Source organism: Paraburkholderia sp. BGA-UO-ETr-F21 (assembly GCF_059567925.1).
Window position 1 is genome coordinate 1 of record NZ_JCAQOY010000019.1, and the last position, 57,671, is coordinate 57,671.

Below are 57,671 nucleotides of genomic sequence, written 5' to 3' on the forward strand. Positions count from 1 at the left end.
CCTCGCGCTACCCATGCATTTCATTCGCCATTCGAGGTCTTCGAACGTATGCTTGCAACCGCGTCGATAACCTCAGCTTCCATTCATTAGCCCCCTGTTGCGCTTCACTCTTGAAACCGCCAACGCAAAACCAACGTCACTTCCTATTTAACAGTCGCGCCGCTTCAAGGTTTGACAAAAATCGGACACACGTCTAATAAAGGCGATTGGGAACCGAGTCCATTCGATCCGGCGATCTGATTCGCCAAACCAGCACGAAACAGGATCGGAGATTATTTGCAAGGCATGCACGCCCTTTGCGTCCAGCGCGACGTGAATAATGCCTTTATCCGTGAACGGTCATGCAAGACATTACGGTACGCGGGTTTTATGCTAAATCCACGCAATTAAACGCGCACGTAAAAAACCCGACGGCACACAAAGCGCCCGCCGGGTTAATTGCGCATCGCGCTTACTACTTTGATATCGATCTGTCTTAGCCGCTGTCAAAGCCGTTCGAGCGCCTGTTTCATTCTCTGCACGCCGGTTTCGATATCGGCTGCGCCGGGCGCGGCAAACGACAAGCGCAGCGCGGCGGTATCGATATTGTCTTTATAGAAAGCCACGCCCGGCACAAACATCACATTGCGCTCGATACAAGCGCGCAGATAATCGGACGCATTCTGACCGGCTTTCAGTCGCGCCCACACGAACATGCCGCCAGCCGGACGATGAAACGCAATGTGCTCCGGCAGTTGCGCTTCCAGCGCGTCGCACAGCGTGCGGCATTTCACGGCATAGGCGTCGACGATGCGCGGCAAATGCCGCTCAAGCGCACCGCTCGCGAGGTACTCCGCGGCAATCGCCTGGGTCCACGGCGAGCTGCACAGGTCGACCGTCTGCTTGGCGACCACGCAACGGCGCAGAATCTCCGCATGCGCGAGCATCCAGCCAACGCGCAGGCCGGGCGCGACGATCTTCGACAGACTGGAGAAATGCACGACCCAATCGCGTGAACCCGGCACCTGTTCGCTCAACGCGAGCAGCGAAGGCAGTGCTGCGCCGCTGAAGCGCAGATCACCATAGGGATCGTCTTCAACGATCAGAAAGCGGTAGCGCGCCGCCAGTTTTAGCAATGCCACGCGCCGTTCGAGCGACAAGGTCGCACCGGTCGGATTGGCGAAGGTGGGCACGGTGTACAGCAGCTTCGGCGGCCGGCGCAGCGTGCCCGACTCGAGCTTCGCGGCGAGCGCGTCGACGTCGAGGCCATTCTGGTCGACGGGAATCGTGACCACATCGGCCTCTTGCAGCTTGAGCGCCTGCAAGGTCGCGGGATAGGCGGGCTGTTCGACCAGCACCACGTCGCCGGGCGCGACCATCACGCGCAGCAGCAGGTCGAAGCCCTGCTGCGAGCCGGTCGTCACGAGCAAGTCCTGCGGCGTGCAAGGGGTGCCTCGGCGCGTCATTAAATGCGCGAGTTGTTCCTTGAGGACGACGAGGCCGTCGGTGGGGCCGTATTGCAGGCAAAGCGTGGAGTGCTGTGTCGCCCGTGCCGCGGCGGCGTCGAGTCCTTCACGATCGAATAGATCGCTCGCCGGATAGCCGCCGGCGAACGAGATCATGCCGGGTTGCGCCAGATACTTGAAAAGCTCGCGAATCGGCGAACCGGTCGGTGCTTCGAATGCGGGATTGAACGTGAACATGGTGACGGGCCGCTTATCTCTAGAGGGAGGATCGGCGTCGATTGTGGCCAGTGTCAGGGTGAGCGGCAAACGATATCTACGCACTACGTATTGCGTTTTTCGCATCACCCCGGCGCGCGCGGCTACACCACGTTTTTCTCCACGATAGGCCGGTTTTCGAGCACTCGCGTGAAACTCAACGAGCCCAGATCGAGCGTCGTATAGCGGCCATGCAGAATCAGTTCGCTGATGCCGCGGCCCGTTGCGGGTCCTTGCTGCAAACCGTGTCCGCTAAAGCCGTTGGCGAAAATACAGTTATCGACATCCGGGTGGTAGCCGATGATCGCGTTCTGATCGAGCACGTTGTATTCGTAGTAGCCAGACCAGCAATTCTGCACACGCAGCGCTTCGAATTGCGGCACGCGATGCGCGAGCGTCGGCCAGATCACATCGTCGAATAGCGCGTGATCGACTTCGTCGAGCGGCAGATCGTCGGGGTCGTTATCCGCCGAGGGTGACGTCCCGCAGATAAACGATTTGCCTTCGGGGCGGAAATACACGCCGGTCGGATCGATCAGCAACGGACACCGTTCGAGCTGCCCCGGCGAGGTGACATTGAAAATACTGCGGCGCCGCGCATAAACCGGAATGTCGATACCGGCCATCTGCGCGACTTTGCGTGACCACGCGCCGGCGGCATTGACCACCACGTCGCACGCATAGGTCTCGCCGTTCGCGGTCTGCACGTGAGTCACACGTTTGCCGTCGCGCTGGAGCGCGGTGACGTCGGCCGCGATGTAGCGCGCGCCGAGCGATTGCGCCTTCTTGCGCAGCGCCTGCACGAGCCCGTAGCCGTCGAACCAGCCTTCGCCGCTCTCACCGTACGCACCGGCCACGAGGTCTTCTGTATTGAGCCAGGGAAAGCGCGCTTGCAATGCAGCTTTGTCCAGCAGACTGATATCGGCGCCGAGACTTTTTTGCAGCGAGTGATTCTCGCGCAGCGTCGTCTCGCCGGCCGGCGTCGCGAGGAACAGGTAGCCGCCTTCGTGCAGATCGATCGACGGTTTGGCGCCGTCGACTTCGAGCCGTTCACCGATCGAGCGCAGAAACTCGATGCCGTACAGCGACATCTGAATGGAAAGTGGCGTGGAGAATTGCTGCCGGATCGAAGCCGCCGATAAGGCCGACGACGAGCGCGCATAAGTCGGATCGCGCTCGATCACCGTGACGCTGACTGTCGGATCGGACAGCCGCAAGAAATACGCGATCGAGCTGCCGATCACCCCACCGCCGACGATCACGACTTTGGAACTCACGTCTTACCCCACGAGTAGCGTGGCCGCTCTTAACGCCGGCGGCGCAAACGGATTGCTGAAGAAGGTTGGGCAAAGCCGCAGCGGCGCGTGAATGCGCCGCTGCCTGTTACGGATAAACGAACGGATTGCGCGAGCGGTATCAGCCGATATTGAAGTCGATACCTTGCGCGAGCGGCAATGCCGACGAGTAATTGACCGTGTTGGTCGCGCGGCGCATATAGGCTTTCCACGCGTCCGAACCCGACTCGCGGCCGCCGCCGGTTTCTTTCTCGCCGCCGAACGCGCCGCCGATTTCCGCGCCGCTCGGCCCGATGTTGACGTTCGCAATGCCGCAGTCGCTGCCCGAGTCGGACAGGAAGCGTTCAGCTTCGCGCAGATCGGTTGTGAATACACACGACGACAGACCGTGCACCGCCGCGTTGTTCGCTTCGACCGCATCGGCGAAATCGGTGTAGCGCAGCACGTACAGAATCGGTGCGAACGTTTCCTTCAGCACCACCGCCGTTTGCGACGGCATTTCGACAATCGCCGGACGCACGTAGTAGCCGCCTTCATAGCCCTTCACGTCGACGCGCTCGCCGCCGAAGACCTTGCCGCCTTCAGCCGTGGCCTGTTGCAGCGCTTCCTGCATGCGGCCATACGATTGCTTGTCGATCAGCGGACCCATCAGCGTGCCCTTTTCGAGCGGGTTGCCGATCGGCACCTTGCTGTACAACTGCTTCAGACGTTCGATGGTTTTGTCGTACACGCTTTCGTGCACGAACAAACGGCGCAGCGACGTGCAACGCTGCCCAGCCGTACCGACCGCCGAGAACAGAATGCCGCGCATGGCGAGTTCGTGATCCGCCGTTTGCGTGACGATGCCCGCATTGTTGCCACCGAGTTCGAGCAGCGAGCGGCCGAAGCGCTTCGCCACTTCCACGCCGACGGTGCGGCCCATTTCCGTGCTACCCGTGGCGCTGACAATCGACGCGCGCGGATCGGCCACCAGCTTCGCGCCCACATCGCGGCCGCCGTTGATCAGCGCGGTGAGACCGGCCGGTGCATCGCCGAACTCTTGCAGTGCCTCGTTGAGAATCTGATTGACGGCGAGCGCGGTGAGCGGCGTCTTTTCCGACGGCTTCCAGATCACCGCGTTGCCGCAGACCAGCGCGAGCGCCGCATTCCACGACCACACCGCAGCCGGGAAATTGAATGCCGAGATCACGAGGCAAGTGCCCATGGGATGCCACGTTTCAGCCATACGATGCCCGGGACGCTCCGAGGCGATCGTCAGACCGTACAACTGGCGCGACAGACCTACCGCGAAATCGCAGATGTCGATCATTTCCTGCACTTCGCCCATACCTTCCTGGAGAATCTTGCCGGTCTCGAGCGTGATGATGCTGCCGAGCGCCTGCTTCTTCTCACGCAGACGGTTGCCGAGCAAACGCACCAGTTCGCCGCGGCGCGGCGCCGGGACGTTGCGCCAAGCGGTGTACGCCTCTTTCGCCTGAGCGAGAGCCGTGTCGACTTCCGCCACGGTGTTGCTGGCCACGCGGCCAATGAGTTCGCCAGTGATGGGCGAATGAACCGCGATGTCGCCGGCTTGCGCCGCGTGGGCGATGCCGAGGTCGGCGAGAATGGTGGAAGCGTCCATGAAGATCCCTTTTATTTCCGATGCGAAACAAGAGTAAGTTCGGAAACTATACACGCGGGTTTTTTTGGCGGCAAGGGTATTTGCCCGGTAACGGCGGGCAAAAGACTGTTGAAGGCTTACTGAGCTTGAGTAACGCGCGGAGCGAATGCATCGCTGCCAGCTTTCGCGTGCGTCGGCGCCGGAGCGGTAGCCGCGCTCTGGCCGCGTCGCACTCGTTTCTTATTGGAAATACGGGCTGCCGTTGGTGGTATCGTGGAATCGCCGTGCATGATGAATGCAGAGGCTGACGCGCCTTCAGCGCTCACAGGACAAAGGCCAAATAAACCGGCGCGAATCAAGTGTCAGGCACAGCCCTTGCTTTTACTTGCGGCTCGACAGGACCTCAACGCGTGGCAATTCAGCCCGCCCCCCCCTGTCACGACTGGCGCCACGAACATCCGGGGCCCAGTCCAACCGACATTTCAGGCATAAGCATTATGAGTCGCGTATTACTGGTCGACGACCAACCCGAGGCATTGTCCGCGCTGCGCGCCGTGCTGGTCGGTCGCGGTTACACGGTCGCCACGGCGGCGGACGGCGCCGAAGCTTTTGAACGACTGCAACGCACGCGCGTCAGCGCCGTGGTGTGTGACTGGCGCATGCCCAATATGGACGGCGCCGAGCTGATCGAATCGATGCAGGCGCGCAGTGAACTGGCGTCCGTACCCGTCATTCTGACAAGCGGCAGCGGCGAGGCGCCCGCGTTGCCCGTCAAAGGCTTTCTCAGGAAACCGTTCGCGCTGGACAAGCTGCTCTCATTGTTGGCCGAATGCGAAAGCGACGCGGCGCTGCCCGCTTCGTGCTGAACGCGGTGTTGCGATCGCGGGAGAGCATCGTCGATGCGCCCGCCAGCCGGACTCGCGCACAAAAGCGGGGCACGCGATGAACTCGTGAGCGCGGCCATGCGGCTTCGCGGTGCGGTGACCTCCGAGCGCAATCGCGGCTGAACGATCGAATCGCTTGAATCTCACGCAAGCGCCGCGGTGGCGCGCATAGTCAGATAGCCTTCGTGGTCTTTGGCCCACAGGTCGATGATCTTGCCGTCGGCGGATGGCTTGCCGCACACCGTGAACGCCTGACCCGCGAATGTCGGGCGCACCGCCTTGAAGGCGAAACTCTGCAGCGTGGCGTCCGGTTGTTCGCGGCGCACCAGGTCGACCAGCAGCGTCGCAATCAATGGACCATGCACGATGAGCCCCGGATAGCCCTCGACCTCCGTCACGTACGGGTAGTCGTAGTGAATCCGATGGCTATTGAAGGTCAGCGCCGAGTAGCGGAACAGCATGACGGGGCCGGCATCGATCGTGCGACGCCACGTTTCCCCTTCCGGCGCGAGTTGCGCCTGCGGTGGCCGCGCGCCCTCCTGCGGTTCGTCGCGATAGACGATGTCGTGCTCCTCTTCGAGCTTCAGTTCGCCGCCCGCTTCAATGGTGTGCTGCACCGTGACGAACACGAGACGGCCGGACCGGCCGGTCTTGTCTTCGATATTGGCGATGGTCGAGGTCCGCGTGGCGCGCTCGCCCACTTTCAGCGGCGCGTGAAACGTCAGCCGGCCGCCGGCCCACATGCGGCGCGGCAGCGGCACGGGGGGCAAAAAACCGCCGCGCTTTGGATGGCCGTCGGGGCCGACCTCGGACATCGGCGCAGTCGGCAGAAAGTACAGCCAGTGCCAGAGCGGCGGCACGCTATCGCCGTGTTCTTCGCGATCGAGCGTGGCGGCCATTGCCATCAGCGGAAAGGCCGTGATGTCGTCTTCGGCCACCATCTCCTTGTCGAGCCAGTCGTCGAGTTTCTGCGGGGAAGCAGACATAGGCAAAGTCTCCGGATGTGCGTTGGGCCTAACAGGGTTTTACTATGAACAGGGCAGCACGTCCCGCGAAGTCGGCATTTCCAAAGCGGGAGTCGGGTTTGTCTAAAGTCCGCCGCACTGCCGGACTGCCGCGTGCGGAAGCGCACGCCCCCTGCCGGGGCTGGATCGTTCTGAACATCATGCACCCGTTGCCCGAGCAACGACTGCGAAACGCGCAGAATTGAAGAGCAAGAGTCGGAGGGCGTGACAGAAGGCCTGTACTTACACTCAATCATCGTTCTGGTAATAGCGTGATGGAGAGAGTTCATGGATACGATTGCGAAGGGTCAACAGTCGCACTCGCTGGAGTTGGAGTTCGGAGCCGGTGCGATCCAGAAGCCGGATCTCAAAGACGGTGAGGCGCAGACGGCCGGCTCGCTTGCGCAGCGCATCGGGTCGGTCGACTGGTCCGAAATAGAAGAAGGTTTGAACGCGTATGGCTGCGCGATGCTGCGTAATCTGCTCAGTGCCGGGGAATGCGCTGCGCTGACTGCGCTCTACCCGCGCGAAGCCCTGTTCCGCAGCCGCGTCGTGATGGCGCGGCATGGTTTCGGCCGCGGCGAATACAAGTACTTCGCTTATCCGCTGCCGCCGTTGATCGCGGATTTGCGTACCGCGCTTTATCCGTGCCTCGCGCCCGTGGCGAACCGTTGGAACGAGGTGATGGGTATCGACGTCCGCTATCCGGCTACGCATGCGGAATTCATCGAACGCTGCCACGCCGCCGGTCAGACGCGCCCCACGCCGCTCATGCTTCAATACGCGATCGACGACTACAACTGCCTGCATCAGGATCTCTACGGCGAACACGTCTTCCCACTCCAGGTCGCAATTCTGCTGTCCGAGCCCGGCGCGGACTTCACAGGCGGCGAATTCGTCATGACGGAGCAGCGTCCGCGCATGCAATCGCGCACGGAAGTCGTGCCACTCGGCAAAGGCGACGCGGTCGTGTTCGCGGTCCACCACCGTCCGGTGCAAGGGACACGCGGCGCGTACCGGGTGAATTTGCGGCATGGCGTAAGCCGCCTGCGCTCGGGCCAACGGCATACGCTCGGGGTGATTTTCCACGACGCGACTTGAGCCGGCCTCCGTTTGGCGGGCTTGCCGCAGACAGTTACGCGTGCTGCTGCGCCGCCGCAAAAATTCGACAATCGTGATTTTGACCAGGTATGATTCGGGAAAACCCGAACCCGCCGGATGCGCTGCGCTACCCTTTGCAGCGTATGTCGGCGTGTCTGTTCGAGTGTCATCGCCCGTTGTCGGGTGGGCTGTTAGCCGGTGATCCCGGCATGGCGGCCCAATCCGGCGATACAAAGCTGGCGGGCCCGCGCGCCCGCCTCGTCGCAGTCGGTCAAAAGCCGAAGGCGGCCAATTAGCCTGGACATCATCGATCATGATTGCTGCCGCGTTTTCGCGCGTCGCCGACCGCCTGCTTGCCGCGGATCCCGGACTCGTACGCCTCCATACCGCGCTGCGCGTTGCGCTTGCCTGCCTGCTCACCGGCGTGGCCAGCGTCGCGTGGACTGTCTCCGTCCACCAACCCATCACGCTCGCCGCACCCGGCATCCTCTTCGCAATGGTCGCGCCGCTGTTCGTGCGCGATGCGCGGCGGCCCGCATGGTTCGGCACGCTCTTCACCCTCTATCTGTGCGCCTGTGTGTGCTTCGCTACGGCGAGCGTGCTGAGCCGCTATCCGCTGGCCGGCGACGCCGGCTTCCTCGTCGTGATGTTCGTCGGCATGTTGTGCCAGGCATGCGGTCCGCGTGCGTTGGGATGCGCGATGCTGGGCGTGGTGTGTTTTTACCTCGGTCTGTATCTGCATCCATCGACGACGCATCTCGTGCAGTCGCTCCTGCTCTCCGCGTTCGGCCCGTTGATGGTCACGCTGGTGGGTCGCGTGATCGTACCGATGCGGCCCGCGACGAGCTTGCGCCTGGCTGTTCATACGGTCACGCTGCGCGCGTCGCGTGTGCTTCACGCTCCGGCGGCGGCGCATCTCTCGGCGTTGAACGAAGCTGCGCTTTCGCTCGAAGAACAGTTGGTGCTGTTGGATCCGTCGGATGCTGAAACGATTCGCGAACGGATCGTCGAAGTGGAAGTGGCTGCCGGGCAGTATGCGTTTGCATCGGGGCATGCGGATGGCGGCGGCGAGGCAAGTGCCGACGTGTTGCGTCACGCGATTGCGCGGCTCAGGGAAATTGCAAATCGAGGCCACATCGCACGATGCGCTTCATCTGTACATGCGAGCGGTGCGGTTGCGCTGACTGCCGCGCGGCGCCTCGCCGACTTGCGCAGCAAGCTCTGCTGGCTGCCCGCCACGCGCGCCACGACGGCTGCACTACTCGCGATGCTGATCGGTCACTCGCTTTCGCCGGAGCGCTGGTTCTGGGCGGTCATTACGACGTTCGTCGTGTTTCTTGGCACGCGCTCGCGCGCCGATACGGTGTACCGCGGCGCGCAGCGCCTCGTGGGGACGCTGGGCGGTGCACTCGTCAGCGTTTCGCTGGTCGCGCCGCTGCAGGACTCACCGGTTTTGCTGGTCGCCGCGATGGTGCTATGCGTGTTCGGCTGGGCTTACTTCATCCTGAACGCGTATGCGCCTGGTGTGTTCTTCATCACCGTGCTCGTGGGGTTGGTCTACGGCGAGTTGGGGTTCGCAATGGGCCCGCTGGTCGAAATACGAATTGAAGAAGTGCTGGTGGGCTGTGTCGTCTCGTTCGCCGTCGCGATACTGATGATGCCGCTCGCCGCGACGCGGCATGTCGAGACGAAGCTGAGTTCGGTGTTGGGCGCGTTGCGTGAAGTGGTGCGGCTCGCCGGGTCGGGCGCGCTAGCGGCTGATGCGGCTCCGGCCATGCGTAAGCTCGATCGCAGTTGGCACGATCTGCGGATCGCGCTGCGACCGCTGCAGACGCAGCGCGTGGTGGTGTGGAATCCCGATGTCGAACTGGCGACCGGCTCGCTGCTGTGTTGTCTGCATTGGGCGCGAGTGTTGAGCGATTCCGCACGGCGCGGCGGGTTGCGCGAAGAGGTGGCGCTCAATGCGGCGGAGGTGGGCGCGGCGCATGTCGATTCGATCGTGGCGCGGCTCGATTCGTTGATTGCGCGGTACAACGGCGCCGTGGTGCGCGATGCGTGGGGTGGGCGGGATGAGCTTGCATCGGTGACGACTGCCGCTCATGTTGATGCACGTAAGGCGCCGGCACTCGCGCAACTGGATGGCGCGGTCGCGCAGTTGTTCGATCGATTGACACGGCCGGTGTCGGATGCGCGGCGGGTGTTTAATTGGGCGTTGCGGGGGCGGGGGGTTTAGGAGTGCCGGGGGGTGGTGTAAAGCTCATTGGCGATAAGGTTACGAGGAGCGGAGCCAGCGAGTTTGGATCAAGTGTGTAAGCGACCAACTATTGCAGGTTCTCGTCGTAGTTCAGAACCACGGCATACGGCGGATGTTTAGCCATCGATAACCTCTGCATTCTTGATATCTTGCAAACGCTGTTGGCATGCACGGCGCTTGTAAGCGACGGCTCGTCAGGCCAGCGAGCGCAGTGCACACGGTCCCGATCGTCATAATCCCAGTTTGGGCGCGTGCGCCGTCTGAATGCTGGCGTTGGAGTCGGTCGAGAAGAAGCGTTCCACACCGTTGCGTCCACCGCGCACATTGCCAATCCGCTATCCGTACGCGACCCGAGCTGCCTGCGGAAGTGATGATTACGTTCGACCCACGACGTTGAACAAAGCCGCAGCGCCAGAACCGGCACGCTGCTCTGCCTCTTTTCGCGGATCGACAAGAGTCCGAATTGGCTGCCCAGCGGACGACGCCCAGGCGGCGCCACCCGCTGGAACATGCCTTTGTGATGACTGAGCGTCGGTCGACCAAGTCACCGAACCCCGGAAAGATTACTCTTCAGACGGTCTGTCGATCGGTGCCTCTGTAAAAGTAATGTATTGCTTGAGATCAGGTTGACCCAGCGCGATGAGACTGAGCACTCCAGCGCCAAACCGACGCGCAAATTCGTCGTCAAGTCTGAACTCGAATTCATCCAGTAAAACAGGCATTTCAATTGCCCCTTTCAACGCCGTGGCCATCCTTCCTCGCTCGACTGACTGCAAGATCAACTGTTGACGGTCTTGGTCGTAAGTTACAACCACGGAACATGGTGGAAATCTGATCATCAGTGCCCCCTGCACTCCTGATAGTCGTCAAATGCATTCTTCTTGCAAAGCGCGAGGCCCGCCAAACCACCCATATATTTGGCAAGCAAGTTACACCTGAACATATCGGACTCATACTTCGCGTGACAGTCCGCCTCACGCCACTCATTATCCCCGCTGCTCCCACACGTGACCATCCCACCGTCGCCGCTTCCAGCTCCGAAGAGAGTACTGTAAAGCGTCGCCCTTTTCGCCGAACTGGTCAGATCCGGCACAAGCACAGGATAAGGGACTTGCGCCTGATCGCTCAGCATCACTTCCGTTGCCTCGCCCATGCTGGAAGTGCGGCGCTCAGTTCACTTTCAAAAAGTTTCTCCGTTAGCGAAGCTTTCCACCGCATGTAGCACTCGACACAGATGCCTGGTACGAATGCCCGTATATCTGACTGCAATCCCGTGAGGCTGGGCGGCACCTGAAATTCCGGTCAGTACCCGCGACAGGAAACCGCAAAGGGGTTATCACACCGCGGAGACGCAACAACGGCGTACCGCGGCGCAAGCCGTCGACACAAATTCCAACACCGCCGATCATCCTTTGTGACCGGTCAACGCACCCGACAACATGGTGGGCCTGAACGCACATGCAGATTGTTCAGAGTCCTAATGCAGACAATTCTTCGGATAGCGATGCAGTTTTTGTTCGATCATAGGTCAGGATAAGTAATCTCCTAAGCAGTGAAAATCTGCAACGCTGATGGCATCACCAGCTCCAATTCATGGAAAGTTTCAGAATCTGAAATGAATATCAATTTTAATTTTCGCCATATTGCGATTCTGCTTGTCACTACGGTTGCGGCATTTTCTCTGGGGTGCCTTGTCACGACACAACATCATGTGAAGACGGAGGTGAACGAATACAAGAACGATCGCGTCAGAGCGGGGGAAACTGTGCGCGAAAGATCCTCCATCTCAGAAAATCCGTATTCATTGTCGTCACCCATGCGCCGTGAATATGACGAATTTCGCAAATGGGTTTTTGAGAATAAAAAAATAGTTTATCTTAGTCGCTCAGGAAATCGACAAGATCTATTAGACATTTCAGGCGCGCTGGAAGCCAAGGGGGTGTCTAAGATATCAACAGAACTGCTGGAACAACGCCTATCTTCTGTAAATAAGATAATAGCGTCTCTGGATGCTCATACTTGCAGTACACTCATAAGAGGAGGGTTCAACCTCTCCGAGTTCATGATCCAAGCCTTCCCGGTAATAAACTCGTTCGACGAAGGCGAAGCAAAAGCATGGATCCAGGTTAACAAGGCTGCCATCGAAGCGCAACTTGCGGGATCACCAAATATCGTGTTATCAACCGAGGACGCAGCGCGAGCCCTTATAAAAATAGCGAGATTATCGAATGCATCCCAGTCGAAAACGTATTTCAGTGGGCTCGCTAGTTTAAAGACAGCAAGCAACGAGGAAGCATGCACGACGGCCCGCACACTTTATTCACTAGGAAATGAATTGCCGGAGCCTTATCGCGGATACATGGCGAGGCTGCTCCTTACCGGGCGCGACGGGAATGAAATTATTAATAACTAGAACAATTCAAATAAATTACATATAAATTTTAATTACTTGCCACAGATTGACCCGCCAAATAGGACTATCGACGATGCCCACCGTTTTGATAAACGATTACCTCAACCCAATAATTAATACCACCACATCGATGGCCGGCGCTATGCAGGCAGCGGCGGGAGGCGATTTGATTGAGGCGGCCGTTACTGTTGCGACTACTGCCGCCGGTGCTCACTCAACCCTAACTAATAGTGAGGTGGCGGGAAAGTTCGGCACGATTGGTGGCTTGGGTAGCGCGGTAGCATCGGCAGTTGATAAGTTAGAAAGCCAAATCAGTGTCTACCATATCCCCGCCCGAATCAGGCGCAGGTGGCGGCGCCCTAGGCAAATACGACGGCCCTCCATTGGACTCAACCAGCCCATTAGTTCTTGACCTGACCGGCTCAGGAATAAACCTGCCCCCTGAACACCAGCGCGACTTACTTCGACCTGAACAACAACGGCTTTGCCCGACAAACTGGATTCGCGCGGGCATAGGATTGCTCTGCTTTGCCCCCGACGACCGGGCCGCAAAGCTGGCACGTCTGACTGCTGGAACTTTATCCACAGTTTCTGTGCTCAAGCCTGTGGATAACCACCCCACAACAGCCCCAACTCCTTGACGCACAAACCTTCTTGCCCCCTGCGCGCGAACAGCGACGAGCCAGGCAGAGAACGCCGGGCACAACCACCGTGGCGGTTGCGCCCATCGCCTCCACCAACCATCAAGCCGACTACACCGCCGGCCGACGGCCCAACCGCATAAACGCACCGCGCTCAACGAGCGCGCCGAACATCAGTCCAATCGTCGTCCACATAATCGCCTGCATACCCAGCGCCGCCACACGGAACTTCCACAGCAGCGTCGCCGGAAAACCCTCCGGCACTTCATTGAAAGACGGCATCGACAGTTGCACCGCCGCAATAATGACGACAAACACCAACCCCGCCACGATCGAGCCATTCCACGCGCCGAGTTTCGCGGCCACACGGCGCCGCACCTTGAGCGAAAACACCATCGCGGCCAGCGAGATCGCAATCATCAGAAAGAACAGGCCCGTGCGCGTCCCGATCGTCTCCGGGTCGCCGACCGCAGGCGGGTTCGCCGGATACTTCAGATTTGGAACGACAGCCAGCGCAATGAACGCACCGAGCGCCAGCCACGCGGACAACGCGCGTGCGCTCAATGCCCCCGCGCGCCCATACGCGTAAGCGAACACCAACGAGAACAACCCGCCAAACGCCGCGCCGTACACCACCACCCCGGTCAACAGGCCGAGTCCTTGTTGCGTCTCGCGGCTCACCATCGCAGGTTCGGGCGCCTCGTCTTTCGCGGCATCCGCCCTTTCTTCGAATGAGATCGCCTGATTGACTTGCGGCTCGCCCGCGACCCGGGCGAAGCCGAACGTGAGCAGTCCCGCGGCGATGCCAGCTAGCATCCCGCGCACCAACAATTTACCGACCATGTCCGACTCCGTTAGTGACAGGGAAAGCCGAGCAGATGGCGACCGTCGTGCACGAACTCATGCACGTACATGCCGGGCACGAGTGATGTGGCGCCCTGTTCAGCACCTACGAAGTAGAGCGCCAGCAACAGCAGCAGCCCCCCAAACACGACCCACGGCAGCAACTCGCGTAGCGGAATCGGCGTGGGTTCAAAAACGGGCTGAGAAGCGGCCTGAGAAGCGGGATCGAAAACAGCTGTCATGATGGACATCTCCTGGGGTTACGCGCCCCGATAGTCGTTGCAGAGGAATGATGCGAAGCTCAGGTCTGGCTTTCGGCATGTGCTGCCGATTACAGTGGCGCGACCGCGCGGGCTTTCACCGGCTTCCGTGCTTCGCAGTCCGGCTATTCTACGCGCTAAACTCCGGCACCCGGCAACGCAAAGCGGACGCACCCTTTCCGCCAATGCCAGGCTTCGGCGCAGCCTTACAGGAAATGAACAGAGTGGACATACGGCTATTACTGATCAGCCACGCATCGACCGCAGCTCAGCGTGCAGGCCGTTTTCCGGCTGATGACCCGCTCGACGCCCGCGCTATCGCAGAAGCCCGCACCCACGCCACGAACACACGTCTGGCGATCGCGGAAAGCGCGTCAGCCTATGTGAGCCCGGCCGTCTGCGCACGAGATACGGCGGCGGCCCTCGGCCTCGCCGCGTCAGTCGATGTCGCGCTGGCGGACATGAACTATGGCCATTGGCGAGGGCGGCGGCTTGCCGATCTCGAAGCCGAAGCGCCGCAAGACCTCGCCGCATGGATACGCGATCCCGACGCCGCGCCGCACGGAGGCGAGTCGTTCAGTCAGCTCGTGAAGCGGGTAGGAGAATGGCTCGTTGCGCTGGGCGGCACGCCCGACCTTGCATCGGCCGATATGTGCAACGTGGTCGCCGTCACGCATGCTCCGCTTCTCAGAGCAGCGATCGTGTATGCGCTTGGCGCATCGACCGCGGTGTTTTCGCGCATTGAAATCGCACCGCTTTCGATGATCGAGTTGCGGCGCTCATCACGCGGCTGGACGTGGTGGCCGGCTACGCACTAGCCGCTTTCACGCCGCAGCCCGATTCACTTGCCCGACACCACCAGGCGCAACTTGTTCGAACCCGTCGGCGTTACGGTAATGTCGGTCCGCTTGCCCTTTGCGCCGAGATAAAAGTGCTGCCGTCCCGGCGAATTCTGGTCGTGTGTCGCGTCGGGCAAACACGACGCGACGTCCGCCGCGACCGCTTGCAGCGCGTCCGCATTTGAATCGGCGTCGTGATGCGGCGTCCACGTGCATTGGTAGCTGCCGTGGCTCGCCGAACATTGCGCGTCGTCGCCGTAGGGTTGCGCGACGCCTTTGCCATCGTCCGGCGTCAACGAAGCGAGGCCGCCAGGCGCCGCCGCTACGATGCGTTTCAGTGATGCACAGGGGCTAGGCGCGTCGTCGGCATTGGCGCTGCACGGCAGCAACGCGCCAAATGATGCAACGGCAAGCGCGGAGGCAAGCAATCGGGTTCTGTTCATGTCGGCGCGGTCCTCGAAGTGGCTCACAGGTAGCATGAAGCAAGTAGCACGCTTCGTGCCCATGCGCGCCGAGCGCCACACGCACGCTCTCGCACAACGCGCATCACAGACCAGCACCAAACAACGCAGCCAGTCCTTGAGGCGATGAGAAAATCCCTTTGGCATCGTGCCCGACATCATCGATCACGAACGTCCGATGCGTCGCCAATCCTTCCGCATGCCGCGCCGCCATATAACGCGCATAAGCGAGTCCTCGCCCGAGACGGTGGCTTCCTTGCGTTTGCGCGGCGCATGAACGATCGAGTGCCGGATGCTGCGGATCGCAATCCGCGCCGCCGAGCAGCACGGTGACGTCGCGTTGCGCGTAGCGCGCTTCGAGCGCCCCCGCGGAGCCAGCGTCGCCCGACTCGCGCGCGTAAGCCGGCAAATCCTCGAGCCCATACTTCCAGCGATTGAACGACGGGCAGATCGCCCTATCGAACTTCGCGAACTCGCCAGAGGCTGTAGGCCGCAGCGCATCGAAATACACATACGACGAAGGATTCGCCACCACGTATCGCAGCACAATGCCGCGTGCGGTGAGCGATGCCTCGCTGCGCGCGACCACCGCATAGCGCTGCACGACCTGCCCGCCGCCCGAGTGCCCGGCGACCACCACCTCGGCGAGCGACGCGAACTGCTCGCGTGATGCGAGCGTGTGCACAATCGCGTCGAGTACATCGAATGAACTGATCGGCGCGGGACCTTCGGCGTTTTCGCCGCCCATCCAGCTCGTCCAGTCCCAATGCAAGGTGGACGGCGGCAACGCATGCGCTTCGACATCCGCGGTCGCGAGAAACTGCGGCACGATCAGCAGCGTATCGGCCGCGCTGCCGCCGGCGAGTGCGCACGACCGCTCGGCGAGATCAAAGTAAGTGTCGCCGTTGCGCAGGCGGCCGTGAATCAGAATCACGGCGCGTCGAACGTCGCGCGTCGGCGCCAGCCAGTCGCCATTCGCGAACACGGGCACAGTGCCGCTGCCGGCTCGCGTCGTGACGTTCAGATGCCGGCTCGCGACCACCGCCACCGGACGTTCATTCGGTGCGCGCTCGTCGTCTGTCATCAAGTACTGGGTCATGCAATACGCTCGTGGTTGATCAATGAGTGGCGGGCCTCGGCGCCGCGTCACCCGCCATACGTCCGGCACGCGTGAAGTACACCATCGCGAGCGACACAAAACCGGCAAAAATCAGGTAAAACGCGGGCGTAAGACTACTGCCTGTCACGCGCGTCAAGCCGGTAATGGTGAGCGGCGCCATGCCGCCGAACAGCGTCACCGCAATGTTGTACGACAGCGCCACGCCCGCTGACCGGCTGCGCACCGGAAACAAGGTGGCGAGCATGCCGGGATGCGCACCGGACATCGCGGCGAGAAACACCGTCGCGACCATCTGCGCGATGAAGAGATGCCCCGGCGTCGGATTCGTCACGACGAAGTGATAAAGCGGGTACACGCAAACCATCCACGCAATCACGATCGGATAGAACAGCTTGTACGCGCCATAACGATCGGCGAGCTTGCCCGAGAGCGGAAACAGAAACAGATTGAGCACACCCGACACGAACGCGCCGAGCAACGCGGTAGAGAGCGGCAGATGCAATTGCCGCTCCACATACACCGACAGATACGAATGCCACACATAATTGGTCGCCGCGCCGACGATGATCACGCCCATCGCGCAGATCGCCGCATCGCCGTTGTCACGGAAGAACTGGCGGATCGTGACGCGCGGCGGCTTGTCCTTGTGGTCGAGCAGGCGCTCGAACTCCGGCGACTCGGCCACGCGATGGCGAATGTAGAACCCGAACGGCCCGGCCAACGCACCAAACAGAAACGGCAGACGCCAGCCCCACGCCACGAGCTGCTCATGCGTGAGTTGCGTGGTCAGCAGATAACCGACCCCGGACGACAACAGCAGCGCAAACGCCTGCGCCGACATGTTGAAGCTGCCATAGAACATCTTCTTGTGCGGCGGCGCATACTCGACCAACATCGCCGATGCGGTCGCGAACTGTCCGCCCACGGAGAGCCCTTGCAGCAGGCGGGCGAGCACGACCAGCAGCGGCGCCGCGACGCCGATGCGCGCATAACCCGGCGTGAGGCCCATCAGCAACGTGCTGGCCGCCATCGAAATGATCAGTAGCGACAGCGCTTTACGGCGCCCTGCCCGGTCCGCATAAATGCCCAGCAGAATGCCTCCGATCGGCCGCACGATGAAACCGACCGCGAACGTGGCAAGCGTCAGCATGATCGAGACGAAACCGCTACCGCCTGGAAAGAACACTTGCGCGATGATCTTCGCGAAGTAGCCGTAAATCAGAAAGTCGAACCACTCGAGCCCGTTGCCGAGTACGGAGGCGAAGATCGCGCGCCGCACCATCGCGGGACTCAATGCGTTCGAGGCCCCGGCGCCGGACGGCCCACCTTCACGCTGATTGAAGGTCGCTTCGCTCATTGTTCGCATCCCTGAGTGTCGAACATCGCCGCCAGCGCGCACACCGAGGTCAGCATGCGCGAACCGTCGTGCCCCACGCCGGGCACGATGTGAAAGCTCTGCTTCAAACCGTCCGGGTGGCGCGACTGGATATAGCGGTAGTACGCCTGCGCACGCGCAACGCGTTGTGGCCCTTGCGCTTCGGCCGCGCAGGTCTTGTCGAGCGCGCTCTGCTGCGGATCATCGTCCGCGCCGCCGACGAGGTAGTCGATCCGCCGCGCCGCATAGGCCGCTTCGAGTTGCGCGGGTGTACGGTTGTCGAGATACGGCGGCCGGTTGTCCATGCCGTATTTCCACTGATTGAAGTCGGGGCATTGCGCGGCATCGAACGGCGCAGCGACCCCTTGCGCGTTGGGCCGTTGCGCGTCGAAATACGCATAGGTTGACGGACTTGCCACCACGTATCGCACATCGATACCCTCGCCAGTCAGCGCAGCGATGTTGTGCCCCGCGACAGCGTAGCGCTGCACGACTTGTCCACCGCCCGAATGCCCGGCGAACACCACGTGCCGCAAATTGGGAAACAGCTTGCGATCGGCAAGCCGCGCGACGATCGCGTCCAGCACCTCGTAGGAACTGATGGGCAGCGGCGCGCGAGCCGCTTCGCCGCCCATCCAGGCGTCGCCGGTCCAGCGCAGCAGATCGGCAGGTTCGTCGTGAACGCGCGTATCGAGCGTGGCGAGGAATTGCGGCGCGATCAACAACGTGGTGTCGGGGTCTGCATGCGCGGCATCGCGGGCGTTCTGCGCGGTGCGAAAGTACACGTCCGCATTGCGCAGTTTGCCGTGAATCACGATCACCGCTCGCGTCACCTGCGGTTGCGCGACACGCCAGTCCTTCGACAGATACAGCGGAAATTCCGCGTGCCCTTGCGGCGTGTCGAGCGTGAAGCGCGTATCCGAGATTGTCGCCACCGGCTTCATATGAGGCTCGTAAGGATGGACCGCGAGCGCGGGTTGCGCGAGCGTCGTCAGCAGTGCAGCGCCTGTCAACGCGCAGCGCATACCGAAACGTCGTGAGAGATTGACCGTCATGTAGCTTGCTCCTGATTACCGTGCACTGTCTTGAACGCGGTGCATCGTCAAATCTGTCGTTGAAAAACTCGACTACGATCGTAGGGTCGGCTGAGGTAAATGTAAAATACCTGTTTTACGCACAACCCATATTTTATGAATATGGCAGTGGGCAGGCATTCGAATGCAGCCGGGAGACGAAACACCATGGAATTGCGGCATCTGCGTTACTTCCTGGCAGTCGCTGAAGAAGGCCAGTTCACGCGTGCGGCTGAACGGCTTGCCATGCAGCAGCCACCGCTCTCGCAGCAGATCCGAACGCTCGAGGAAGAAATCGGCTTCGAACTCTTCGTGCGCATGCCGCGCGGCGTCACCCTGACACCGGCCGGGCAGGCCTTTGCCGAAGACGCGCAACGCTTGCTGCAGAACCTGCAGCAGTCCGTGGACAAGGCGAGCCGGATTGCGCGCGGCGAACTCGGCACGATGTCGATCGGGCTGACGAGTTCCGCCGCGTTTCATCCATTCACAACCGAGGCGATCCGCGCGTTTCGCAAGGTGTGTCCCGAAGTCGCCGTGGAGCTTGCCGAACTCAATGCGGCGGAGATCATCGAGCGCCTGGCTGCAGGGCAGATTCAGGCGGCGTTTCTACGCAAGCCCGTCGAAGCGCGCGAAGGCGTAGCCTTCGAGTTGCTCCTCGACGAGCCGATGGTCGTGGTGTTGCCGGTCGGCCATCCCTTGCTCAAAGGCAAGAAGCGGCCGCGCGTGTCGCTGAAAGCGCTGGCACACGAAGACTTCATTCTGGTCCGCCGCCCGGGCGCGCCCGGCATGTATGCCGACATCCTTGCGGCATGCCGGCAAGCGGGGTTCGTCCCGAGAATCGCGCGTGAAGTGCCACGTATGCTGTCGGGCATCAACCTCGTTGCCGCGGGTCTCGGCGTGACATTGGTGCCCGCTTCCATGCAACGTTACGACCAGGTAGGCACCGTGTATTGCACGCTCGCGAATCCGTCGAAACTGAGCGCGCCGTTGCACCTCGCCTATCCGGCTGTATTGCATAACAGCGCGGCGACGCGCTTCATTCAACTGGTGATGGCACGCGCCGGCGCGTGAGGCTGGCGTCGACGGGCACGCAAATTGCATTCTCGACGTACCGACTGGGAAATGATCAGCCACTCACTCACGCGAAACGCCACGCCATGTCAAACAGACACGACGCCGACACACCGGCCCGCCTGTCATCCGGAATCGATGGAATCGACGACATCCTCGGAGGCGGTCTGACTGCGCACCGCATGTATCTCGTGGAGGGTGCGCCCGGGACAGGTAAAACTACCCTGGCCTTGCAGTTCTTACTCAAGGGTGTCGAAGAAGGCCAGGGAGGCTTATACATCACCCTGTCCGAAACACGCTCCGAATTGATCGCGGTGGCCGACAGCCACGGCTGGGACATCAGCCGGTTCACGGTGCTGGAACTGCTTTCCGACGAAGGCCTCGACCCTCAGTTCGAGCAGACCGTATTGCACCCGGCCGAAGTGGAACTCGGCGAAACCGTGCGCAACGTGATCCAGCAGGTCGACGAACTCAAACCTGCGCGCATCGTGCTCGACAGCCTCTCCGAGTTGCGTCTGCTATCGCAGAACCCGCTGCGTTACCGGCGGCAGATTCTCGCGCTCAAGCGCTATTTCGCCACCCGCGAATGCACCGTGTTGCTGCTCGACGATAATACGTCCGACCCGGGCGACGTGCAGTTGCACAGCATCGCGCACGGCGTGATCAGCCTCGACAATCTGGTACACGACTATGGCGGCAATCGCCGCCGCGCGCGTGTCGCCAAGATGCGCGGTATCAAGTTTCGCGAGGGTTACCACGACTTCACGCTCGACACTGGCGGCATTCATGTCTACCCGCGCCTCGTCGCCGCCGAGCACCACACGGAATTCAACCCCCAGGTGGTGAGCACCGGCACTCAAGGCCTCGATGCGCTGCTTGGCGGCGGACTGATCCCAGGCACCAACGCGCTGATGATCGGCCCCTCGGGCGTCGGCAAGACCACCACGGTGGTGTCGTGCCTGATCGCGGCGCTCGAGCGCGGCGAACGTTGCGTCTATTACGTATTCGACGAAACGCTGACCACACTGATGATCCGCTGTGCGACGCTCGGCATGTATCTCGCACCGCACGTCGAGAGCGGTTTGTTGACGTTGCGCCAGATCGATCCGGCGGAAATCTCGCCGGGCGAGTTCGCCAGCGACGTGCGCAAGTCGGTCGAAGACAGAGGCGTCCGGTACGTTGCGATCGATAGCCTGAACGCCTATCTCCAGGCCATGCCCGGCGAGCGCTATCTGCTGCTGCAAATGCACGAATTGCTCGGTTATCTCAATCAGCAAGGCGTCATCACGATGCTCGTGCTGGGGCAGCACGGCATTATCGGCGAGGTGCAGAACGATATCGACATCAGCTATCTGAGCGACGTGGTCGTGCTGTTCCGCTATTTCGAACACCACGGCGAAGTGCTCACCGCCGTGACTGCCGTGAAGAGTCGCGCCAACGCCCACGAACGCTCGATTCGCCAGTTCCGTCTCGGTAGCGGCGGCGTGGAAGTGGGCGAGGCGCTGCGCGACTTCGAAGGCGTGCTGTCCGGACTTCCGGCTTATCGTGGCAGTACCGCCCTGCTCGGGGCAACGAACCGCGTCATCGAAACGCCCGGGAAGTGAGTTCATGGAGCAACGCGTCCTTATCCTGGCACCGTTTGGCCGCGACGCCGATGTGATCGCCGAAGTACTGCAAAAAGACCACCGCATCTGCCTGGCATGCCGCGATGCCGACGCGCTCACCGAGGCGCTCGACGCCGGCGCGGGCGCGGCGCTGATCGCCGAAGAAGCGCTCGCGGGCGACCATGCGATGCGCCTGTTCAGCTGGCTCGAAAAACAGCCGGCCTGGTCCGACTTCCCGTTCACCCTGCTCGCCGCCTCACGCGTCGGGCATCGCTCAGAACGCGGGCTGGAAGTGCTGGAACGGCTCGGCAACGTGGTCGTGCTCGAACGTCCGTTGAACTCGGAGACGCTGCGGCGCGCAGTGGCGTCGTCATTGCGGGCACGGGCGCGGCAATACGAGTCGCGCCGGCACCTGGCCGAACGGATCCAGGCGCAGGAGGCGTTGGTGCAACTGAACGACTCGCTGGAGAGTCGTATTGCCGAACGCACCCACGAACTGGCTTCCGCCAACAACCGGTTGATGATGGAGATTCACGAGCGCGCCAAAGTGCAGGCCGTGCTCGTGCAATCGCAGAAAATGGAAGCGCTCGGGCAACTCACCGGCGGCATTGCGCACGACTTCAACAATCTGTTGAACGTGATCATGGTCAACGCGGAGTTGATCGCACGCGTGAGCAGCGATGAGCGTCTTCGTGGCATGGCCGCCACCGTCAAGCGGGCGACCGAACGCGGCGCGAAACTGACGGGTCAGTTGCTCACGTTCTCACGCAACAGCAACCTCGATCTGAAAGCCGTGGACGTGGTGACGTTGCTGCAAGGCATGCGCGACATCATCACGGTGTCGCTCGGGTCTAGCATCCGTTATACCAACGACTTCGACGGCGAAGAGATGTGGACCGAGGCCGACGCCAATCAGCTCGAACTGGCCATTCTCAATCTCGCCATCAACGCACGCGATGCGATGCCGGCCGGCGGCCAGCTCGGCATTCGCGTGAAAGAGCGCGAAGCGCCGGATCAGACACTCGAAGGCGGCCCCTATGTGGTCATCGAAGTAGCCGATACCGGTTCAGGCGTACCGCCCGATGTCGTGTCGCGCGTGTTCGATCCGTTCTTCACCACCAAGCCGATCGGCAAGGGAACGGGACTCGGCTTGAGCCAGGTCTACGGTATCGCGACGCAAGCCGGCGGCACCGCGCGTCTGTTCAGCGAGGAAGGCGCCGGCACCACTGTGGAGATCTGGCTGCCATTGCGCGAACGCGTGACCCCGCAGGCTGAAGCCGCGGCGAATGCGGAAGCGAACGTGGTGGGTGAAAAACGCGTGCTGGTGGTTGAAGACGATGGCGAAGTGCGCGCCATGCTGGTCGAGTCGCTACGAATGCTCGGCTACACCGTGACCGAAGCCGCCGACGGACGCGCCGGTCTGAACCGTTTACAGGACGACAAGCCGGACCTGCTAATGGTGGACTTCGCCATGCCCGGCATGAACGGTATCGACGTGATCGCCGAGGCGCGCAAGCTACGCGAGGATTTGCCGGTGATCCTCGCCACGGGCTATGCGGATGTGGATATTTCCGGGCTGGCGGTGAAGCGCTGCACGATCTTGCGCAAACCGTTTCAACTCGATGACCTGGCGCGTACGGTACGGCTCGGGCTCGCGGCGTAAGCGCGATTCTAAAAATGGGCCCGAGTCACGGGAAGTTCGATTCAATAGTTTGCTAACGAATTTTTAAAGAAATACAATAGCGGCCATGTCGAATCTCGATACCTTGCGCCGCACGGTCAGCAGCACACTGGTCGTCGCCGCCCGAAAATGGCGGCGCACGAGCCATGGCGTGCTGGCGGCCTTCAATGTCTCCGAGGCATGCGCCACACCGCTGCTGACCGCGAGCCGGCTCGGCTCGGCGGTGCGTCAGGTTACGCTCGCCGATCATATCGGCATCGAAGGGCCGTCGCTCGTGCGGCTGCTCGATCAACTGTGCGCTGCGGGTTTGATGCGCCGCGACGAAGACCCCGAAGACCGTCGAGCGAAAACGGTAGTGCTCACCGAAGAAGGCCGCGCGGTTACCGCGAAAATGGAAGAAGAACTGGTCACGCTGCGCGCGCAGGCATTGAAAGACGTCTCGCGCAGCGATCTCGAAGCGACCTTGCGCGTGCTGGCCGCTTTCACGGGAGAGGTCAGCGAACCTGCTGATGAGAGCAGCAACCCCGGAAACGAACCAGGCAACCAAGGCCGGGAAGAACCTGATGAGCGCGCCTCGCGCGCACGGGCGCCGGCCGGCGGCCGGGTCCGTCACGCAGCCAAAGCGAACAAGTCGAACAAAGGCAAAGCGGACACCGCCGCGCCGCAAGAGGCCGGCGATCCGGCGTAACGGTTTATGGTCTACCCCTCCCTTCGCGACTGGCTATTTTCAGTCAAGACGTTTGCCGCGGCGATGATCGCGCTCTACATCGGTCTCGCGCTCGAACTGCCGAGGCCGTATTGGGCGATGGCGACCGTCTACATCGTATCGAACCCGTTTGTTGGCGCGACCCGTTCCAAGGCGCTCTATCGCGCGCTCGGCACCATGCTCGGCGCCTCGGCCGCGGTGCTGCTGGTGCCACCCTTCGTCGAATCGCCGTATCTGTTCAGCGTGATCGTGGCGCTATGGACCGGCACACTGCTGTATCTGGCGGTGTCCGACCGCACCGCGCGCAGCTACGTGTTCCTGCTGGCCGGCTATACGATGCCGATCATCGCGCTGCCTTCGGTGACCAATCCGACCGGCGTGTTCGATCTCGCGATCAGCCGCACCGAGGAGATTACGCTCGGCATCGTGTGCGCGAGCATTGTCGGCAGCGCGCTGTTTCCGAGCCGGCTTGCGCCGACCATCATCGAACGCACCGACGCATGGTTTCGCGACGCCGCGTTCTATGCGACCGAAACCTTGTCCGGCCGCATTGCCGGCTCGGCGATTTCGGGCGCGCGGCAGCGTATCGCGGCCACCATCAATGGTCTGGAATTGCTGCTGAGCCAGCTTGCGTACGATCACACGCGGCCCGACGTGCTGGCGCGCGCACATGAACTGCGCGGGCGCATGCAATTGCTGCTGCCGATCATGTCGGCGCTCGCCGATCCGCTGATCGCGCTCTATAACAGCGGCCGCCAGACGTGGCCCGACGGTCTGGAAAGCCTGCTCGCCGATCTCATCAAATGGTTCAATGAGCCGATGCCCGCCGTGAGCGAGGGCTATCATCCCGACCCGACAGCCGACGCATTGCGAGAGCGGATCGCGGCCATGCAGCCGCCGCCGGCCGCGCTCGCGGGTTGGGACGGCGCATTGCTCTCGAACGCCCTGTGGCGTATGAAACAGGTGATCGATGTCTGGCAGGACTGCCGCTCGCTGCGCGTCATCATCACACGCGAAGAAGGCTACTGGCGGCCGCGTTTTCGCCATTGGCGGCTGGGCGGCACCGAGCGCTTCTACGATCACGGCATCATGCTGTTCTCGACCGGCTCAGCGGCGGCGGCCGTGATTCTCGCGTGCAGTTTGTGGATCGGTTCAGGCTGGAACGACGGTGCCAGCGCGGTCACGCTCGCGGCCGTGGCGTGCTGCTTTTTTGCCGCGCTCGACGAGCCCGCGCCGTTCGTGTTCCGCTTTTTCGTGGCAACGGCGATCAGTGTGGTGGCGGCGGGCGTGTATCTGTTCGCCGTGCTGCCGCACGTGCATGACTTTCCGATGCTGGTGGTCCTGTTCGCCGCGCCGTTCATCTTTGTCGGCACGCTGATTCCGCGTCCACAGTTCAATCTGGCCACGGTACTGGTCGCCGTGAACACGGCCACCTTCATCAGCATTCAGGACGCGTACGACGCCAACTTTCTGGTGTTCATGAACAGCAATCTCGCGGGCCTCGCCGGCTTGCTCTACGCGTATGTGTGGACTCGCGTCACGCGCCCGTTCGGCGCCGAACTCGCGGCGGCCCGCCTGCTGCGTTCGAGCTGGGCCGACGTGGCGCTCACCGCGTCCACGCGGCCGATCGAGGATCCGCGCAATCTCGCCGCGCGCATGGTCGACCGCCTGATGCAGTTGATCCCGCGCCTTGGCGCGACGGACGACCATCGCCATCCGTCGATCGAGAGCTTTCGCGACCTGCGCATCGCCTTCAACGCGCTCGATCTGCGCCGCCTGACCCGCAAGCTGGGTGGCGAAGCGCCGGCCGCGATCGAGCACGTGCTCGACGACGTGCGTCAATACTACGAAAGCTGTGTCGCCCGCCGCAAGCGCGAGCCGGTACCCGCGAGCCTGATGTCGTCGATCGACGCCGCCGTGGCACGCGTGACGGCACAGGGACTCGCCAACGCCGGCGCGCCGAGCGCGACCTCGCAAACGTCGGCGCGCCAGTTGCGTGACGCGCTGCATGCGCTGGTCGGCTTGCGTCTTTCGCTGTTTCCGGCCACGTTGCTGATACCCACACCGCCGGAGCCGGAGGCCGCTGCCTGATGCGCACCGTCCATTTCCGGTTTCAGGCCGTTTCCAACCCTTTCCACTTTCCGCGATGATCGGTGAAATCGATATTTTCGGCGTGTTCGTGCCGGCCGTGCTCGTGCTGATGTTGATCGCGTATCTGATCAACCTGGCCATTCGCACGGTGCTCGCGCGCGTCGGCTTTTACCGCTTCGTCTGGCATCGCTCCATCTTCGATCTCGGCATCTATGTGCTGGTGCTGGGCCTTGTCGTCGTCGTTTCGCACAGACTAATAACGTGAAAAAAACCTGGTTCTCCGTCGGTCAGATTCTGCTGACCCTGATCGTCGTCGCGGCCGCGGCCCTCGTGCTGTGGAAACTGGTCGACTACTACATGTTCGCCCCGTGGACTCGCGACGGACACGTACGCGCCGACGTGATCCAGGTCGCGCCGGATATCTCGGGGCTGATTTCGTCGGTCGAAGTGGTGGACAATCAGCAGGTCAAGCAAGGCCAGGTGCTGTTCGTGATCGATCAGGCGCGCTATACGCTCGCGCTGCGCCAGGCGCAGGCCACCGCGCAGCAACGCCGCGCCACGCTCGATCAGGCGCGCCGCGAAGATGCGCGCAACCGCAAGCTCGGCAACCTCGTCGCGGCGGAAGTGTCGGAAGAAAGCCGCTCGCGCGTCGAACAGGGCGAAGCCGCGCTCGCCGATGCAAACGTCGCCATCGACACCGCGCGGCTGAATCTGCAACGCGCCACGATCGTGAGCCCGGTCGACGGTTATCTGAACGACCGCGCGCCACGCGCCGGCGAATTCGTCGCGGCGGGGCGGGCGGTGGTCGCGGTGGTCGATATGCATTCGTTCCGCGTCGACGGTTACTTCGAGGAGACCAAGCTGCGTGGCATCGACATCGGCCAGCCGGTCGATATCAAGGTGATGGGCGAACCGAACGCGCTGCGCGGACACGTGCAAAGCATCGTCGCGGGTATCGAGGATCGTGACCGCACGCAAGGCTCGAATCTGCTGCCGAACGTGAACCCGGCGTTCAGTTGGGTACGGCTCGCGCAACGGATTCCGGTGCGCGTCGCACTCGACGAAGTGCCGGCCGATTTCCGCATGATCGCAGGACGCACCGCGACGGTGTCGGTGCGCGATCTCGAGCCGGCAGGCAGGAAGCATCCGGATGCGGGCGCATCGGGCGCGGTGGCCGCGTCGGAGGGTGCGGCTTCGGCTTCTAACTCTGCGGCGGTATCTTCTGCTTCGGTATCGCCTTCCGCTTCCGCTTCGGCTACCTCCGCTGTTCCGGCTAGTTCGGCTGCCAGGCCGGCGTCGGCTGCGGTCACCTCGGGCGCGTCGCAATGAAGCTGTCGCGCGCCCTGCCCTTATTGCCTCTGTTGCCGTTGGCCGTCGCGCTCGACGGCTGCATGAACGTCGGCCCCAACTATGCGTTGCCGCAACAGGCGCTCGTCAACGCGCCGCTGGCCAACGCGCCGATCGAAGGCGCCGACACGGCCCTGACGACGCGCCGGAACGTGCCGCCCGTGTGGTGGAAGCTCTACGACGATCCGGTGCTGAACGGACTCGTCGATCAGGCGCTGCAATCGAACACCGACTTGCGCGTCGCGGCGGCAAATCTTGCGCGCTCGCGTGAAGCGCTGGGCGTGGCGCAGGCGCAGGGCGGATTCTCCGGCAAGGCCTCGGCCGTGATTGAGCGCGCCCAGGAATCCGCCGAACAATACCTCCTCACTGAGAAGCTGCCGGTCGTCAATGAAGGCGATATCGGCATCAACGTCTCGTATGAAATCGATCTGTTCGGCAAGCTGCGACGCGGCGTGGAAGCGGCGCAAGCCGACAGCGAGTCCGTGCAGGCCGCCGCCGATCTCGCACGGATCACCGTGGTGGCGGACGTGGTGCGCTCTTACGTCGAACAATGTTCCGCTGCGGAAGAACTCAGGATTGCACAACAATCGCTGACCCTGCAGAAACAGCGCGTGGACGTCTCGCGCCGCCTGCGTGACGCGGGCCGTGGCAATCAGCCCGACGTGACGCGCGGGCAGACCCAGGTCGATACCTTGTCGGCGGATATTCCGCGCTATACGGCACGCCGCAAGATCGCGCAGTACCGCCTCGCGGCGCTGCTCGCCCGCGCGCCATCCGACCTGCCGCCGGCCGTACTCGCTTGCGACAGGCTGCCGCAAATCCGCCAGCCGATTCCGATCGGCGATGGCGCCGCGCTGCTCAAGCGCCGCCCGGATGTGCGCGAGGCCGAGCGTCAACTGGCGGCGTCCACCGCGCGTATCGGCGTCGCCACCGGGGCGCTATATCCGACGGTGAGCATCGGTGCCTCGGCGGGTTTGACCGGGATTCTCGAAGATTTGGGCACCTCGCCCACGGCGCGCTGGGGCTTCGGCCCGCTGATCAGCTGGACCTTCCCGGCGAACGGCGCGCGTGGCCGCGTGCGTGAAGCGCAGGCGTCGAGCCAGGTGGCGTTGGCGAAGTTCGACGGCGTGGTGCTGACCGCGCTGCGCGAGACCGAAACCAGTCTCGCAACGTATGCATCGGACTACGCCCGCGCCGACGCTTTGCGCGCCGCCGTGAAGTCGGCGGCCGAGTCGGCGGATGAAACGCATCGGCTCTATCTGGCCGGGCGTGAGTCGTTCATCTCGGACCTGGATGCAACGCGCACGCTGACCTCGACGAAATCTCAGGCAGCCGCCGCGGAAGGCCAGGTGGCGATCGATCAGGTCAACCTGTTCCTCGCGCTGGGCGGTGGATGGGAGATCGATCCGCAGAGCGCGTCCGGCGGCTCGACGCCCGCCGTTGCGGCATCGGTCAAAGCTGCGCCGGCTCCGGCGCCAACGGCGGCTGCGGCAAAAGCGCCTTGATGCGACTTCTGATTTTGCACGTCTAAAGCGAGCCTCTCGTTGCGGCTCGCTTGCCTCAGCTTTGCGGGCCCGCCGTCGCGGCAGAGCAGCGCCACCCGCACGCTCTGCCCCTTCCCGCAAAGCTTACGAATTATTTTTGATAAGCTTTCTTTCGCCTTTCATTTCGGGTTAAATACGTCCCATCAACCACTTATTACGGGGACAAGTATGTCGCAATTCATGAAGAGCGCGGCCGCACTGGGCGGCTGCATCGGCGTTTTCACGGCCGTCGTCGCCGTGGTCGAAATGCTGGCAGGTTGAACGCTCGCGGCTTCTTGCGTTGGTGCGAAAAGCGTCGGCAGCCCTAGGCGGGCCGACGCTTTGCCGCCGCCTGGTGAATCGCCGCCCGAACCCGCGGATACGTGCCGCAACGGCACACGATGTGCCACATGGCCGCGTCGATGTCGGCGTCGGTCGGCTTGGGGTTGTGCTTGAGCAGCGCGCAGGCCGCCATGAGTTGCGCGCTTTGACAATAGCCGCACTGCACCACGTCGAGATCGATCCACGCGGCTTTCAGCGCCTGTGCTTCGGGGCCCTGCAAGCCTTCGATGGTCGTAATCTTCTGCGTGTGGAGGCTCGACATGAGCGTCTGGCACGCGAAGCTTGCTTCGCCGTCCACATGGACCACGCACGCGCCGCAAATCCCCACGCCACAGCCGAACTTGGTGCCCGTCATGCCGAGTTCACAACGCAGCACCCACAGAAGCGGCATGTCGGGGTCCGCCTGCACCGCCACCGCCCGCCCGTTGATGTTCAACGATCCCATCGCCAGCCTCCGTGAGTTCCTGAGTTTTCGAATTCGCCGTGCTTCACGCGAGCCTCAACGGCAGTGAGCGCAAGCGCTGGCCCGTCAATGCGAACACGGCATTCGCCACCGCCGGTGCGACCGGTGGCACGCCCGGTTCACCCACGCCTTGCGGATGCATCTGACTCGGCATGATGTCCGTGTCGATTGCCGGGCAATCGTTGATTCGCACGACCGGGAAATCCCTGAAGTTCTTCTGCTGCACCTGACCGTTGATGAGCGTGATTTCATCCTGCAACGCGGTGGAGAGACCGAACACAATCGCGCTCTCCATCTGCTGACGAATCAGATTCGGATTTACCGGCATACCGCAATCGATCACGCAGACCACCCGATGCACGCGAATCCGCTTATCCGGCCCGATCGACACTTCCACGACCTGCGCGACCACACTGCCGAACGCCTCGTGCAACGCCACGCCGCGCGCGCGGCGCGCGCCGTCGGCGGCATGCGTCAACGGGTGTCCCCAGTCCGATAAAACCTCCGCACGCTTTAACACCGCCAGATGCCGCGGATGCTGCGCGAGCAGCGCCGCGCGAAACGCAATCGGGTCCTGGCCGGTGGCCGCGGCAAGTTCGTCGGTGAAGCCCTCGGTGAAGAACGCCTGATGTGAATGGCCCACCGAGCGCCAGAACCCGACCGGCACCGGCAGGTCGACAATCTTGTGCGCCACACGCGCGGCGGGCCATTCGTAGGGCTGATCGAAGGCGCCTTCGCTGGTGGTCTTGTCGATCGGAATGCGCGGCACGCCGTAATAGCGCGCGAGGGACTCCGGCACGATCGCCTGACTTGCCGACGTGGCATGCCACGCCAGCAGTTTGCCGTTGTTGTCGATACCGGCTTTGAGGCGCGACACGCATGCCGGACGATAGAAATCGTGAGTGAAGTCCTCCGCGCGCGACCAGAGGGTTTGCACCGGACGGCCGCCGCCTTGGCGCGCAATCGCCGCGGCCTGGGCGATGAAATCGAGTTCCAGACGCCGCCCGAATGCGCCGCCCAATAGAAGCGTTTGCACGTCGACCTTGTCGGGATCGATGTCCAGCACTTTTGCGACGTGATGCCGGGCGAGCGCGGGCATTTGCGTCGAGACCCAGACCGTGGCCGAGCCGTCCGTGACCTGCACGGTGCAGTTGGGCGGCTCGACCGCGCCGTGCGCCAGATACGGCGCGCGATACTCGGCGCTGATGGTGCGCGCCGCGCGACTCAACGCGGCGTCCACGTCGCCCAGATGGTAGTAGGCGTGGCCGTCGCCGTCGTCCAGTGCCTGTGCGAGGCGACGGTCCACCTCCGCGTTCGACAGCTTTGCCGCCGGGCCGTCGTGCCAATCCACGTTGATGGCGGTGACCGCGTTCATCGCCCGAAACGGGTTGTCCGCGATCACCGCGACGCCGCCGGTTCCACCGTTGTAGGGCGCGACGGCAAACGCCTTGATGAAGCCCGGCATGCTGGCCGCCGGCGTTGCATCAAACTTCGCGACCGTGCCGCCCAACGTCGGGCACATGACGACGCTCGCGTAGAGCAGGCCGTCGGGAAGCGCGTCGATACCGAAGCGCGCCGTGCCGTTGATCTTCGATGCCGCTTCGATACGGCGTAACGGTTTGCCGATCAGCTTGAAGTCGGCGGGATTTTTGAGCGCCACCTGGCGCGGCAACGGTTGCTGCGCCGCCATCGACGACAATTCGCCGAAGCTCGCCTTATGCCCCGAGGGGTGCAGCACCTGACCGCTTTCGACGCGACATTCGCCGGCAGGCACTTTCCATTGCGCTGCCGCGGCGCCGATCAGCATGGCGCGGGCCGAGGCGCCGGCCTCGCGCATCGGCGTCCAAAGGTCGTTGATGCTGGACGAACCACCCGTCATCATCGTGCCGGCTTCGCGCACCACCTTGCGGGTCATCCAGACGATGGTGCGTTTAATGGCGCTATCGTCGTCGGGGCGAAACGGCAGGTCGTCGATGATGTTCTGCACGCTGTTGTAGATCTTGTCGATAGGCGAGTTTTCGACCCGAACCTGCGACCAGTCGGCGTCCAGTTCTTCGGCAAGCAACATGGCGAGGCCAGTGTGAATGCCCTGTCCCATTTCCGCCTTGCACATCATGATCGTCACGCTGTTGTCGGCGGCGATCTTGACCCAGCCGTTGAGCGCGACCTGCGTGCCTTGCGCCGGCAGCGGCATGGACGTGGTCAAACGCTGCCCCGGCGGCAGCACCGACCAGCCGACCAGCAGCGCGCCGACAGCGCCGGCGCCGCCGAGCAGGAAGGTTCTGCGCTTTAACATGGCATGGCTCGATCAGCTCGCACGATGGCTGGGAAGCTGTGAAGCGCAGGTCGGCGCCTGGCGTTGTTCCTCCGAATAGTAATAAGACGGGGGAGTGGATGTGGGACTTAAATGCATGCATTTAAGTCAGGAGGGCTTGGGGCGGGGGATGGGCAGGATGGCGGTGATGGAGGTAAGCCGTGGGGTGTTTCATTAAATGAGGCGGGAACGGCTTGGTAAGGGCGGCTCGTTGCGGGCAGAAGGCCGGCGCTCGTGCGAGCATGCCATCGTGGCTGTGCCTGCGAAAACGACTCGGCGGAGGTCGCGCCAAACCGCGTTAGGACGTTTCACTCACCGCTTAGCGCAAATCGCAATCGATGCGTAGTTATTCCTGACATCGCACGGGAATTCTCCTTCACATAAAACAGCGCTTTCCGCTGCCTCACACTTTTCCAAGCGATTACCCTTCCATTACGAACGGGCACCGGTCTTTGTGCGGCTTTCCGATCGCAAGAACGAACGATCAACGAAAAATCTGCGAGATCCAAACGTTGAATAAAGAGAGAACGAAAAGCGGCAGGATCGACTTTCAACACACAGTCAACCGGGCGGATGCGATCAGATCGAGATTACCAATGCGCCGCATCATTACCAGCGTTGCAAACCTCACTCTAGCGCTGGCCTTGGCCGCGTGTAGCGGGAACGGCGCGAGCGACACCGCATCGCGTTCGGCACCCAGCGCTCCGGAGACGGCAGAGGTGGCGGCCGCAGCGAGCGCTGCGAGTTCCAGTTCAGTTCCGCTCACCATGTCGTTGAAGATGAACACAACTGGCATGACGTCAGAGTCGCAAACCGACCGTTTCATCATCAAGTACAGACCCGGTACTGCTGAACGCGGCTCTTCCTCTGCCGTGCAAACGAAACTTGACAAGCTTGCCAGCACGCTCCCTGCGAGAGCACATCATCTGCGTCGGATGGGTATCGGCGCAGACGTGGTGACGACCGAGCGAAAACTCTCTAGCGCGCAGGCGAAAGCATTCATGCGCGCCATCGCAGCCGACCCGAACGTGCAATACGTTGAGCCGGACATTGTGGTCTCAGGTGGTGCTGTACCTAACGACCCATACTTTAACGATCAATGGGGCCTTCTTTCAAATCTCGACCCTGCGCAGCCCTATGCGGGTATCCGCGTGGCGAACGCCTGGAATACAGGCACGGGCGCGGGCGTGACCATCGCGCTCGTCGACAATGGGGTAACGAGCCATAGCGATCTGAATGCAAACATATCTCCCGGTGGGTTGGACTTTACGTTTCTGCCCGGACCAAGCGACGGCACAAACCCTGGTCGTACTGTCGAGAATCCGAATTGCCAGGTGACCTGGCACGGCACTCACGTTGCCGGCATATTGAGCGCGGTGGCAAACAATGGCCTCGGCGTCGCAGGCGTCGCGCCGTCCGCGAAAGTACTTTCAGTTCGCGCGCTCAGCGCCTGCAACATCGGCACAATGTCGAGCGTCGTGGAAGCTATGGTATGGTCCGCGGGCGGATCTGTTCCAGGTTTTTCAGTCAATCCCCATCCCGCAAAGGTCATCAACGCGAGCCTTGGATCGGCTGGCCAGTGTTCGCAGGCGTATCAGGATGCAATCGACACCGTGAACAGTTTAGGCGGTACGCTCGTAGTAGCCGCAATGAACGATAACGAAGACGCATCAAACACCCAACCAGCCAACTGTCACGGCGTTATCGCTGTCGGCAACACACAACGCGATGGTTTGCGAGGGTACTTGTCCAACTACGGGCCCACGGTTGATATTTCCGCGCCGGGAACCGATATCTTATCGACCTATAACGATGGAAGTTCGGCGCTTGGCAGCGAGAGTTATGCCGCTATGACCGGAACGTCCATGGCAGCGCCAATGGTTAGCGGTGTAGTTGCTCTCGTACGTTCTGTCGCACCGAAGCCGCTAAGTACGGCCGAGATGCGCACACTAATCACACAGCACGCCCAGCCATTCCCCAAACAGCCGGATCATTCGATGGGATCGGGTATCCTCGATGCGGCGGCAACAGTTGCGGCGGCAAAGGCTGGCGAGATTCCAGCCGCAGCGGATTTCAAATGTTCCCAGAGTATGTCCGCAATGTTGGTGACGTGTGCAGACCTGTCGACCGCGAGAGGCTCTGCGTCGATCAAGTCGTGGACGTGGACTCTCGGCTCCGGCAATGCGGTTGATGTGTTCAGCGCACAATCAGTCAACCCGATCTACAACTACGAATATCCGGGCACTTACAACATCACATTAACGACGACTGACAGCACAGGCGCAGTTAGCAGGGTAACTCGGCCCTTTACGGTCGCCGCCCCTGAGTCAACCGATCTGAGTTTCGACGTCAATCTCATGATTGCCGCGAAATCGAACGTCATGAAGTTCTTCAAGCTGGACGTCCCGGCTGGTGCATCGATCCTCAGGGTAGCCCTCTCAAATAGATCTAGTCTTGAATCGGGAACAATGTATCTGAGGGCCGGCTCGCCCACTACGGTAAACGCACCTTGCATTAGAAAATTTGCATCAGGCAGCGGTGCCCAATGCATCATATCGCGCCCGGCAGCAGGCGTTTATTACGTCACGCTAAGCCCTGATACCGACCTCAATGATGATGTGATTTTCGCTACCTATATGCAGTGACGTTCATAGCGTGCGAGCAGGCCCCCTGCGTTTCCGTCACGGAGCGCAGAAACACAACTTTTCGCATAAGCAAAGCCCACTATCTTTGAAAATGCAAAAGGCCATTACCCACCACTCCGATTCAATGGACGTGCACACGCTGATTGCTCGTGCAGACGCCGACTACTCCGCCTTCCGCATGAAAGACGCGGAAAGCGGATACCAACGGGCGTTGGCCTCGAACCCGTACAATGTCCATGCACTACACCGTATGGGGTTGGTGTGCGTGCACCTGGAAAAAATCCCAGAAGCAGACGCGTATCTGGAACGCGCTCTAAAGGCCGACCCAGCGCGTGCCGATCTGTGGGAACACGCCGGCCTGATCGCCGCGATGAAAGGTGACTACCCACGTTCGGAAGCGTTCTACCGTCATGCGATTGACCTCTCTGGAAGCACCGCAACCTTGCATCGCAATCTGGCGGATTGCCTGCGACTCAGCGGCCGCCTCGCCGAAGCGAAAGCGCAATACAAAGCGGCTCTTTCCATAGAGACGGACCTTCATCATGCGACGCGTGCCATCGCGCGCATAAGCGCCGAACTCTGGGAGGTTGATGATGCCGCCGACTATTGGCTAGCCGCATGGGCGCTCGACTCATCTTCCCTGCAAGACGGGTTCGATTTAATCGCAGCACTAGCCAAAGCCAAGCGTACGGCACAGGCAAGCCACGCGATCGCACAGATCAGAACACGGGAAGCGGACAATCCCGAAACATTGCAGGCGCTGTGTCTCGCGTTATATAGAGCGGATCGTTTCGCCGATATGCTGAGTGTCGCCCGCCAGGGACTCGAGATCGATCCGCGACGCGTCACGCTGCACCACTACGCGGCACATGCGCTGAGCGTCCGCGGCAGAGTTGCGGAAGCGCTGGCCTACAGCAGGGAAGCGGTCCGACTCACACCTGATGATCCTGTCATGCAGTGCCAACTTGCATGCCTCGAACTGAGTCAGGGCGATTTTAAGAGCGGATGGGCGCGTCGCAATGCCGCTTACGCCATGCCCCTAACACGTGCCACTTTGGTCTTTCCAGATTTTCAGGTGTGGAATGGCGAACCAGTTTGCGGATGTCGTTTCCTACTCGTCGGCGAACAAGGACGGGGCGACGAAATCCAGTTCAGCCGGTTTGCCGAATGGCTACACCGGCGGGGTGCTATTGTCGATGTGCTGGTCAGCCAACCTGTCGCCAAGATCGCGGCAAGCATGAGGAGCGTACGGTCGGTTTTTACAACAACACCCGCCGGCCCTTACGACTATTGGAGCCATATGCTGAGAATGCCAGCGCATATGAACCTTGATCTCTCCATGTTGCCTATTGCCATGCCATACGTTTCGGCCGCGCCACGCCATATTGACCAATGGCGGCAAAAGCTCGATGTCATCTCACCATTAGCGGCGCATAAGAAACGCACGAGAATCGGTGTAGTGTGGGCGGGCGGTACGCACACCGCTCTAGATCGGTTCCGATCGATCGGTATCGAAACGCTGAAACCCCTGCTTTCCCATCCGGGAACGACCTGGTTTTCCGTACAGAAAGGGGAGCATGAATGCGACGGCGTACCGCTGGCAGACCAATTTGATTTACACACGCTCGGACCCATCATTGAAGACTTCACCGACACGCTCGCCATTCTTGAAACGCTTGACCTGCTCATTACCGTCGATACTGCCGCTGCACATCTCGCCGGTGCGGCAAACCTTCCAGTCTGGGTACTTTTGCCCGCGTACTCGGAGTTGCGCTGGCTAACCGACAGAACAGATAGCCCCTGGTACCCATCAATGCGGCTATTCCGCCAGCGCGAACTCGGAGATTGGAACCCCGTTATCGAAGAAATGCGGGAAGCTCTGACGGATTGGTGCAGCACCGGACCAAAGTAGCCGCCGCACCTCACCCGCCTTTCATCTCACCGCCTATTCGACCCCGACACCACATCGATCCAAACGGCCAGCACGAGAATGCTGCCCTTCACGATCATCTGCCAATACGCATCCACGTCCAGCATCGACATGCCGTTATCGAGGCTCGCCATGACGAGCGCGCCGATCAGCGCGCCATAGACCGTGCCGGACCCGCCGCGCATCGACGTTCCGCCGATAAAACACGCGGCAATCGCATCGAGTTCGCCCATCGATCCGGCCGAAGGCGACCCCGCTGCAAGCCGTGCCGTATTGACGATGCCGCCGAACGCGCACATCAGCCCCATCAGCGCGAAGATCGCCAGTTTCACGCGGTTGGTGTTGACGCCTGAGAGCCGGGTCGCTTCGAGGTTCGAACCGACCGCGTAGATGCGCCGCCCGAACACCGTCTGCGTGGCGATCCACGTAAAGATGCCCAGCAGCGCGAGCAGCAACAGCACCGGCACGGGAATGCCACCGTAACGGTCGAGCGTGGCGACGAAGCCGGCGAGAATCACACCCGCGCCGACCACCTTCACGACGTCCTGCCAGAACGGCACCACCCGCAGTTGATAGCGCTCGCGGTTGCGCCGCTGGCGTATCGTCAGAAACGCCAGCAACAGAAACAGCACCACCGCAAGCGTATCGCCCGCGAGCCTCGGCAGATAGCCTTGGCCGACGAACACGAAACCATCCGACACCGGTGCAATCGTCGACCCGCCTGTCACACCAAGCAGAATGCCGCGATAGGCAAGCATGCCGCCGAGCCCGACAATGAACGAAGGCACGCGCCGGTACGTCGACCACCATCCGTTGAACATGCCGATCAGTACGCCTAGCAGCATGACCACCGGCAACGTGACGCCGAGCGGCCAGTGTCGGTTGACGTCGAGTATGGCCGCCACGCCACCGAGCAAACCGAGCAGCGAGCCGACCGACAGATCGATCTCGCCGGCAATGATCACGAACACCATGCCGCACGCGAGCATTCCGGTAATCGACATCTGCCGCAGCAGGTTCGACAGATTGCGCGGCGTAACGAATGCGCCATGCGTGAGCACCGAAAAGAAAATCCAGATCGCGGCCACGGCGATCAGCAGCGCGAGAATCTTGTAGCGCGCGAACAGTTGCTGAAGGCGCTGCGGACCGCCGAATGCGCCTCGCGGCACGGCTTCATCGGCGCGGTGGGAAGTAACGTCGGGCGTCATGCGGCACTCGCTACGGTTGGGTTCGGGGATCGTGGCACGGGACGGATCGCAGCGCTGAGTATGTCCTCCTGAGTCAGGCCGTCATTGACGAAATCGCCGCGCAACTCGCCTTCGCCGATCACCAGCACGCGATCGCTGATGCCGAGCACTTCGGGCAATTCGGAGGACACCATCACGATCGACATGCCGCGCTGCGCCAGTTGAAAAATCAGTTTGTAGATTTCGTATTTCGCGCCGACATCCACGCCACGCGTGGGTTCGTCGAGAATCAGCACTTTCGGGTCGGTCAGCAGCATGCGTGTCAGCACGGCCTTCTGTTGATTGCCGCCCGACAGACTCGCAATCGATAACATGGGATGCGCGGCGCGCACCGAAAGCCGCTTCATCTCCGTGTGAATCGTATCGAGTTCGGCCGCGGAATCGATCCGGCCAGCCGAGGCAAAGCGCGCCAACACCGCGAGCGTGATGTTGTGGCCGACGCTCAGCCCAGGCACGATGCCGTGACGTTTGCGATCTTCCGGCACCATGGCGATGCCCGCGCGAATCGCGTCAACGGGCGCGCGAATCCTGAGCGGCTTGCCGTCCACCACCACGGTCGCTTCGCTCACCCCCGGGTACGCACCGAAGATCGCCTGCATCAACTCCGTGCGGCCCGCGCCGACCAGGCCGGCCACGCCAAGAATCTCGCCACGCCGCAGCGCGAACGACACGTCGTTGACGCGCTTGCGACGCGAATTGGTCACGTCGAAACAGGTGACATGACGCGCTTCAAAGATCACCTCGCCGATCGGATGCGGCTCGCGCGGAAACAGGTTCTTGATCTCGCGGCCCACCATCAGCGAAATGATGCGGTCGGTCGTGAGCGCGCGCATCGGCTCCGTCGCGACGTGACGGCCGTCGCGAATCACGCTGATCGTGTCGCAAACGGCCGCCACTTCGTCGAGCTTGTGCGAAATGTACACACAGGCCACGCCGCGCCGCTTCAGATCGCGCACGATGTCGAGCAGAATACGGATCTCGGACGCGGTCAGCGAAGAAGACGGTTCATCGAGAATCAGCAGTTTGGCGCGCTTGTTTAGCGCCTTGGCAATCTCGATCAACTGCTGGTGCCCCCCGCCATAGTTCATCACCGGCTGTGCGGCATTGATTCCGCTGATACCGAGTTCGCGCAGCAGTTCGTCGGCGCGCTGGTACATCGCCGCGTAATTCATGCGGCCACCGGACAGCGTAATTTCATTGCCGAGGAAAATGTTCTCCGCCACCGACAATTCCGGCACCAGCATCAACTCCTGGTGAATGATGATGATGCCGGCGCGTTCGGTGTCACGCACGCTGGCGGCTTTCAACGGCTCGCCTTCCCAGATGATCTCGCCGTCCCACGTGCCCCACGGATACACGCCGGAGAGCACTTTCATCAGCGTGGATTTGCCCGCGCCGTTCTCGCCACACAGACCCACGCACTCGCCCGGCGCGATCGTGAGGTCGATACCGTCGAGCGCCTTCACGCCGGAAAACGCCTTGACGATGCCGCGCATCGTCATGAGAGGTTGCGTCATTCGCTATGCCTCGCTGCAAGGCGCACGGCGGCGCCGATACGCACCACGCGCATCGCCGTCCGCCGCGCACGCGTTACGCTCATTGGCTCGCGAGCTGGGCCTGGCTATAGAAGCCGTCCTTGACGACTACGTCGACATTGCTCTTGGTGAGCAACGTGGGTTGCAGGAGCACCGTGTCGACTTTCTTCTTGCCGTTGTCGTATTGCGCGTTATAGGCGGGCTTCTGGCCCTTCGCAAGCGCCACCGAGAGCTTGGCGGCTTCGCCGGCAATCAGCTTCAGCGGCTTGTAGACGGTCATGGTTTGCGTGCCGGCAATCACACGCTTGACCGCCGCGAGGTCCGCGTCCTGCCCGGAGACCGGCACCTTGCCCGCCAGGTGCTGCGCGGCGAGCGCCTGAATCGCGCCGCCCGCGGTGCCGTCGTTCGATGCGACGATCGCATCGATCTTGTTGTTGTTGGCCGTCAGCGCATCTTCGACAATGCGCAGCGCCGTGGAAGCACTCCATTCCGGCACCCACTGCTGACCGACTACTTTAATGTCGCCCCGGTCCATGGCGGGCTTCAGGATTTTGAGCTGGCCTTCGCGCAGCATCTTCGCGTTGTTGTCGGTCGGCGCACCGCCGAGCAGGAAGTAGTTGCCCTTCGGCTGCGCGTTGTAGACGCCTTGCGCCTGCAATTCGCCGACTTTCTCGTTATCGAACGAGATATAGGCGTCCACATCGGCATCGAGAATCAGGCGGTCATACGAGACGACCTTGATGCCGGCTTTCCTTGCTTCCGCAACCACATTGCCGAGCGTCTTCGAATTGAACGGCACGATTACGATGACGTCGACGCCGCGCGAAATCAGGTTTTCGATCTGCGAGATCTGCCGCTCTTCGCTCGCGTCGGCGGATTGCACCGACACTTTCGCACCGAGCTTTTCTGCCGCGGCGACGAAATAGTCACGATCGCGCGACCAGCGCTCCACGCGCAGATCGTCGATACAGAAGCCGATTTCCGGATGATCCTTGCTTGCATGCGCGAGCGGCGCGACAAGCGACAGGCTGGCGAGCACCGCTCCACACACGAGCGAACTCAACACGGTACGACGCGTTGCGAATTTCATGTCTCTCTCCTTCTTCTGATAGCCGGAATACCGGATTGGACGGCCTGCGCTGCGAGCCGCAGGACCGGACAAGCGACAACCCAAAGCTTCCTGTTTCGCGCGGTCGACGTGGCCGCGCGATTTTTATGAGGTGCTACGACTTCTCAGCCACGTCTTCCTGCGATCCGGATCAGCGTCCGCTGTAAATAGCCTGATTCACGATGTTTTCCATCAGCTCCTGATGGCCGCTGGCATGCTGCGGATTCAGACCGCGCGCCAACGCATCCGTCGCCAGTGTGGAGAGCGAATAGTCGCCGGACAGGATCTTGCGGCCGAACTCCGCTTCCCAGCCCGCATAACGTTGACGCTTGAATTGATCCAGGCGATCGTTTTCGATCAGCACCGCGGCGCGTTCGACAGCGAGCGCGAGGTTATCGATTGCCCCAATGTGGCCGTAGAACAGGTCTTGCGGATCGACACTTTGCCGCCGTACTTTCGAGTCGAAGTTCATGCCGCCCGTTGTGAAGCCGCCATGTTTGAGAATTTCGTAGAAGGCGAGCGTCAGCTCTTCCACACTATTTGGGAACTGGTCGGTATCCCAGCCGTTCTGCGGGTCGCCGCGATTCGCGTCGACGCTGCCGAAAATACCCAGCGCATAGGCCGTCGCGATCTCGTGATGAAACGAATGACCCGCGAGCGTCGCATGATTGGCCTCAATGTTTACCCGAATCTCTTTCTCGAGTCCGTGTTGCAGCAGGAAGCCGTGTACGGTCGCGACATCGTAATCGTATTGATGCTTGGTCGGCTCCTGTGGCTTGGGTTCAATCAGCAGCGAGCCTTTGAAACCGATCTTGTGCGCATGATCGACGACCATATGCAGAAAACGGGCGAGCTGATCACGTTCGCGCACCAGGTCGGTATTGAGCAACGTATCGTAACCTTCGCGTCCACCCCACAAGACATAATTGTCGCCGCCGAGTCTTTGCGTCACATCGAGAGCATGGCGCACCTGCGTCGCCGCAAATGCGAACACCTCTGGATCGGGATTGGTGGCCGCGCCCGCCGCGTAACGGGGATGCGAGAATAGATTGGCGGTGCCCCACAGCAACCTGATGCCGCTGTCCTCCTGCTTGCGCGCCAGATAGTCGGCAATATGCAGGAAGTTTTCGCTGTATTCCTTCAGGTTCGACCCTTCGGGTGCGACGTCGGTGTCGTGAAACGTGTAGTACGGCGTGCCGAGCTTCGAGAAGAACTCGAATGCGGAATCCGCCTTTTGCCGTGCCCGCTCCATGGCATCGCCGGTTTGCTGCCAAGGGCGTCGAAACGTTCCGTGCCCGAAAATATCCACGCCCGGCCAGACGAACGTATGCCAGTAGCACACGGCAATACGCAGATGTTCTTCGAGGGTTTTGCCGAGTACCTTTTTACTTTTATCGTAGTGGCGGTACGCAAGCGGATTATCCGATTGCGGGCCTTCGTAGCGGATCTCGGGAATGTGTTCGAAGTAAGACATCTGCGTCTCCAGTTATGTTGCACCGCAACCCGTGCGACGTCGTCGCGCCGGTCGACAAGGTGACGCCATGCTGCCGCTTGCAAGATGCATCGGCAATTGCGAAATTGCGCAGCGCGCTTGATGTTTCTTACCGCCCGCCAATTTGTTTCGCACCAGGCCGTGATTCGAGGCCTAGAATAACCAGACGCTTAAAACCGGTGCCGCGCTAAATGGGCACCCAACGCCGCTTACCGCCATGACCCGTCCGCAAACACCACAGACGACCCATCGGATCGCCCTGCTGTTCAACGCGAACAAGGTCTACGATCGCGAGATCATCACCGGCATTGGTAATTACCTGCTGTCCACGCGTGTGGCGTGGGACCTCTTTCTCGAAGAAGACTTTCGCTGCCGGCTAACGGGCATTGAACGCTTCGACGGCGACGGCATCATTGCGGATTTCGACGATCCCGCCGTGGGCGAAGCGTTGCGCGATTGTCCATTGCCCGTGGTTGCCGTGGGTTCGTCATTCGAAGATCCTGCGCACTACCCTCCGGATTTACCCTATATCGCCACCGACAACAGCAAGCTCATCTCGCTCGCCTATACGCATCTGATCGGCGCGGGTCTCCAGCACTTCGCGTTGTACAGCCTGCCGCAGGCACAGGAAAACCGCTGGGCGCAACAGCGCGAACTCGCGTTCGCCCATTTGCGCAGAGCGGATGGCCGCAGCGCCGCGCAGATCGACAGCGAGATGTATCGCGGACTTTCGACCAGCGCGCCGTCATGGAATCAGGCGACCGAGCAGCTCACCGCATGGCTGCGGGATTTACCGAAGCCGGTCGGCATCATTGCCGTGACCGATGCGCGTGCCCGGCATCTGCTCCAGGCGTGTTTGATTGCCGGAATTCCCGTGCCGGAGGAAGTCGCGATCATCGGCATCGACAACGATCCGTTGACGCGCACGTTGACGCGAATTCCATTGTCTTCGGTAATTCAGGGCACTGAGGAAATGGGCCGCACCGCGGCTCACCTGTTGCATCAAATGCTGCATGGCGCGCGCTTTCCGGGGCGGCGCATTCTCGTGCCGCCAGTCGGCATCAACGTGCTCGAGTCGACCAGGCACCAACCGCTTGCGAGTCCTTACGTGATGCGGGCTCGCCACTTTATTCGCCAGTACGCATGCCAGGGTATTCGCACCGAACAGGTCGCCGATTATGTGGGCGTGTCGCGTTCGTCGCTCGAAGAGTACTTCAGGCGCGAGCGGCAGTGCACCGTGCATCAGGAAATCCTGCGCCATAAACTCGATGTGGCGAAGGCGCTATTGGCGAAGCGCGATGCGTCGAGCGCGGAAGTGGCGATCCGTTGCGGCTTCACGTCACTGCAATACATGTATGCGGTGTTTCGCCGTGAACTCGGTTGCACGCCGCGAGAGTACCAGGAGCGGGTGAATTCGACACCGGCGCCGGGCTGAGCATGCCTATTCTCTTTTCTTCTCACCAACGACATGATCAGCATTGCACAACTTTCTTCTGAGCCGTGGGGCACATTGCGCGGCGGCGACGCCGTCCGGCTCTTCACGCTGCGTAACGCGCACGGCATGAAAGTCGCCATCAGCGATCTTGGCGCGACGCTGGTGTCGTGGCATGCGCCGGATCGTGCCGGCGTACTCGGCGATATCCTGCTCGGTCACGACACGCCCGCCGAGTATGTAGCGGCCAGCACCTATATGGGCGGACTGATAGGACGCTGGGCGAACCGCATCGCCAATGCGCGCTTCACACTCGACGGTATCGAATACACGCTCGACCGGAATAACGGCACGAATCTGTTGCATGGTGGCACGAGCGGGTTTCATCGCGGGCTATGGGATGCGAGCGAGGACAACGGCGCGCTGCTCATGCGTCTGGAGTCGCCCGAAGGCGACGCCGGTTTTCCGGGCAATGTGACAACGCAAGTGCGCTACTCGCTCGACGACGACGGCACGCTGACCATCGCCTATGAAGCCGTCACGGATGCGGCTACGCCGCTCAATCTGACGAGCCATCCGTACTTCAACCTCACCGGCCGCGCGGGTGCGGACATTCGTGGTCATATGCTGTCGATCGATGCCGACCGGTTCTTCGAAGTCGACACCGACCTGATTCCGTGCAAGCTGGCCGAGGTGGCGGGCAACGCCTTCGATTTTCGGCAGAGCGCACCGATCGGTGCACGGCTCGAATGGCCGCACGCACAGTTGGCGACGGCCGGCGGATTCGATCATTGCTACGTGCTGCGCGATACGCGTGAGTTCGGCACGAATAGCGGCACGCCGGCCATGCGCCAGGTTGCCCGCGCCTACGACCCTGGCAGCGGACGTGAATTGACCGTGTCGACCGATCAACGCGGCTTACAGTTCTATAGCGGCAATTCACTGAATGGCGATGTGGGACGCGGCGGCATTGCGTATCAACCGCACGCGGGCTTTTGTCTCGAAGCAGGCGGATTTCCGAATCAGGTCAACATGGCCGAACAGGACGAGGTGATCGTGCGCGCAGGCGACACCTATCGGCAGGTCACCGCCTACCGAGTGGATGTACGCCAAGGCGTGTAAAAACGTTTACTCAAATATTACGGCGGACATTACATCACGCCGACTTGTTGTTTGCCGCAACACTGAATTACCGCGTTAGTGGTTTCCCCTGGAGCACTCGCTTCCTAGAATCCGTGCATGGTGCCGAAGATTGGTGCGGCGCCCCAAAAAAATTCTCGGAGGGAAGCATCATGAAATCGCTCATCAAGGCAGTGGCGCTAGTCGTCGTGCTGGCCGCCCCGCTGGCGTCGTTCGCGCAATCCGAGCAACCGCTCACGCGTGCCGAGGTCAAGGCGCAATTGAAGCAACTCGAACAGGCCGGCTACAACCCCGCGGTCGCAACCGACTCCACCTATCCCGCCGACATTCAGGCGGCCGAAGCGCGCGTTTCCGCGCAGAACAATGCGGCTACCGGATATGGTCCCTCCACGACTGGCTCGTCCGAAACCGGCTCTGGCGTTCCCGCCGGCAATCCGAATCTGCAGGGTCAATAGTGCGTCATCGTCGCGCATTCGATGCGAGCCATGCGTCATGTCATGCGCTCGCATTAATACGTTCACCAGCGTATTGTCAGAAAATCCTTTGACGAAAATAATGGCTCGGCTATCCTAGGACGGCAGTTCGGTGGTTCTCACCGTGCATGCATGTGCATTATCGAGAACTTCTACTCAACGTCGCTTCGGGTTCAATCGTGAAAGTCCGTGGTCCATTGGTGAGATACCAGCGCGGTCGGGAAAGAACGATCCTGTTCGGCTGTCCGATCGCTCATCAGGGAAGTCACTGCGCTTCGCCATCCCGCCCCCTGTCTATCGACACGGTATTGTCGCGTCGCTCCGTACGCCGGCATAACGTCGTTGCAGCACCCTCGGCCATTCCTGTGCGCACCGACGAGATCGCGTCGCTTCTGCCCTAGTCCCCTTCTCCTTTCGCGGACCCGTGTTGCGTGCGAGGGGCCGTTCGTTTAGCGCTCGCGCCTGCAACGTCGTCCGTTCATGCCCGGCAAGCTCGCTTGCCGGCGCTTATCCGCATTCTTTTTAGCTCTGCTGTGCGCTTGCGCCGCGGCAGGCGGCGCCACGTCTCTTGTCGTCGTTCGCATTCGTTGCGGATTGCGCGAATCGAGAAGGAAGGCACGCGCACGCCCGTACTGCGGTGAAAACTGAAGATCGATATCAAGGAGATTGCAGAATGAAGACTCGTCACGCCACGCTGCTTTCGCTTGCCGGCACGATGCTGTGCTCGCTGACCGCTTTGACCGCAATGAACGCCGCGCGCGCTGCGGACACATCGCTGAATGTCTATAACTGGTCGGACTACATTGGCAAGGACACGATTGCCAACTTCGAAAAGCAATCCGGCATTAACGTGAAATACGACAGTTACGACAGTGACGACACGTTGCAGGCCAAACTGCTTGCGGGCAGTTCCGGCTATGACATCGTGGTGCCGACATCGAGTTATATGGCGCGGCAGATCGAAGCCGGCATCTATCAGAAAATCGACAAATCGAAGATGCCGAACCTCGCCCACCTCGATCCTGGCTTGATGAAACTGATTGCCGACGCGGACCCCGGCAATCAATACGGCGTGCCGTGGGCGTGGGGCACCGACGGTATCGGCTACAACGTGCAAGCGGTGAAGAAAGCGCTTGGAGGCGAAGCGCCTGTGGATAGCTGGTCGCTGTTATTCGACCCGGCGAATCTCGCGAAGGTGAAAAGCTGCGGGGTGTCGTTTCTCGACTCGGCCGCCGACGTCTTCCCCGCCGTGCTGCAGTACATGCATAAGGATCCGAACAGCACTAATCCCGGCGACTACCAGGCCGCATATGAGGTGCTGAAGAAAGTCCGGCCTTATATCACCCAATTCAATTCGTCCGGCTATATCAACGATCTGGCAAACAACGACATCTGCGTGGCATTCGGCTTTTCCGGCGACGTGGGGATTGCACGGCGACGCGCATCGGAAGCCAGACGCTCGTATGAGGTGCGGTTCTCGAACATCAAGGACGCGGGCCTCGTCTGGATGGACGTGATGGTGATACCCAAAGATGCACCGCACCCCGAAGCGGCGATGAAGTGGATGAACTACATCGAAGATCCGAAAGTGAGTGCGGAGATTACGAACGAAGTGTTCTATCCGACTGCGAATCGCACAGCGCGGCAGTACGTGACGCCGGCGATCGAGCAGGATGCGAATGTGTATCCGCCTGAAGCCGTGCTGAACAAGATGACGTTGATGCGGCCACAGCCTGCGCCGATCATGCGGCTCGAGAACCGGCTTTGGGCCCAATTGAAGTCAGGCAGTTGAGTGACTGAGTGCCTGGCGATTGTGTTTTGAATCGCTCTTTGCGCTATTGCTATCGGGCGACATTCTTTTGGGCGTGGCGCGGGCAGTGGGTGCCCGCGCTGCGCTTCTTTTCCGTTGCGTTCTCTTTATTCCTCCATTCGAGACTTTATGAGTATTCTGAACATCGTGGATTTTTCAGCGCCTGCCAAGGAAAGCACCGAGTACATGCCGAAGGCAGAAACTGTGCTGGCCGGTGATCCTTCCCAGACCGTTCATACGCATTTCGCCAGCCCGTGCGGACAGCTCACGGCGGGAATATGGGAAGGGGCTTGCGGCCAGTGGGCCGTGAATTTCACCGAAAGCGAATACTGCGAGATTCTCGAAGGCGTGTCGGTCATTCGGGACGCGAATGGAACCGCCAAAACCGTGCGCGCGGGGGACCGGTTTCTGATTCCCGCAGGATTTCAGGGAACCTGGGAGGTTGTCGAGACGTGCAAGAAGGTCTTTGTTTCGGTCGAGTTCAAAGGCTAGATTGTATGGCCGCTTCGAGGCGGCTGATGAAGGAGGCGCGCTCGCCACTAAGCCATGTTGTCAGGCGTTGCCGATTGGCACGCCGAGCGGATCGGCAACGATCCGATCACGCCCAGCCTCTTTTGCCTGATACAACAGACGATCGGCGTGCCTGAAAAGACGGCCCACGTCGCGCGATTCGCAGGCTGACGCGAGCGCGACGCCAAAGCTTGCGGTGATAGTGAAACCATCGCCGCCGTTGCAAGGGATTCGGGTCTCGCTGATCTTGCGACGCAAGCGATCCGCTATCGCAAGCGCCTCTGCTGCATCGTGCACGCGGCTGAGTACCGCAAACTCTTCCCCACCCCATCTCGCGACGACATCCGAATCCCGGCAGGTTTCACGGCAAAGACGGGCGACGAGTTGCAACGCGTGATCGCCTGTGGCGTGACCGTAAGTATCGTTGATCCTCTTGAAGTGGTCGATGTCGAACATGATCAGCGCGAGTTCCGGTTCGGCCGCATTCCGTTCGGCACAGCTCACGCGCGCCCTGCTTTCGAACGCGCGGCGATTGAGCAGGTGAGTCAGGAAGTCGGTTTCCGCCATGGCTTTCAGTTCATGGATCAGACGGCCGCGTTCGCGTTCGAGCTGCTGCCGCTCGACGCTGTTCGCTTTCAGCACGCCGATTGCATTGAACATGGCCTTGATCTCACCCCGATAGCGCGCTGCCGGAATTTCCGCAGTGAGGTCGCCGTTTGCTATCGCGCCAATTACATGCGTTGCGTCGAGGAGCGGTCGAATCACGCGTCTTCTGAATAACGTCGCGATCGAAAGCAGTATCGCCAACAGCAGAAATACGGAGAGGGCGCTGGCCGCAAGTAGCATCAAGGCATTGCTACGGTGTTGACGGATCTCCGTGTCAGCAAGATCCAGCACCTGGTCGCGGAACGCCGTAACCGGCCGCATCAGCGGCACATAGTGATCCGCCAGTTGCGCGGGAGATATGCCGGCGCCGCCCGGCCGGCTCGCGAGGCGGCGAACCTCTGCGATATAGTCAATGCCCTCCCCGAAATACTGCTGATTCATTTTGTCGAACGCCGTTGATTCCAGCGCCGACCGGTCCCGGACATGCGCATCGATCAGTTCACGCAACTGGTCGACTCTCCCCTGCGTCCGCTCGATGGCGAGCTGATCGTCTTCACCGAGCGCTCTGCGCGCCGTCAGGGTCGCCGTAAAGTGTGAGCCGAGTTGGCCAGCCGCTTCCCGCAGATCCGCGGTCAGCGTGGCAAGAATCAGGCAATTCAACGCACGCGTATCGCCCTTGACCACATTTGCGGCCAACGCGTCGATCGCGGGCGCAAACTGTGGAATGACCTTGATCATCCCGTCCACTGCGCTCGACACCGCACGCTCCCGCCGTTGTGCCAACGGCAGACGGATGAGCGCATCGACATTCACCCGTGCGGCTGCGAGCTCGTCGCGTGCTTCCCTGATATGCGCAAGCTCCACGGCACATGCTGGACAGTGGCCGGACTGAAGCATCTCGATCAACTTCTCGATCGCGGCATCACTCTCCTCGCGCGCGAGACGCAGCTTCGCACTTCTCGCGTCAGGAGTCGGTAAGTCTTCGCCCAGCACGCTGTTCGTCGGGCCGCGCTCAGCCGAGACGCGCTCGATTGCCTGCAATCCGGCGCGATGGCTCTGGAACGCGTAGAGAGCGTCGTCAGCGACAATATACGAGTGCCACTCGTGCACGACCAGCCTGCCACACAAAACCAGGACCGGAAGGAGTGCGACTGCGACACTGAGACTAAAACGCCTGTCTATGGACATGGCGGAGAATGCATTCCTGATCATGGAAACTTGCGCAAGACGTCGCGCGTCAAAAAGAAGAGGGATACCCCGAGAACGGGCGCACACGTATGCGATCACATCCCGGTACGTTGCAGCCGCCTGCGGGAGGTGACATCGCTCAGTGTTCCACCGCTTCGCTCATGATGGCGGTCACCAACCTCTGGCGTGCCGACCGATAGGCCACACTGTCCGGTCCGTGACTTACCGCCGCCGCAATCAGCGCTCGCTGCGCGGTCGGATCCGACAGTTCCCTCGGCAGAATGGACTCCGTTTCACTAAAGAACCTGGAGAATGGACAAACCTGACACGCCGAGTCGAGTGGCGCCGGCGCAGCCGCCGCAACGACTCCGATCGCGGGTGGCGTCGTCACAATGTCAAACAGCCTGCCAAAAGCGCGCGGGTCCTCGCAAATCAGATGCAGGCGTTCTTCCCAGATCAACAACGTAGCCAGTTTCCCCAACGCACTTTTCGCGTTCAGAGAACGCGGCAACTGGGGCCGGTTATGCATCCACACCGTCAACTGCTGCGCGGGCATGGGGCGCGCAATCGCATAGCCTTGAGCGACGTCGGCACCGAGAATGACGATGGCCTCCAGCATGCCCGCATCTTCAATCCCTTCCACGACCACCGATTTACCCAACGAGCGGCCAAGCCTTGTCAACTGATAGACGAAACGCAACACATTAGAGGCATCCTGACCCGCAACACTCACGATACTGCGGTCGATCTTGATCCAGTCAAACGGCAGTTCACGCAACCGATTCAGGCTGCTGTGCCCGGACCCGAGATCGTCTTCGGCCAGGTTGATGCCGAGCAACTTGAATTTCGCCAGTTCGCCGCACACATCCATGCCGGATGGAAGTGCATCCGTTTCCAGAATTTCGAGGGTCAGCATGTCCGGGCAGCAAACGTATTCCGTCAAGGCTTGCCGGGTGGCTTCGAAATAGCGGTTGTCACCCAACGCACTGGACGGCAGATTCACCGACACCTTCAACTCGAAACCCGCCTGGAGCCAGCAATTGCGCTGCGACAGCACCTGTGCCAAGCCCCGGACGTAGAGGTCGAGGAAATCATCCGAGGACAGCGCCGGGAAAAACTCACCAGGCGTCAGAACCCTATCACCGTCGCGCAGTCGAGCCAGCGCTTCGACTTTGGTCACCTGCCCGGTTTTGAGGTCCAATAGCGGCTGATAGTGCATTTCCAGCGCATCCGATCTGAGCAGCGCCGCCCAATGCTGCCGCGTCGCATAAGGGACCGCCTGAGTCCGCCCTTCCTGATTCTCGATCCGCGCAATTGCGAGCCCCAGAAGAGTTTGTAATGGCGTGATGAAGGCCATCTGGTCCGCTGCCGAATACCCGCCGGGAAACGCGCTGTAGAGCAAAAGAATGGCTTTGGGACTATGCCCGGGTTGACGTAAAGGAATCGCCACGCTGGAGCGGAAATTCTCCTGCATTGCCAGTGTCTTCCACGGCGCCATCAGGGGATCCGTCGCAAAGTTGATGCTTCGCTCCACGTTTCCGCTACGCCAGGCGCGCCCGACCGGGCCTTGGCCTTGAGGCAGGTCGCCGTTCGAGATCGGCCGTTGGGTCGAGTTCTCCATGTCGGCAAGGTACCGCTCCATGGTTTTGCCTGACACCGACTCGAAGCGAAAAATCCCATGACTATCGGGTCGCCCAACGGAGCAGCCCGCGACCTCGTCGTGTTCGCCGAGGATCTGAACAACCCGGCCGATTAGATCCGTGTAACTCTCCACGTCCCACGCCAGCCGGGTCACGCGCAACAGTACGTCCTGACGCGAAGTCTGCAGACGCTGGTAGGCCTCCGTTTGCCACGCCAGATCCTGCGTCAATCGCCTTCCCAGTATCGCCAGCGCCCTGCCGTGCAGTGTCGTATCGAGTGTGTCGTGAATCGCAGCGGAAAGAATGCCCCGGCTGCGAATCAGGTCTTCCCACTCCAATCCGACAATGGCGTGGATACGTCCGACCCGCAACGCCATTGCGCGATGATCCATCGCGGTTAGCTCCGGCGACGCCAGCGCGTACAGATTCTGGATCTGTTGCGTCTTGAGATGCTGAAGTTCCCGCTCCGACAGCGCCGAAAGCGTGTGCTCCGACTTGGGCAGGCGAATCAGGCCATCATAGAATCGCTTGACGATATCGGCGGCATTGTGCCGCAACACCTCCGTCAGCGAGGTGAGCGACGACGCCCATGCCTGGCTGTACAGATGTGAACCGTCGTCCATCAGGTCGTTCTCAGGCGTTGCGTCGGAAACGTCTTTCGACATGGCCATGGAAGCTCCGGGGTGTAGGCTTTCTTGCATGTTGTTGGCAGCGGGCCGCGCAGTCCGTGCGGGCATGAGTGCCGGTGGCATCAAGGCGGGCTTCGCGATGCATCGACACGCGCCGGAACCGCACTGCGCGCCTGAGCGGCGAAGCACACGCCGGCACCACGCTATGCATCTAGCCGGAACATGGAAACGGCAGCCTTCAGATCGTCTGCCTGCATCTCCAGCGAACTGGCTGCGGCCGTGGCTTCTTCGACCAGTGCCGCGTTCTGCTGCGTGACCTGATCCATCTGCGTAACAGCCTCATTGACCTCGCCGATGCCCTTGCTCTGTTCCTGCGAAGAAGCTGCGATTTCACTCATGAGATCCGTCACACGCTTCACCTCCTGCGTAATCCTGTCCATGGCTTCGCCGGCTTCCTGCGCGTAGCCGGCACCGGTGCGCACCCGCTGCACGGAATCAAGAATGAGTTCCCTGATCTCTTTCGACGCGGTCGACGAACGCTGCGCGAGGGAGCGCACCTCGGAGGCGACCACCGCAAAACCTCTGCCCTGCTCGCCGGCACGCGCCGCCTCCACAGCTGCGTTCAAGGCGAGGATATTCGTCTGGAATGCGATGCTTTCGATCATGCCGACAATATCGGCAATCTTGTCGGAACTGGCGTTGATCCCGTCCATGGTCTCCACCACGCGCGTTACCACGACACCGCCCTGTTCGGCCACTTTGACCGCCTGAGCAGCGAGATGATTAGCCTCGCTCGCATTCTCGGCGTTCTGAGTAACCGTGGATATCAGTTGTTCCATGCTGGCTGCTGTTTGCTCCAAGGCCGCAGCCTGCTCCTCCGTACGCTGAGACAGGTCCTGATTACCGACTGCAATCTGATGCGAAGCCGTCGCGATCGAATCGGCAGAAACCTTGATTGCGCCGATCGTTCGCGTAAGTTGCTCCTGCATGCTCTTCATCGAAAATAGCAGGCTCGATTGATCATCCCGATTCGTTTTGACCACAGCGGTCAGGTCATTGCTGGCAATCTGGTTAGCGAGTTCAGCCGCGTAGGATGGTTCTCCGCCCATCGCGCGCAGGATGCTGCGATTAAATAGCACCACGACAGTCGACAAAGCGCCGACTAGCACCAGCATGATTCCAAGGCTGCGATACAACATTGACCGGAACGCCGCGTCGATGTCGTCGACGTAGACTCCTGTCGTGAGAATCCAGCCCCACGGCTGATAGCTCACGTTGTACGAAATTTTCGGAGAGGCCGCGGTCGAGCCCGGCCGCGGAAATGCGTACTCGTTGAACCCTTTGCCGCTGCGCTTGACGGCATCAACGGCGGCGCGAAAAACATACACGCCGTTCGGGTCCTGGTAGCTGCTCGCGTCCTTGCCGTTCAACTCTGGCCGTGTCGGGTGCATCAGCACTGTTGCTTGCGAATCGATGATCGCGAAATAGCCTTCGTCGCCGTACCGGATAGCACGGACCTTATCCATGGCCTGTTTCCTGGCTTCCGTCTCGGACAATGATCCCGCCGCTACCGCATCACCATATGTCTTGACGATGCTAAGGGCGATATCCGAAGCGTGGACCAGATCCATTTTTCGATCATCCAACTGCCCCTCCCTCTCTTCGTAGGCGTTGTAGATCGACATGCCGGCAAGACATGACAGGCTCAGAACGAGCGGGAGCCAGAGCTTCTGGGAGAAGGACAACTTCATACGCTAACAAACCTCTCAAATTGATCACAACGATCAGACAGTGCGGCATCCCCACAGCTTGCTAACGGCCTCAGGCTCGATATCTTTAGAGAAAACCTGACTTCAATATAATGTTCGGTCTACCAATTATCATTGACAAGGCAGATTGACGTTTACTCAATCGCCACCTGCAAACTGCGCCCGCGCTCACGGAACAATTCAGTCCCCGCTAGCAGGCGTGCCGTTGCACGATAGGCAGCTCGTAGCGCCGGCGCGAACACACTTCGCATAGCAAGTTCGCAACTTCGTCAGCCGCGCCCTCGATATGGATGCATCGGTTCCGCAGAATCAGGTAGATTGTCTTACGCTCGCTTTCGCGCAATCCCGCACACTCGTTGGCCAGTAGTTCATCTAACCGCGCATAAAGGCGATTGATCGCTGAGCCCGACGCGCACGTCATCGGCCATGCGTTCAACAAGTAGCACAGCGGCAGCACCGCGCGTCTCTCGCACCACTTGTCGAACAACGTCAGACAATGGTCATCCGCTGACCGCATGCACGAACACCATCGATCACGCATAAGAAAGTGCGCCTGCAAGTGGGCGGGTCATATGACTTGAAATAGCAAAAGTCTGACGAATGCACGCCCGTTCATGGGGCGCTTTAGATAGCTGGTTTAAGGTCCCTACCAAGATACCGGTTCATATCGCCACACTTGGGCCATTGGCGGCTCGGCAAACCTTCTCGTTTGACTTTAGTCAACTTCATGCGCTGTAACGGTAAGCGCTTAAAGTCGAGCGGGGAATATGATCGGTTCAGGACACAGTTTTTCCAGCATGTCAGGTCAACAGCGAAACCTGCGCGGAGGGGACATGCAGCCGTGAGCCGAATCGGCGATTTTGGTTCGCCTTTGCAATCTGGGCTAATGACTATATTTAGATTGAGACAGCCAATCGACGCAGCGTAGGCCACGGTGTGGATGGCCAGGCACCGCCGGCACAACTGGCGCAACGGCGCTGGCGCATCCAACTGCGAATAGACACCCCCCTCGCCATTTCGCTGACGAAAGGGTCATGCACCGCCAATCAAAACTACGCCATGCGCGCGGCTCACCCGGTACTCATCATTCATGGACCACGAACTCCTCATCGCCCTTGGCAAGCAATCTTTCGCTAGCGAGCGCCTCAATCATTGCGCTCAATGCGGAATCCGCGACTTGTGTCTTGGGAGTGGCCTCGACTCGCATCAGATGTCGAGTCTCGCCGACGTGGTCGTCGAAAGAAGGCGCGTACAACAGGGCAAGGTTCTCTATGAGCAAGGATCGCCGTTCACGCATGTCTTCGCGATTGCGAGCGGTTCGTCAAAAGCCGTCGTGCGATCCGTCGACGGGCGTCTTCAGATCGCGGCGCTTGCACTGAGAGGTGATGTGGTTGGTTTTCTCGGCGCTGCGTCCGGAGCACAACCCGTCACGGTGGTTGCCCTTGAGAATTCGGTCTTCTGTGTTATCCCTTACCGGCACCTGTTGCGGCGTATCTCCCAGAACCAGTTGGTTGGCACCCAATTTCAACGTCTCGTTGCGCGCGTCATGCAACAACGGCAGGCGGCGTTCCTGTCCACGGCGAGCGCCAATGCCGAACGGCGTGTGTGTGGTTTCCTCCTCTGGTTCTCGGACCAGCTTGCCGCGCGCAAACAGCATTTCACCGAGTTTTCGCTTCCGCTCAGTCGGACCGATATTGCCGATTTTGTCGGTCTGCGACTGGAAACCGTGAGCAGGGCATTCACCCGCCTTTGCGATCTGAATCTCATCGAGGCTAAGGGCCGGCATATCCGCATTCCGGACGTGCAGCTTTTGCGGAGATGGTTTTCAGAGTCGCGTTGAATGCCTGCGCACGATCATAAAACGGGCCAATGGTGGGCTTATCCAAGCCAGCCCTTGATGGTTGCTGTCATAACATGGAGCGAGATGCTGTAGCGATCATGCAGCCGGCGCGCGGAGGACAACTATACGGTCCGCGCCGAAAGATGCACCGGCATCGCACTCGGGACCATAGTGAACGCAGTGATCTCCCGAATCGTATCCGGGTCGACGGCCATTCGGACCGTGAAATTGGCCATCAGCATCGACAGCACGAGGCGCATTTCCACAGCGGCCAAATAACGTCCCGGACATACACGCGGCCCGGCACCGAACTGCAGATATGCACGTGAGTCGTGCACTGTACGCGAGCGGCTATCGTCATGCAGCCATCGATCCGGGTCGAACTGCAAAGGATTCGAAAAATTGCGCGCGTCGATAGTGGCGGGCCGATTCAGGAAAAACATTTTCGTGCCGGCCGGAAGCAGGATGTCGGCGAGACACACGTCTTCCAATGGCTCAAACGAATTCACCGCGGCGACCGGACGGAGCCTTCCGGTTTCCGTGCACACTGCCTCACACAGATCCAACTGCTTTAACGACGTAAAGTCCGGGCACACGGATGAAGAACCGAGCACACTGCGCGACGAGTCAAAGAGCCGCTGTTGCAAAGCCGGATCCGTAGCAACGTATAGCAGCGTCCACGCTATGGAATTCGCCGTCGTGTCTTCGCCTGCAAGCAGTAGCGTGAGAACATTCGCAGCCACCTGGTCATCGGTTACGTCGGACTGTGGCGCGTCGCGCATGACCAGCATCGCTTCAAGAAGATGACGTGGAGACTCCGACGGTTCGTCGCGCATACGCTCACGTGCCCGGCTCATCATATTTCGCACATACCGGTGAACTTCGATCAGAGAGCGGTCGAGTTCGCGGTCCCGAGGAAATCTCACGTATCGCCAGTAGGGAAAAGGCGCGTTGATACGTTTCATCAACATGGGAAAGATCAGCGCGAGATGCTCCTGTATGACACCACGATCCTGGTCGATGGTCCTCGAGTCCTCGCCAAAAGCAAGAGCACTTGTGACGTCCACCGTGTAGCGCTTGAGATCGTCAGTCATCTCGACTACAGTTCCGTGCGCCGCCGCGCGTTGCCAACGTAGGTAAAGCCTTTCCGTGATGGCCTTCAGACTGGGATAAAAGGCTTTGATATGCGGAATGGACAACGAATGCATAATCAGCTTTCGCTGCGGCGCCCACGCTGCGCCCTCGGCCGAGAAGAGACCGTTGCAGCCGATTTCCTCCAGCACCGACTCTATCGACGCATAACGGCGATACCGGTGCGGACGTTCGCGCATGATGGTCTGACATAGCTCCGGATCCGTCCACACTGTCACCGGCATTCGACAGATCTGAAACCTGAAAGGCGAGCCAAGCTCCCGCGCCCATTGTTCGAGTACGAGGTGCAGCCGGGTCGGGGATAGCTGATGGAGGTTGCCAAAAAAAGGCAAACCCTTCGGGCATGGGAGATCGGCCACCTGCCTGTACCGGATGTGGGAAGTGGACACTGTATCCATGAAATGCCCCTTGTTTCGCGGTTCCTTGATCGAGACGGCCGCAACCTGGCGCTGACTATCAGTCATTCAGCATAGATCATCCAGCATGCGCGGAGTCGGGAGAATGCCGGCTTTCAGAAATCAGGCGGTGCGGTACTACGTACTACTAGCTTCAATAGAACGATTCTGGGAAGCGATAAATTTAGACTGCCCTGCCAGGTCGAGCAGCAAAGAACCATGCCCAGTCCGGTAGGCGGAACTCTGAGGAGGTGATCATGGCGCGAATCGAAGCGAAGTTGGCGGAATTAGGCTTGACGTTGCCTGCGCCGCTACAGATGCCGGCAAACATCCGCATGACTTTGCCCTTTGCATGGGTTCGATTACGAGGTGCGCGAGCTTTCGTTTCAGGACACGTTCCGCTCAACCTCAACGGGACAATTGCGCAACCGGTCGGCAGAGTTGGCGCTGAAGTATCGGTGGACGAAGGCTATACAGCGGCGCGCCTCGTGGCGCTCGCGCATTTGGCGAGCCTGCAGAAAGCGCTTGGAGACCTGGATCGCATTACGGCATGGCTGCGCGTTTTTGCAATGATTAATGTAGCGCCGGGCTTCGATCAGATGCCAAAGATCGCCAATGGCTACTCTGATCTCATTCTTGAAGTGTTTGGGCCGGACATTGGCACGCACTCTCGCTCGGCAGTGGGCGTGGCGCTTCCTCTGAATGTGCCAGTCGAGTGCGAGGCTGAGCTCGAAATCGACGGCGGCCGAAGCGACAGCCTTGAACCTCAACCGTAGTGGCGAAGACGAAGCGAAAACTCCCTTAGTGCGTCGATTCGACTCTGTTCAGCGCGTCGACACCAGTCTTCCAGCTGAAACAGGAGTTGTTCGCGAGAGCGATTCGAGCGGTCCCAGATTGCCGCCAGATCCTCGCGCAGTTCGAGGTAGACAAGAAGCTTCGCGTCGTTGCCGCAGAGTTCCTTGGGCACGGGATGACCCGCTCCGCCTTGTCCTGCGTCCCCGTCGCGAAACCATTTTTTCACACCACGCATCAGCAAGGCTCTCTCCCTCCGGCTGATATGCTTCACCCGCGCAAATTCCTCCCGGTAGGCGCGCTCAGCCGTTCTCGCATAACTTGCCATCACCT

45 protein-coding genes (1 of these 45 running past the window's edge) are annotated in these 57,671 nt (G+C 60.9%); 23 read left to right on the forward strand and 22 right to left on the reverse strand.

Going from position 1 to position 57,671, the window contains the following annotated elements; genetic code table 11:
- Positions 1–485: 485 nt before the first annotated feature.
- The 3 genes from AC57B1_RS13850 to amaB all read right to left on the reverse strand — a co-directional run bounded on the left by AC57B1_RS13850 (position 486) and on the right by amaB (position 4,616).
- Entirely contained in the window at positions 486–1,682 is a 1,197-nt protein-coding gene (locus AC57B1_RS13850) for an aminotransferase-like domain-containing protein (protein WP_496417765.1), read from the reverse strand.
- A 122-nt stretch (positions 1,683–1,804) separates the two neighbouring features.
- Positions 1,805–2,977 carry an NAD(P)/FAD-dependent oxidoreductase gene (locus AC57B1_RS13855; RefSeq protein WP_408348500.1) on the reverse strand — a complete coding sequence of 391 codons (1,173 nt, stop codon included), beginning with the start codon at positions 2,975–2,977 and terminating at the stop codon, positions 1,805–1,807.
- A 139-nt stretch (positions 2,978–3,116) separates the two neighbouring features.
- Positions 3,117–4,616: an L-piperidine-6-carboxylate dehydrogenase gene (amaB, locus tag AC57B1_RS13860; RefSeq protein WP_496417766.1), complete on the reverse strand. Its 1,500-nt coding sequence runs from the start codon at positions 4,614–4,616 to the stop codon at positions 3,117–3,119.
- A 476-nt stretch (positions 4,617–5,092) separates the two neighbouring features.
- Between amaB and AC57B1_RS13865 the strand changes: the two genes are divergently transcribed.
- Positions 5,093–5,461 (forward strand): response regulator, encoded by a 369-nt coding sequence (locus tag AC57B1_RS13865; protein WP_408187565.1) that lies wholly within the window; start codon positions 5,093–5,095, stop codon positions 5,459–5,461.
- 161 nt (positions 5,462–5,622) lie between these two features.
- Here the strand turns inward: AC57B1_RS13865 and AC57B1_RS13870 are convergent, their stop codons facing one another.
- The gene (locus AC57B1_RS13870) at positions 5,623–6,465 is read right to left on the reverse strand and encodes an HTD2 family dehydratase (protein WP_496417767.1); all 843 of its coding nucleotides are present in this window, start codon (positions 6,463–6,465) and stop codon (positions 5,623–5,625) included.
- A 306-nt stretch (positions 6,466–6,771) separates the two neighbouring features.
- Here AC57B1_RS13870 and AC57B1_RS13875 point away from each other — a divergent pair, with 306 nt between their 5' ends.
- Both AC57B1_RS13875 and AC57B1_RS13880 read left to right on the forward strand, forming a co-directional pair.
- Positions 6,772–7,584 (forward strand): 2OG-Fe(II) oxygenase, encoded by an 813-nt coding sequence (locus AC57B1_RS13875; protein ID WP_496417768.1) that lies wholly within the window; start codon positions 6,772–6,774, stop codon positions 7,582–7,584.
- 313 nt (positions 7,585–7,897) lie between these two features.
- Complete coding sequence (locus AC57B1_RS13880; RefSeq protein WP_496417769.1) at positions 7,898–9,817, forward strand: FUSC family protein; 1,920 nt, start codon at positions 7,898–7,900, stop codon at positions 9,815–9,817.
- Positions 9,818–10,401: 584 nt separating this feature from the next.
- On the opposite strand, the gene AC57B1_RS13885 is transcribed toward AC57B1_RS13880, so the two are convergent.
- Complete coding sequence (locus AC57B1_RS13885) at positions 10,402–10,590, reverse strand: hypothetical protein (protein WP_353615898.1); 189 nt, start codon at positions 10,588–10,590, stop codon at positions 10,402–10,404.
- Positions 10,591–11,453: 863 nt separating this feature from the next.
- Between AC57B1_RS13885 and AC57B1_RS13890 the strand changes: the two genes are divergently transcribed.
- Positions 11,454–12,251, forward strand: coding sequence for a hypothetical protein (locus AC57B1_RS13890; protein ID WP_496417770.1), 798 nt, complete (start codon positions 11,454–11,456; stop codon positions 12,249–12,251).
- Between the two features lie 752 nt (positions 12,252–13,003).
- Here AC57B1_RS13890 and AC57B1_RS13895 read toward each other — a convergent pair.
- Together AC57B1_RS13895 and AC57B1_RS13900 are read right to left on the reverse strand one after the other, a co-directional pair.
- Positions 13,004–13,735 carry a CbtA family protein gene (locus AC57B1_RS13895; protein WP_496417771.1) on the reverse strand — a complete coding sequence of 244 codons (732 nt, stop codon included), beginning with the start codon at positions 13,733–13,735 and terminating at the stop codon, positions 13,004–13,006.
- An 11-nt stretch (positions 13,736–13,746) separates the two neighbouring features.
- Complete coding sequence (locus AC57B1_RS13900; RefSeq protein WP_408303027.1) at positions 13,747–13,977, reverse strand: CbtB domain-containing protein; 231 nt, start codon at positions 13,975–13,977, stop codon at positions 13,747–13,749.
- Between the two features lie 242 nt (positions 13,978–14,219).
- Between AC57B1_RS13900 and AC57B1_RS13905 the strand changes: the two genes are divergently transcribed.
- Positions 14,220–14,813, forward strand: coding sequence for a histidine phosphatase family protein (locus AC57B1_RS13905; RefSeq protein ID WP_496417772.1), 594 nt, complete (start codon positions 14,220–14,222; stop codon positions 14,811–14,813).
- A 23-nt stretch (positions 14,814–14,836) separates the two neighbouring features.
- Here the strand turns inward: AC57B1_RS13905 and AC57B1_RS13910 are convergent, their stop codons facing one another.
- The 4 genes from AC57B1_RS13910 to AC57B1_RS13925 form a co-directional block, all read right to left on the reverse strand.
- Positions 14,837–15,277 carry a hypothetical protein gene (locus AC57B1_RS13910; RefSeq protein WP_496417773.1) on the reverse strand — a complete coding sequence of 147 codons (441 nt, stop codon included), beginning with the start codon at positions 15,275–15,277 and terminating at the stop codon, positions 14,837–14,839.
- Between the two features lie 103 nt (positions 15,278–15,380).
- Positions 15,381–16,394: an alpha/beta hydrolase gene (locus AC57B1_RS13915; RefSeq protein WP_496417774.1), complete on the reverse strand. Its 1,014-nt coding sequence runs from the start codon at positions 16,392–16,394 to the stop codon at positions 15,381–15,383.
- Positions 16,395–16,413: 19 nt separating this feature from the next.
- On the reverse strand, positions 16,414–17,772 hold the full coding sequence (locus tag AC57B1_RS13920; RefSeq protein ID WP_496417775.1) for an MFS transporter: 1,359 nt from the start codon (positions 17,770–17,772) through the stop codon (positions 16,414–16,416).
- On the reverse strand, positions 17,769–18,845 hold the full coding sequence (locus AC57B1_RS13925; protein WP_408348536.1) for an alpha/beta hydrolase: 1,077 nt from the start codon (positions 18,843–18,845) through the stop codon (positions 17,769–17,771). Before AC57B1_RS13925 ends, AC57B1_RS13920 begins: the two co-directional genes overlap by 4 nt.
- Before the next feature lie 186 nt (positions 18,846–19,031).
- On the opposite strand from AC57B1_RS13925, the gene AC57B1_RS13930 reads away from it, so the two are divergent.
- The 8 genes from AC57B1_RS13930 (at position 19,032) to AC57B1_RS13965 (ending at position 28,868) form a co-directional block, all read left to right on the forward strand.
- On the forward strand, positions 19,032–19,934 hold the full coding sequence (locus AC57B1_RS13930) for a LysR family transcriptional regulator (RefSeq protein WP_496417776.1): 903 nt from the start codon (positions 19,032–19,034) through the stop codon (positions 19,932–19,934).
- 86 nt (positions 19,935–20,020) lie between these two features.
- Positions 20,021–21,538 carry an ATPase domain-containing protein gene (locus AC57B1_RS13935; RefSeq protein ID WP_408303037.1) on the forward strand — a complete coding sequence of 506 codons (1,518 nt, stop codon included), beginning with the start codon at positions 20,021–20,023 and terminating at the stop codon, positions 21,536–21,538.
- A gap of 4 nt (positions 21,539–21,542) precedes the next feature.
- Positions 21,543–23,201: an ATP-binding protein gene (locus AC57B1_RS13940; RefSeq protein ID WP_496417777.1), complete on the forward strand. Its 1,659-nt coding sequence runs from the start codon at positions 21,543–21,545 to the stop codon at positions 23,199–23,201.
- 85 nt (positions 23,202–23,286) lie between these two features.
- Positions 23,287–23,907: a MarR family winged helix-turn-helix transcriptional regulator gene (locus AC57B1_RS13945; protein WP_408186605.1), complete on the forward strand. Its 621-nt coding sequence runs from the start codon at positions 23,287–23,289 to the stop codon at positions 23,905–23,907.
- Between the two features lie 6 nt (positions 23,908–23,913).
- Entirely contained in the window at positions 23,914–26,016 is a 2,103-nt protein-coding gene (locus AC57B1_RS13950) for an FUSC family protein (protein WP_408186604.1), read from the forward strand.
- Between the two features lie 55 nt (positions 26,017–26,071).
- On the forward strand, positions 26,072–26,281 hold the full coding sequence (locus AC57B1_RS13955) for a DUF1656 domain-containing protein (RefSeq protein WP_007176114.1): 210 nt from the start codon (positions 26,072–26,074) through the stop codon (positions 26,279–26,281).
- On the forward strand, positions 26,278–27,345 hold the full coding sequence (locus tag AC57B1_RS13960) for an efflux RND transporter periplasmic adaptor subunit (RefSeq protein WP_496417778.1): 1,068 nt from the start codon (positions 26,278–26,280) through the stop codon (positions 27,343–27,345). Before AC57B1_RS13955 ends, AC57B1_RS13960 begins: the two co-directional genes overlap by 4 nt.
- Positions 27,342–28,868: an efflux transporter outer membrane subunit gene (locus tag AC57B1_RS13965; protein WP_091804328.1), complete on the forward strand. Its 1,527-nt coding sequence runs from the start codon at positions 27,342–27,344 to the stop codon at positions 28,866–28,868. The genes AC57B1_RS13960 and AC57B1_RS13965 overlap by 4 nt, the downstream gene beginning before the upstream one ends.
- 343 nt (positions 28,869–29,211) lie before the next feature.
- On the opposite strand, the gene AC57B1_RS13970 is transcribed toward AC57B1_RS13965, so the two are convergent.
- Both AC57B1_RS13970 and AC57B1_RS13975 read right to left on the reverse strand, forming a co-directional pair.
- A complete protein-coding gene (locus tag AC57B1_RS13970) occupies positions 29,212–29,673 on the reverse strand; it encodes a (2Fe-2S)-binding protein (RefSeq protein WP_496417779.1) in 462 nt (153 codons plus the stop codon).
- Positions 29,674–29,716: 43 nt separating this feature from the next.
- Positions 29,717–31,987, reverse strand: coding sequence for a xanthine dehydrogenase family protein molybdopterin-binding subunit (locus AC57B1_RS13975; protein ID WP_496417780.1), 2,271 nt, complete (start codon positions 31,985–31,987; stop codon positions 29,717–29,719).
- Positions 31,988–32,601: 614 nt separating this feature from the next.
- Here AC57B1_RS13975 and AC57B1_RS13980 point away from each other — a divergent pair.
- Both AC57B1_RS13980 and AC57B1_RS13985 read left to right on the forward strand, forming a co-directional pair.
- Positions 32,602–34,650, forward strand: a complete 2,049-nt coding sequence (locus tag AC57B1_RS13980) for a S8 family serine peptidase (RefSeq protein WP_496417781.1) — start codon at positions 32,602–32,604, stop codon at positions 34,648–34,650.
- Between the two features lie 91 nt (positions 34,651–34,741).
- The gene (locus AC57B1_RS13985) at positions 34,742–36,562 is read left to right on the forward strand and encodes a hypothetical protein (protein WP_496417782.1); all 1,821 of its coding nucleotides are present in this window, start codon (positions 34,742–34,744) and stop codon (positions 36,560–36,562) included.
- Between the two features lie 26 nt (positions 36,563–36,588).
- Here the strand turns inward: AC57B1_RS13985 and AC57B1_RS13990 are convergent, their stop codons facing one another.
- From AC57B1_RS13990 to xylA, 4 genes are all read right to left on the reverse strand, one after another.
- Entirely contained in the window at positions 36,589–37,788 is a 1,200-nt protein-coding gene (locus AC57B1_RS13990; protein WP_091804337.1) for a sugar ABC transporter permease, read from the reverse strand.
- On the reverse strand, positions 37,785–39,344 hold the full coding sequence (gene xylG, locus AC57B1_RS13995; protein WP_496417783.1) for a D-xylose ABC transporter ATP-binding protein: 1,560 nt from the start codon (positions 39,342–39,344) through the stop codon (positions 37,785–37,787). Before xylG ends, AC57B1_RS13990 begins: the two co-directional genes overlap by 4 nt.
- A 79-nt stretch (positions 39,345–39,423) precedes the next feature.
- Positions 39,424–40,452 carry a D-xylose ABC transporter substrate-binding protein gene (xylF, locus tag AC57B1_RS14000; protein WP_091804343.1) on the reverse strand — a complete coding sequence of 343 codons (1,029 nt, stop codon included), beginning with the start codon at positions 40,450–40,452 and terminating at the stop codon, positions 39,424–39,426.
- A 169-nt stretch (positions 40,453–40,621) separates the two neighbouring features.
- Positions 40,622–41,944, reverse strand: a complete 1,323-nt coding sequence (gene xylA, locus AC57B1_RS14005) for a xylose isomerase (protein WP_496417784.1) — start codon at positions 41,942–41,944, stop codon at positions 40,622–40,624.
- 235 nt (positions 41,945–42,179) lie between these two features.
- On the opposite strand from xylA, the gene AC57B1_RS14010 reads away from it, so the two are divergent.
- The 6 genes from AC57B1_RS14010 (at position 42,180) to AC57B1_RS14035 (ending at position 47,309) form a co-directional block, all read left to right on the forward strand.
- Entirely contained in the window at positions 42,180–43,397 is a 1,218-nt protein-coding gene (locus AC57B1_RS14010; RefSeq protein ID WP_408348574.1) for a XylR family transcriptional regulator, read from the forward strand.
- Between the two features lie 33 nt (positions 43,398–43,430).
- A complete protein-coding gene (locus AC57B1_RS14015; RefSeq protein ID WP_408348577.1) occupies positions 43,431–44,516 on the forward strand; it encodes an aldose epimerase family protein in 1,086 nt (361 codons plus the stop codon).
- Positions 44,517–44,686: 170 nt separating this feature from the next.
- A complete protein-coding gene (locus AC57B1_RS14020) occupies positions 44,687–44,989 on the forward strand; it encodes a DUF4148 domain-containing protein (protein ID WP_408186596.1) in 303 nt (100 codons plus the stop codon).
- A 197-nt stretch (positions 44,990–45,186) separates the two neighbouring features.
- Positions 45,187–45,408: a hypothetical protein gene (locus AC57B1_RS14025; protein WP_091808973.1), complete on the forward strand. Its 222-nt coding sequence runs from the start codon at positions 45,187–45,189 to the stop codon at positions 45,406–45,408.
- Positions 45,409–45,722: 314 nt separating this feature from the next.
- Positions 45,723–46,799 (forward strand): polyamine ABC transporter substrate-binding protein, encoded by a 1,077-nt coding sequence (locus tag AC57B1_RS14030; RefSeq protein ID WP_496417799.1) that lies wholly within the window; start codon positions 45,723–45,725, stop codon positions 46,797–46,799.
- A gap of 147 nt (positions 46,800–46,946) precedes the next feature.
- Positions 46,947–47,309, forward strand: coding sequence for a cupin domain-containing protein (locus tag AC57B1_RS14035; protein ID WP_496417785.1), 363 nt, complete (start codon positions 46,947–46,949; stop codon positions 47,307–47,309).
- A 60-nt stretch (positions 47,310–47,369) separates the two neighbouring features.
- Here AC57B1_RS14035 and AC57B1_RS14040 read toward each other — a convergent pair whose 3' ends face one another.
- The 3 genes from AC57B1_RS14040 to AC57B1_RS14050 all read right to left on the reverse strand — a co-directional run bounded on the left by AC57B1_RS14040 (position 47,370) and on the right by AC57B1_RS14050 (position 53,141).
- Positions 47,370–49,043, reverse strand: a complete 1,674-nt coding sequence (locus AC57B1_RS14040) for a GGDEF domain-containing protein (RefSeq protein ID WP_496417786.1) — start codon at positions 49,041–49,043, stop codon at positions 47,370–47,372.
- A gap of 217 nt (positions 49,044–49,260) precedes the next feature.
- Positions 49,261–51,153, reverse strand: coding sequence for an EAL domain-containing protein (locus AC57B1_RS14045; protein WP_496417787.1), 1,893 nt, complete (start codon positions 51,151–51,153; stop codon positions 49,261–49,263).
- Between the two features lie 440 nt (positions 51,154–51,593).
- Complete coding sequence (locus AC57B1_RS14050; protein WP_496417788.1) at positions 51,594–53,141, reverse strand: methyl-accepting chemotaxis protein; 1,548 nt, start codon at positions 53,139–53,141, stop codon at positions 51,594–51,596.
- 1,108 nt (positions 53,142–54,249) lie between these two features.
- On the opposite strand from AC57B1_RS14050, the gene AC57B1_RS14055 reads away from it, so the two are divergent.
- Complete coding sequence (locus AC57B1_RS14055) at positions 54,250–54,999, forward strand: Crp/Fnr family transcriptional regulator (protein ID WP_408348591.1); 750 nt, start codon at positions 54,250–54,252, stop codon at positions 54,997–54,999.
- Between the two features lie 122 nt (positions 55,000–55,121).
- Here the strand turns inward: AC57B1_RS14055 and AC57B1_RS14060 are convergent, their stop codons facing one another.
- A complete protein-coding gene (locus tag AC57B1_RS14060) occupies positions 55,122–56,615 on the reverse strand; it encodes a cytochrome P450 (protein ID WP_496417789.1) in 1,494 nt (497 codons plus the stop codon).
- A 188-nt stretch (positions 56,616–56,803) separates the two neighbouring features.
- Here AC57B1_RS14060 and AC57B1_RS14065 point away from each other — a divergent pair, with 188 nt between their 5' ends.
- Positions 56,804–57,322 carry a RidA family protein gene (locus tag AC57B1_RS14065; RefSeq protein WP_496417790.1) on the forward strand — a complete coding sequence of 173 codons (519 nt, stop codon included), beginning with the start codon at positions 56,804–56,806 and terminating at the stop codon, positions 57,320–57,322.
- On the opposite strand, the gene AC57B1_RS14070 is transcribed toward AC57B1_RS14065, so the two are convergent.
- On the reverse strand, positions 57,313–57,671 hold the final stretch of the coding sequence (locus AC57B1_RS14070; RefSeq protein ID WP_496417791.1) for a DesA family fatty acid desaturase. It continues 838 nt past the right edge of the window; 359 of the gene's 1,197 nt are visible here — the last part of the coding sequence; its start codon lies off the right edge, out of view; its stop codon occupies positions 57,313–57,315. The genes AC57B1_RS14065 and AC57B1_RS14070 overlap by 10 nt on opposite strands.

What these genes read in the sequence shown, in the direction of transcription:
- AC57B1_RS13850 (WP_496417765.1), bottom strand. Translation starts at nt 1,682, where the DNA reads ATGTTCACGTTCAATCCCGCATTCGAAGCACCGACCGGTTCGCCGATT.
- amaB (WP_496417766.1), bottom strand. Translation starts at nt 4,616, where the DNA reads ATGGACGCTTCCACCATTCTCGCCGACCTCGGCATCGCCCACGCGGCG.
- AC57B1_RS13865 (WP_408187565.1), top strand. Translation starts at nt 5,093, where the DNA reads ATGAGTCGCGTATTACTGGTCGACGACCAACCCGAGGCATTGTCCGCG.
- AC57B1_RS13870 (WP_496417767.1), bottom strand. Translation starts at nt 6,465, where the DNA reads ATGTCTGCTTCCCCGCAGAAACTCGACGACTGGCTCGACAAGGAGATG.
- AC57B1_RS13875 (WP_496417768.1), top strand. Translation starts at nt 6,772, where the DNA reads ATGGATACGATTGCGAAGGGTCAACAGTCGCACTCGCTGGAGTTGGAG.
- AC57B1_RS13880 (WP_496417769.1), top strand. Translation starts at nt 7,898, where the DNA reads ATGATTGCTGCCGCGTTTTCGCGCGTCGCCGACCGCCTGCTTGCCGCG.
- AC57B1_RS13885 (WP_353615898.1), bottom strand. Translation starts at nt 10,590, where the DNA reads ATGGCCACGGCGTTGAAAGGGGCAATTGAAATGCCTGTTTTACTGGAT.
- AC57B1_RS13890 (WP_496417770.1), top strand. Translation starts at nt 11,454, where the DNA reads ATGAATATCAATTTTAATTTTCGCCATATTGCGATTCTGCTTGTCACT.
- AC57B1_RS13895 (WP_496417771.1), bottom strand. Translation starts at nt 13,735, where the DNA reads ATGGTCGGTAAATTGTTGGTGCGCGGGATGCTAGCTGGCATCGCCGCG.
- AC57B1_RS13900 (WP_408303027.1), bottom strand. Translation starts at nt 13,977, where the DNA reads ATGACAGCTGTTTTCGATCCCGCTTCTCAGGCCGCTTCTCAGCCCGTT.
- AC57B1_RS13910 (WP_496417773.1), bottom strand. Translation starts at nt 15,277, where the DNA reads ATGAACAGAACCCGATTGCTTGCCTCCGCGCTTGCCGTTGCATCATTT.
- AC57B1_RS13915 (WP_496417774.1), bottom strand. Translation starts at nt 16,394, where the DNA reads ATGACCCAGTACTTGATGACAGACGACGAGCGCGCACCGAATGAACGT.
- AC57B1_RS13920 (WP_496417775.1), bottom strand. Translation starts at nt 17,772, where the DNA reads ATGAGCGAAGCGACCTTCAATCAGCGTGAAGGTGGGCCGTCCGGCGCC.
- AC57B1_RS13925 (WP_408348536.1), bottom strand. Translation starts at nt 18,845, where the DNA reads ATGACGGTCAATCTCTCACGACGTTTCGGTATGCGCTGCGCGTTGACA.
- AC57B1_RS13930 (WP_496417776.1), top strand. Translation starts at nt 19,032, where the DNA reads ATGGAATTGCGGCATCTGCGTTACTTCCTGGCAGTCGCTGAAGAAGGC.
- AC57B1_RS13935 (WP_408303037.1), top strand. Translation starts at nt 20,021, where the DNA reads ATGTCAAACAGACACGACGCCGACACACCGGCCCGCCTGTCATCCGGA.
- AC57B1_RS13940 (WP_496417777.1), top strand. Translation starts at nt 21,543, where the DNA reads ATGGAGCAACGCGTCCTTATCCTGGCACCGTTTGGCCGCGACGCCGAT.
- AC57B1_RS13945 (WP_408186605.1), top strand. Translation starts at nt 23,287, where the DNA reads ATGTCGAATCTCGATACCTTGCGCCGCACGGTCAGCAGCACACTGGTC.
- AC57B1_RS13950 (WP_408186604.1), top strand. Translation starts at nt 23,914, where the DNA reads ATGGTCTACCCCTCCCTTCGCGACTGGCTATTTTCAGTCAAGACGTTT.
- AC57B1_RS13955 (WP_007176114.1), top strand. Translation starts at nt 26,072, where the DNA reads ATGATCGGTGAAATCGATATTTTCGGCGTGTTCGTGCCGGCCGTGCTC.
- AC57B1_RS13965 (WP_091804328.1), top strand. Translation starts at nt 27,342, where the DNA reads ATGAAGCTGTCGCGCGCCCTGCCCTTATTGCCTCTGTTGCCGTTGGCC.
- AC57B1_RS13970 (WP_496417779.1), bottom strand. Translation starts at nt 29,673, where the DNA reads ATGGGATCGTTGAACATCAACGGGCGGGCGGTGGCGGTGCAGGCGGAC.
- AC57B1_RS13975 (WP_496417780.1), bottom strand. Translation starts at nt 31,987, where the DNA reads ATGTTAAAGCGCAGAACCTTCCTGCTCGGCGGCGCCGGCGCTGTCGGC.
- AC57B1_RS13980 (WP_496417781.1), top strand. Translation starts at nt 32,602, where the DNA reads ATGCGCCGCATCATTACCAGCGTTGCAAACCTCACTCTAGCGCTGGCC.
- AC57B1_RS13985 (WP_496417782.1), top strand. Translation starts at nt 34,742, where the DNA reads ATGCAAAAGGCCATTACCCACCACTCCGATTCAATGGACGTGCACACG.
- AC57B1_RS13990 (WP_091804337.1), bottom strand. Translation starts at nt 37,788, where the DNA reads ATGACGCCCGACGTTACTTCCCACCGCGCCGATGAAGCCGTGCCGCGA.
- xylG (WP_496417783.1), bottom strand. Translation starts at nt 39,344, where the DNA reads ATGACGCAACCTCTCATGACGATGCGCGGCATCGTCAAGGCGTTTTCC.
- xylF (WP_091804343.1), bottom strand. Translation starts at nt 40,452, where the DNA reads ATGAAATTCGCAACGCGTCGTACCGTGTTGAGTTCGCTCGTGTGTGGA.
- xylA (WP_496417784.1), bottom strand. Translation starts at nt 41,944, where the DNA reads ATGTCTTACTTCGAACACATTCCCGAGATCCGCTACGAAGGCCCGCAA.
- AC57B1_RS14010 (WP_408348574.1), top strand. Translation starts at nt 42,180, where the DNA reads ATGACCCGTCCGCAAACACCACAGACGACCCATCGGATCGCCCTGCTG.
- AC57B1_RS14015 (WP_408348577.1), top strand. Translation starts at nt 43,431, where the DNA reads ATGATCAGCATTGCACAACTTTCTTCTGAGCCGTGGGGCACATTGCGC.
- AC57B1_RS14020 (WP_408186596.1), top strand. Translation starts at nt 44,687, where the DNA reads ATGAAATCGCTCATCAAGGCAGTGGCGCTAGTCGTCGTGCTGGCCGCC.
- AC57B1_RS14030 (WP_496417799.1), top strand. Translation starts at nt 45,723, where the DNA reads ATGCTGTGCTCGCTGACCGCTTTGACCGCAATGAACGCCGCGCGCGCT.
- AC57B1_RS14035 (WP_496417785.1), top strand. Translation starts at nt 46,947, where the DNA reads ATGAGTATTCTGAACATCGTGGATTTTTCAGCGCCTGCCAAGGAAAGC.
- AC57B1_RS14045 (WP_496417787.1), bottom strand. Translation starts at nt 51,153, where the DNA reads ATGGATCATCGCGCAATGGCGTTGCGGGTCGGACGTATCCACGCCATT.
- AC57B1_RS14050 (WP_496417788.1), bottom strand. Translation starts at nt 53,141, where the DNA reads ATGAAGTTGTCCTTCTCCCAGAAGCTCTGGCTCCCGCTCGTTCTGAGC.
- AC57B1_RS14055 (WP_408348591.1), top strand. Translation starts at nt 54,250, where the DNA reads ATGGACCACGAACTCCTCATCGCCCTTGGCAAGCAATCTTTCGCTAGC.
- AC57B1_RS14060 (WP_496417789.1), bottom strand. Translation starts at nt 56,615, where the DNA reads ATGACTGATAGTCAGCGCCAGGTTGCGGCCGTCTCGATCAAGGAACCG.
- AC57B1_RS14065 (WP_496417790.1), top strand. Translation starts at nt 56,804, where the DNA reads ATGGCGCGAATCGAAGCGAAGTTGGCGGAATTAGGCTTGACGTTGCCT.